Here is a 56,921-nt window from a genome sequence, read left to right on the forward strand (position 1 = left end):
GCAGCGCACCCTGCGGGATCACTTCACCGAGATCGCCACCGATGTGTTACACCGGGCCGACGAGGCGCTGCGGGTCGCCGAGGAGGCGGGCGCCAAGTACGGCGACAGCGGCCGGGAACGGCTGGAACGGCTCGATACCGAACTGGGCAAGCTGCGCAGGCTCCGAGAACGCGCGGACGGTATCGCTGATATCGCTGCTTAAGCGTTCCTCCGCCTTCGCTCCGGGCGTACCTCTGCCTTCGCTCCGGGCATGCGCTTCGAGGGGGACCTAGCTTCCGGGTGGGCGTCGCATTCCTTGCCAACCGGTGGCGGCCACGTGCGCGGGCCGGAACTGGCCCGCCGGCCGCGATTCCTCGGCGCGGATGACGTGGGTGACGGCGTTGATCAGCGCCAGATGAGTGAACGCTTGCGGGAAATTGCCGAGCTGCCGTCCGGTGTGCGCGTCGATCTCCTCGGCGTAGAGCCGCAGCGGTCCCGCGTAGCCGAGTAGGCGTTCGCACAGGTGCCGGGCCCGGCGCACCTCGCCGATCTCCACCAGCGCCGACACCAGCCAAAACGAGCAGATGGTGAACGTGCCTTCCGCACCGGACAGCCCGTCGTCGGTGGTTTCGGTGCGGTAGCGCAGCACCAGCCCGTCTTCGGTGAGTTCGTCGGCGATACCCAGCACGGTGGCGCGGACCCGGGGGTCTTCCGGTGGCAGGAATCGGGTCAGGACCACCAGCAGCAGTGACGCATCCAGGGTGTCGCCGCCGTAGACCTGGGTGAACCGGCCCGCGGCGTCGACACCATTGACGAGTACATCGTTTCGGATCTCCTCGGCGATGGCCGACCATTCCGCGGCGATCGCGAACTGCCCGTGCAGTTCGGCCAGGCGCGCCCCGCGGTCGAGCGCCACCCAGCACATCACTTTCGACGAGGTGAAATGCTGGGGGTCCCCCCGTACTTCCCAAATACCGCGGTCGGGTTCGCGCCAGTGGCGGATAGCGGCGTCGACCTGGCGTTTCAGCATGGGCCATAGGGTTTCCGGGACATGCTGGCGTGATTTCACGTGCAGGTACACCGAATCGAGCATGGTGCCCCAGATATCGTGCTGGTCCTGGTTGTATGCCCCGTTGCCGACGCGGACGGGGCGGGCGTTGTCGTAGCCGGCCAGATGGTCCAGTCGGGATTCCGGGATTTCGCGTTCCCCACCGACGCCGTAGAGCACCTGCAGCGGCACCGGTTCCCCATCGGCGCCAGTGGTGGCGTCGTTGAGGAAAGCGAAGAAATCATCGGCCTCGCGGTCGAGGCCGAGGGTGTACAGACCCCACAGTGCGAAGGTCGAATCACGCACCCAGGAATAGCGGTAGTCCCAGTTGCGTTCGCCGCAGGGGGTTTCCGGTAGTGAGGTGGTCGCGGCCGCCATCAGCGCTCCGGTCGGGGCGTAGGTCAGCCCTTTCAAGGTCAAGGCACTGCGCTGCAGGTATCCGCGCCACGGGTGATCCGGGAAGTCGCCGAGGGTGATCCACTGCCGCCAGCATTCGATGGTGGTCCACATCTTCTGGGCGGCTTCGGCGAAGGTGCGCGGGGCGGGCAGGTCCGTCCAGGTCAGCGCGATGAAAATCTCGTCGCCTTCGCTCATCCTGGTGCGCGCCCGAGCCTGGCGGCCCTGTAGGCCGAGGCGCAGATCGGTGGTGAGCACCAGTGACGGACCGGCGCTCGGGTCGTCGGCGCGTACCGCTGTGGCTTCCTCGTAAACCTTGCCGGTGTATTCCCAGGTCGCGGCGGCGCGGTGGTAGTCGAACGACGGTTCGCAGCTCATCTCCAGTTCTACGGTGCCGTTCACGCATTTCACGGTGCGCAACAGCATGTGTTCGGCATCCCAATCGGTGGGGGTGCGCCGGTGGTTGCGGCTGCGCTGGGTGGTGCTGTGCCAGGGGCCGAGTACCAGCGCGTCGCGCACGATGAGCCAGCCCGTCGCGGTCTGCCAGGTGGTTTCCAGCACCATGCCGCCGGGCAGGTAGCGCCGGGCGGCCGGCACATTGCGCCCATACGGCCCCACCCGGAAATGCCCGGCGCTGCGGTCGAGGATCGAGCCGAACACGCTCGGCGAGTCGGGCCGGGGCACGCACATCCATTCGACCGACCCGTTGCCCGCGATCAGGCAGTTGGTTTCGCAGTCGGACAGGAAGGCGTAGTCGTCGATCGGCGGATAGTTGGTCGAGTGCACGGGTTCGACCGGGGTGTCGAGTGCCTGCAGTCCAGTGGGAAGTTGATCTTCGGAACTCGCCATAACACATCATGCGGGCCGGGCCGATGTCCCGTCCACCCCCGGCTCATCCGGACGGCCGCCGGGTACGGCCTCGTCGCGAGGACGTACCGCGGCAGGCTTCCGGCGAGATCAGCGGCGGCGAATGCGGGCCAGCCAGGCGGCGGTGTCGACGACCCCTTCCTTCGGCAGTCCCATCGCGACGGCTTGTTCCACCACCGTCTCGGTGATCCGCCCGCGATAGCTGGACGGGCGCAGGTCCTCGATCTCCCAGCCGTCGCCGAAAGAATCCCGGATGAGTGAATCGCTGATGCGCGGACCGAATCCGGGTTCGGTGTCCGACAGCGCCAGGATGTGTACGTAGCCGCCGGGCTCGCAGATCGCGTGCAGACCGCGCACATAGGCGGCCCTGGCCTCGGGTTCTTCGCCGAATACGTGGAACAGTGCGCTGTCGACGATGGTGTCGAACACCCCAGGGCGGTCGCCGCCGGGCTCGGTCAGGGTAAGGACGTCGGCCACCTCGAACCGGGCAGGCACTGCGCGCGCTTCCGCGTTACGGCGGGCCCGGTCGACCGCGCTCGGCGACAGATCGATACCGAGCACGTCGTAGCCGAGCCGGGTCAGTGCGATGGTGTGTTCGCCCGCGCCGGTACCCGGGTCCAGCACTCGTCCTCGAATCCAGCCGTCACGTTCGAGCGCGAGGATCGCCGGCTGCGGTTCGCCGATCACCCACGGGGCGGTGTCGTTGTCGTAGAAGCTGTTCCATACCTCGGCAGGTTGCGTTGTCATGACCCCAGCCTGCCTCCTCGAGTTCGGTTGAGGTCAAGAATCGAGGCGTCGTGACGGAGGCCGGTGGGGAGACCGGTTGCGGCCGACTACCCTGGGCTGCGTGGATCGCATCGCGGGATGGTGGGACGGTTTCGAACTATGGGTGGCGGGACTTCCGTTCATCCCGCAGTTCCTGGTAGTGCTGGTGGGTATGGTGCCGATCAGTTTCGCCATCGCCTACCTGCTCGATCGCGGGCTGCGGCTCGTGTTGCGGATGTTCGGCCGCCGTCGTGGCCCGGGTAAGCGTGGCAACCGGGTGGTGACCCGCATCGACGATATGCCGGTGCACGAACGCATCCTCCCCGCCGCGCAGGCGGTCCGTGAGCACGCAGGCAGCGGGGTCGGCTGATGCCACGTTCTCGCGTCCAGCTCGCTCTCGTCGCCCTGCTCGTACTCGTCGTCATCGCCTGGTTGTTCACCCGCTGAGCGACTCGGATCAACCGGTCGGGAGCGTGCGGTGCGCCCCGGTGAGCCAGGGACCAACCGGTCGAATCGGTATATCTGCTCTGCTAGAGTCTGGCGGGTGTCGTCGAGAGTTGTGCCGCAGGTCCGCCATGAATTGGCGTTGATCGCGGTCGGTTGCCTCGTCGTCGCCGATATTCACTGTCGGTGATTCCAGCGGGTGTTTTCTGCGTGTCCCCCTCGTTCGGCGCGCATCCTTTTCGCAGAATTGCCCGAACCCAGGCGGCCCTACCGGTCGCGTGGCGCGCCGCTGCCGTAACAACGACAAGCAATCGAGCCGATAACGCTCGCTCCGCCGACCGGTCACGCACCCGGGCGGCGGCACCGGAAAGGGTCTACCCATGTCACGCACCAGCCGGCTCATCGGACGCCGCAGCCGAGCGTTCGTCGCTCTGGCCACCCTCGCGATGGTCGCGCTGACCGCGTGCAGCGGCGGAGCCAGTGACACCGTCGGCGGCAGCACCGCCGATGGCAGCGGCGGCACCGTCAACCTCTTCGCCTACGCCGTACCCAAGCCCGGCTTCGACAAGGTGATCCCCGAGTTCAACAAGACCGCAGCGGGCAAGGGCGTGCAGATCCAGCAGTCCTACGGCGCCTCGGGCGATCAGTCCCGCAAGGTCACCGACGGTGCCCGCGCCGACGTCGTGAACTTTTCGGTGGAACCCGATATCACCAGGCTGGTTGATGCCGGACTGGTCGACCCGGATTGGAACGCGGGCGCCACCAAGGGCGTCCCGTTCGGTTCCGTGGTTGCCCTCGTGGTCCGTGATGGCAACCCGAAAGGCATCAAGACCTGGGACGATCTGCTGAAACCCGGCGTCGAGGTGGTGACCCCGAACCCGTTCAGTTCCGGATCGGCCAAATGGAATCTGCTCGCACCGTATGCGGCCAAAAGCGATGGCGGGAAGAATCCGCAGGCCGGGCTCGATTATCTGGCGCAGCTGATCTCCCCGGAGCATGTGCGGGTGCAGCCCAAATCCGGCAGGGAAGCAACCGAGACCTTTCTGCAGGGCACCGGCGATGTGCTGCTGAGCTATGAGAACGAGGCCATTTTCGCCGAACGCAGCGGCGACCCGATCGACCATATTGTCCCTGAGCAGACATTCGAGATCGAGAACCCGGTCGCGGTGCTGAAGCACAGCCGGAATCCGGAAAAGGCCGTCGCTTTCCGCGACTTCCTGTTCACCCCGCAAGCGCAGCGGGCGTGGGCCGAGGCCGGTTTCCGTCCGGTCGATCCCGCGGTCGCGGCCGAGTTCGCCGACGAATTCCCCGAGCCGCAGCGGCTGTACACCATCGACGACCTCGGCGGCTGGGAGCAGGTCGACGCCGAATTGTTCGACCAGGACAGCGGGGCCATCGCCGCTGTCTACGACCAGGCGACCAGATAGTCCGGTGAACCGGCGCACAAGCGAGATCAGATACCCGTGACCGACAGCATCAGCAACGCCGAGGCCGTGCCCGCCTCCGGCGCATCAGCACCACCGGGCACAGCCGTTCCGGGCTCGCGCGGACCCTTCTGGTCGTGGCTGCGGGTCACCGGGTCGGTCGGCCCGCTCGGCATCGCCATCGCCGTCCTGTGGCTCAGCATCATCGTGCTGCTGCCGCTGGCGGCACTGACGATCAGCTCCTTCGACGAAGGCTGGACGGGGTTCTGGGATGCGATCACCTCCCCGGTGGCGCTGGCGTCCCTGCGGGTCACCGTGATCGTCTCGGTGATCGTCGCGCTCCTCAACGTCGTGATGGGCACGCTCATCGCGTGGGTGCTGGTACGTGACGAATTCCCCGGTAAGGGCATCGTCAACGCGCTCATCGATCTGCCGTTCGCGCTGCCGACGATCGTCGCCAGTATCGTGCTGCTGTCGCTGTACGGCCCGCGGAGTCCGATCGATATCCAGCTCAACGCCACCAAGCCCGGGCTGGTGGTGGCGCTGGCGTTCGTCACGCTGCCGTTCGTGGTGCGCTCGGTGCAGCCGGTGCTGCTCGAGGTCGACCGCGAGGTGGAGCAGGCGGCGCTGTCGCTCGGTGCGGACAACTGGACCACCTTCCGCCGTATCGTGCTGCCCACGCTCACCCCCGCCATCATCAGCGGCGGCGGCCTCGCCTTTGCCCGCGCGATCGGCGAATTCGGTTCGGTGGTGCTCATCGGCGGCAACATTCCCCGAGAAACCCAGGTGGCCTCGCAGTACATCCAGCAGCAGATCGAAATCGACCGCCCGGTCAGCGCCGCCGCAGTGTCGGTGGCGCTGCTGGTGATCGCGTTCCTGACGCTGCTGGTGCTGCGGGTGTTCGCCGACCGTGCCGCGCGGAAGGAGCGGGAGGAACGATGAAGCTGTCTGCTCCCACCCGTATCTCGCTGCGCGTGATCGCGCTCGGCTACCTGTTCGTGCTGTTGGTGCTGCCGCTCGGTGTCATCCTCGGGCGCGCGTTCGGCCACGGTATCGGCGCGTTCATCGATCAGATCAGCACACCGGCTGCGATCTCGGCATTCAACCTGTCGATGATCATCGTGGCGATCGTGGTGCCGATCAATGTGGTGTTCGGGGTGGTCACCGCCATCGCGCTGGTGCGCGGCGACTTCCCCGGCCGCAGGCTCGTCCAAGGCCTCGTCGACCTGCCGTTCGCGGTATCGCCGGTGGTGGTCGGTGTGTCGCTGATCATGCTGTGGGGCGCCAGCGGCTGGTTCGGCGGTATCGAGTCGCTGGGGTTCCGGGTGATCTTCGGGCTGCCCGGGATGGTGCTGGCGACCATCTTCGTGACCCTGCCGTTCGTGGTCCGCGAGGTGGAGCCGGTGCTGCACGAGATCGGTGACGATCAGGAGCAGGCCGCCGCTACTCTCGGCGCCTCGAGGTGGCAGACGTTCTGGCGGATCACGCTGCCCGCCATCCGCTGGGGCCTCACCTATGGTGTGGTGCTGACCGTGGCCCGCGCGCTGGGCGAATTCGGCGCGGTGATCATGGTGTCGTCCGGTTTCGCCGGTGTCTCGCAGACCCTGACGCTGCTCGTGCACGCCCGCTATATCAACGACCACAACGATTTCGGCGCCTACTGCGCCGCGACCCTGCTGATGGGCATCGCCCTGCTCACCCTGCTGCTGATGACCGTGCTGGAACGTAAGCGGGACAGCAAATGATCGCCCATGCCGGAGGCAACAACTCATGATCACCGTGACCAACGCCAAGAAGCGTTACGGTTCCTTCGCCGCCCTCGACGATGTCAGCCTGGACATCCCGTCCGGCGAGCTGACAGCGCTGCTCGGCCCGTCGGGTTCGGGCAAATCGACGCTGCTGCGGGCGATCGCGGGACTGGAATCGCTGGATTCGGGGGTCGTCGTCATCTCCGACCGTAACGTCACCACGACTCCGCCGCAGGACCGCGGTATCGGTTTCGTATTCCAGCATTACGCGGCGTTCAAACATATGACGGTGCGCGACAACGTCGCGTTCGGCCTGCGGATCCGGAAACGTCCCAAGGCCGAGATCACCGCGAAGGTCGACGAACTGCTCGGCATCGTCGGGCTCGACGGTTTCCAGCACCGGTATCCGGCGCAGCTGTCCGGTGGGCAACGCCAGCGCATGGCCCTGGCCAGGGCGCTGGCGGTCGACCCGCAGGTGCTGCTGCTGGACGAACCGTTCGGCGCGCTCGACGCCAAGGTGCGCGCCGATCTGCGCACCTGGCTGCGCAGGCTGCACGAGGATGTGCACGTGACCACCGTGCTGGTCACCCACGACCAGGAGGAGGCGCTCGATGTCGCCGACCGGATCGCGGTGATGAACGCAGGCCGCATCGAACAGGTCGGCAGCCCGGAGGACGTCTACGACCGCCCTGCCAACGAGTTCGTCATGTCCTTCCTCGGCGCGGTCGCCCGGCTCAACGGTCACCTGGTGCGACCGCACGATATCCGCGTCGGGCGCGATCCGAGCATGGCGCTGGCCGAACACGAGGGCACGGCAGAGTCGGCGGGCGTCACCCGGGCGACGGTGGAACGGGTGGTGCGGCTCGGTTTCGAGGTCAGGCTGGAACTGCGTAACGCCGCCACCCATGATCTGTTCACCGCCCAGGTGACCCGTGGCGACGCCGAGGCGTTGCGGCTGTCGGAGGGGGAGACGGTGTACGTGCGCGCGACCCGTATCCCCGATCTGCCGCCGAAGTGAACATTTGCTCCGCAGCTGCGAGCAGGATGCTGCCTGTGTTTCGGTAACCGGTCGGTCGGCTCCGGCGGAGCTCAGCGGTGCGGGCGGTGAACGCGAGCACGCTGCCACTGTCCGGTTCCGTTTCCGATCGATCTCCGGTCTCTTCTGGTCGCGTCGCCTGGTTCGCTTACGGTGGAGCAGTTCCTTTGCTCGGCCTGACGTGAACTCCTCGGCGCACCTACGGCAAACTTTCCGAGTGAGTAACCGTGTCCGGTAGTTGCTGTGCGCAAACTTCTTCGCGGCGCGTGGTTTTGGAAGTTTGCCCAGCTTGTTGCGTTGGCAGCGAGGGGAACTCGTAATCAGCGATGGCGGCGGGGGAGGACAATCGGTTGTCCGGTGGTTGGCAGGCTGGTCGCGGAGTGGTTGCCTGATGGCGTTCGAAGCAGGTCCGTTCGGCGATCAGGTGGGGTTCGATGGCAGTGGGTCTCGGATTGAGCATCGGCACGGTGAACACGGTTTCGGCAGTCGCGGAGGAAGGCTCGGTCAAGGTGCCGACGGGCCGGGGGCGGCGGGGTGGGCAATGGCCCGCAGCCACCCACCGCACCACTCTCATGTTCGACAGTACGGGCCTGGCCCGGCTCGGCGCGATCCCCGCACACGGGCGGGTCGTCACCGAATTCGCCGATATCACGCAGCGCGCTGCCCGCGGCGCGCGGATCGGCAACCGGGAGCTGTCCCCGGCCGACCTGGTGGCGGTTGTCGCGGACTGCCTGATCGCCGAGGCGAGCCACGATCCGCGCACCGCGGGTGCGGGTATCACGCTCACCCACCCGGTCGGCTACGACGACGAACACCTCGCGGCGCTGCGTCGCGCGCTCGACGATTCCGGTCTCGGCCGGGTCGAACTGGTTGCCGAGCCGATCGCGGCGGCGGCCTGGATGGAAGACGAGCACGGGCCGCTGCCGCCGGGGCTCACCCTCGTCTATGATCTGGGCGGCTCGAGTCTGGACGTCACGCTGGTCCGGGTCGGCGCGGGCCGTCCGGAGAACCCGGTGATCGGTACCCCGCTGCGTTCGCTGGAGTACGGCGGGCGGGCGTTCGGCGCGATGGTGGTCGAGCACGCTCGCCGCGGCTGCGGTGCTGATGGGATCGATGTGGTGTCGCGGGCATCGGACGACGCGCTGCGGATCGACCATGTGCGCGCCTCGCTCGAGGTCGTCTACCGTTGTCTGAAGCTGGCCGATGTGACCATGGCCGACGTCGACCGCATCCTCGTGGTCGGTGGGGCGGCGCGCCCGGCTGATGTTGCCCGGGTGTTGGCCGAGGAGCTGGCTCGGCCGGTGGTGACCGCCGTGAATCCCGAACGCACCATCGCGGCGGGCGCTGCGATCCTGGCGCGGCGCAAGCTCGTCCGCGACGAACCCGAAGTTCGCCGTCGCGGTGGTGTCCGGATCCTGTCCCGGTCGACCAAACGCAGGCTGAGCCGCGCGGCGGTACTCACCGGTTCCACGGCCGCGGTCGCGCTCGCCTATGCGGTGCCCACCGATACCGTGCTCGCCGGATTGTCGCAGCTCGGGCTGGGCTGAGGGGATGGACCGAGCTGCCGGCCGGGAATTGTGGTGGTCCGGTGCGGTGGCTCGTCCGGTCCCGGCGGCCGGTGGTCAGCGCACCGATCACCGGCCGCCGGCGTACCGGCGGTGTTGACGTGTGACGTGGTTGATGTAACTATGGGGAACAGTTAATAGGATTCCTCATGAGAGGCAGTGACGACGATGTCTACAGCCACCACGGCACCCGATGTCGACCCCGTGGTCGCGCAGGCCCAGGAGTACGCGCAGAAGTTGCTGCTGTTGTCGGAAGGCTCGGTGAACCGGCACTTCGACCCGTTCGAGGACATCGATTGGGACAATCCCGATTTCCACGCCGACACCAAACCCGAACGTTGGATCCTGCCCACATCGGCCGACCCGCTGGGTAGGCACCCGTGGTACCTGGCGCTGTCGGAAGAGCAGAAGATCGCGATCGGTAAATACCGCCAAGCCAATGTGGCCAAGGTCGGTCTGCAGTTCGAAGCCATCCTGATCAGCGGGATGATGCAGCACGTCTTCAGCCTGCCCAACGGCTCGCCGGAATTCCGGTACTGCTCCCACGAGATGATCGAGGAGCACAACCACACCCTGATGTTCCAGGAGATGGTCAACCGGATCGGTGTCGACGTGCCCGGTATGGGCCCGCTGGTGCGCAAGCTGCGCTACCTGGCTGTTCCGGTCGCTGTGCTGTTCCCGAACCTGTTCTTCATGGCGGTACTGGCCGGTGAGGAGCCGATCGACCACATCCAGAAAGACATCCTGCGCTCCGGTGAGGAAGTGCACCCGATCATGCGCGGGGTGATGGCCATCCACGTGGCCGAGGAAGCCCGCCATATCTCGTTCGCGCACGAATTCCTCAAGCAGCATGTGCCCGAGTCCAATGCGGGCGGCCGTTTCGTGCTGTCGCTGGCCATGCCGGTCGTCATGTGGATCCTCGGCCGGTCCATCGCGACACCGCCGCGCACCTTCTTCGACGAGTTCGATATCCCCGACAGCGTCCGCAAGGAGCTGTTCTACGGGTCGAAGGAAGCCAAGAAGGTGTTCAGCGACTACTTCGCCGATGTGCGGTCGCTGGCCAAGGAGATCGGGTTGATGAACCCGGTCGCCAAGGGCTTGTGGAAACTGCTCGGCATCGACGGCCACAGCACCCGTTACCGTTCCGAGCCGCTGCGCGTCGTCGCGGGCGAAGTGGCCTGAGCGGCGGTAGCTAGATGCCCTACGTAGTCACCCAGTCCTGCTGTAGCGACGCGTCCTGCGTGTATGCCTGCCCGGTCAACTGCATCCATCCCACCCCGGACGAACCGGATTTCCGGACCGCGGAGATGCTCTATGTCGACCCGCAGGCCTGCGTGGACTGTGGCGCCTGTGCGACCGCCTGCCCAGTGGACGCCATCACATCCACCAAGCGGCTGACCGAGGAACAGAAGCCGTTCATCGAGATCAACGCCGATTTCTACCGGCAGTCCCGGCCCCGGCCGGTGCTGGCGAAGCCGGTCCCGCCGCCGGCTATCGACACCACCCGCGGTCCGCTGCGGGTGGCGATCGTCGGGTCCGGACCGTCGGCGATGTACGCGGCCGACGAGCTGCTCACCCGGCCGGGGGTGTCGGTGACCGTGTTCGATCGGTTGCCGGTGCCCTACGGTCTGGCGCGGTACGGTGTGGCCCCCGACCACGCCAAAACCCGTCAGGTCGCGAAGCTGTTCGACGTGATGTCGGTGCAGCCGGGATTCGGCTCCTACCTCGATGTGGAAGTGGGCAAGCATATTTCGCACGAGGAACTGCTCGCCTACCACCACGCCGTGATCTACGCGGTCGGCGCGTCGTCGGACCGCAAACTGGGCATCCCCGGCGAAGGGCTGGCAGGCAATGTGTCGGCCACCGATTTCGTCGCCTGGTACAACGGCCACCCCGACCACGCCGAGCGCACCTTCGACCTGTCCCAGCGGCGCGCGGTGATCGTCGGTAACGGCAATGTCGCGCTCGACGTGGCGCGCATCCTCACCGCCGATCCCGAGACGCTGGCCGGAACCGATATCTCCCCGATCGCGCTGGAAGCCCTGCGCCGCAGCGCTGTTGAGGAAGTCGTCGTGCTCGCCCGGCGCGGCCCGGCCGAGTCTGCGTTCACCGTGCCGGAGTTCGTCGGTCTGCTCGGCGCGGACGTCGATATCGCGGTCGAAGGTGATATCCCCGAGAGCACCGAAGACCTGCCGTATCAGGTGGCACAGAAGCTGCGGCTGCTGCGCAGCGTCGCCGAGCGGCCATTCGGGCAGCGCAGGCGGATCGTCTTCCGCTACCTGTCCTCGCCCACCCGGATCATCGGCCCCGACCAGGTGAGCGGTCTCGAGGTGACCCGCAACGAACTGGTGACCGACGCCGACGGGCGGGTGCGAGCGGTGGCCACCGAGGACACCGAAATCCTGGACACGGCGCTGGTGCTCACCTCGGTGGGTTACCGCGGTGTGCCGCTGTCCGGTCTGCCGTTCGACGAACATGCAGGCGTGATCCCCAACTCCGACGGCCGGGTGCTGGAAGAGCCGGGCGGTGCCGAGCTGCCCGGTACGTACGTCACGGGTTGGATCAAACGCGGGCCCACCGGCTTCATCGGAACCAACAAGTCGTGTGCCCAGCAGACGGTGCAGCTGTTGGCCGACGATTTCACCAACGGCCGCTTGCCGGAGCCGTCGGGCAGCGCCGAAGGGTTCGACCGCCTGCTGCGCAGCCGCAGGCCGAATGTGCGGGCCGCCGGCGCGGTATTGCGACCGAAACGGGTACGCAGGCTGTTCAGCCGGGTCTGAGGGGCCGGCGCCGACCGATACTGCCGATCGCCTATAGGCGATCGGCAGTATCGTCATGGGTCGGAACGCTCGTGATCAGCGCGCGGTGTAACCGCCGTCGATCGAGAGCGCCGCGCCGGTGACGAACGCTGATTCGTCACTGAGCAGGAACGCGCAGAACGTGGCGATCTCCTCGGCGGTGCTGATCCGGCCGAGCGGATGTAGCGCGGTGACAGCCGCTTCGCCCTCCGCGGTGGCCCCCATCGAGGAGCGGAACGCCGGAGTGTCGACGGCGCCCGACAGGACGGCGTTCACCCGGACACCGTGCTCGGCTCCCTCCAGGGCGACGGCCTTGGTCAGCCCGACCACACCATGTTTCGCGGCGACATACGGCGCGACCGTTGCCATACCCACCGCACCGAGGTTGGAGGCGTTGTTGAGGATCGCGCCGCCGCCCGCCGCCGCGATCGCCGGAACCTGGTGCCGCAGCCCGTAGAAGACGCTGGTCAGGTTGAGCCCGATTTCGCTGTGCCAGTCGCCGGTGTCGATATCCTGCACCGCGCCTGCCGCGGTGACCGCACCGACATTGTTGAACGCCGCGTCCAGCCGCCCGAATTCGTCGAGCGCGGTGCGGGTCAGCCGCGCCACATCGGCTTCGTTCGTCACATCGGCAGGCACGAACACGGCACGCCCACCCGCCGCGCGGATCTCGGCGGCGGTCTTCTCCCCGGCTTCGGCGCCGCGGGCGCCGAGGACCACCGCGGCGCCTTCCGCGGCGACACGCACGGCGACTGCTTTCCCTACGCCGGAGGTCGCGCCCGTGACCAGGACGACCTTGTCCGCGAACCGTGTTGTCATGAAACTGATTTCCCTTCTCGTTCTCGGTATTTCCTGTCGGGCGACGTCGCAGGTTCCAGTGAAGCGGGATCGCGGGTGTTCGTCTGGCGGAAAGCGGCCATTTAGTTGATGTGTCATTACCAGCTGCGGTCGGGTCGGGATGTTCATGTCCAGAGGGGTAGCAATTGCTTGGTTACCAAGCGGTAGTTGGGGGTGGGTGTGTGTAAGTTGTTCGGGCGTAGCGCCGAAAAGGATCGCTGAGTAGTAGCGGATCTAGTGCAATTCGGTTGATGGAGCGCCGAGGCGGTTCCGCGGCGGTGCACTACAGGTCGCTCTGACCTGCTATTTCACCGGAACATGGCGCCCATTGAAACTTTCCGTATCAATTGGGCATCCGAATGGCCGCAATACAGCTAACCTGTGGGTGCTGTTTGGAAACGACCGCGGCCCATGGTTCTTCACGTGAGGGACGTGGTCTCGGTGCGTTGACGGGATAGCGAATGACTACAGGGCTGGGCTTCAGCATCGGTACAGTAAACATCGTCTCGGCGCTGGTGACCGCCGAGCAACCGCGACCGGTGGTGCGAACCCGCCGCACCACCATCGGGTTCGACGAAGCGGGCGGCGCCCGGCTCGGCGGACTGACCGAACTACCCGATGCGCACACCGAATTCGCCGACCTCGGCCGCGATCCCGAATCCGTTGTCGTCGGCGGACGGATCTGGTCACCGGCGAATATGTTCGCCGCGGTGGTGCGGGACCTGCTGGCCGCCGCCGAACCCGCCGCGGCCGTGGTCACCACCTATCCGGCGCACTACTGCGGCAAACAGGTTGCGCTGCTGCGGCAGGCCCTCGACCTGTCCGGCGCAGGCCATGTCGAACTGGTCCCCGAGCCCGTCGCGGCAGCACACTGGCTGGAGAACGAACACGGCCCGCTCGCACCGGGTTTCGTGCTCGTCTACGACCTCGGCGGTAACAGCCTCGACGTGACCGTCGTACGAGTCGGACCCGACTGGGACAACCCCTCGATAGTGGGTGGACCGGTGCGGTGCTACGACTTCGGTGGCCGTCCGCTCGGCGCGATGATCGCACGCTACGCGGGGGACCGGGCGATCCGGCCGGCCGAACCGGGCAGCGATACGGTGTCGCCGGCGTCGTTCATCGACATCGAGGGCATGCGCGTCGAACAGGTGCGCGATTCGCTCGAGGTGGTGCGTGTGGCCGTCCACGCCGCCGGGATCGGGCTGTCCGATATCGGCCGGGTACTGGTCATCGGCGGTGCCGCCCGGCCACCGCAGGTCGCGCGCACCCTCGCCGAGCTCGGCCTCCCCGTGGTCATGTCCGCCGACCCGGGGCAGTGCGTCGCCTCCGGCGCGGCAGCCATAGCCGTACGCAACGCGGCCCCCGCCGCGCGGGATCGGTCGCAGCGCGCCCCCATTTTCTCCGGCGCCGCGATCTTCTCCGCCGTCGCCATGTCGGCTGCCACCATGCTCGGCGGCGGCGCCGTCGAACCCGACGCCGACCCGGCGACAGAACGATTCCCCGGGCTCGACAGCGGCGAGGCACCGCGTTTCGCTGTGCCCGACCGCGCCACCCTCAACCGCACCCCCAACGGCGGATGGAGCGTCTCCTACGATCCGCCCCGGCGCAGCGCCTACACCGATATGGTGTCGCCCGCCGCCTACGGCAAACCCTACGGCCCATCGCTGGCGGAAAGCAGGCCCCGCCATTCCGGCCCGCGCGACTGCTGCGCCCCGGACGATCGTGGCGCCGGCTACTCCGACCCCGCGCGCTTCACCAACCCCATCCCGTTCCGCCATCCGGCCCCCAGGCCCGTACACCCGCCGCTCGGTCACCACCCAACCCGTCCTGGTCACCCGGCTTTACCCCACGATCCGGATGGGCCGGTGGTCTCCCCACCGTCAGATCCGAGCGGCCCGATCATCACGCCGCCGGTGGGTCCGGATGTCTCGGTTGTCGGGCCGCCGAGGGGTCCGGACGGTCCCGTCATAGACCTGCCGGTAGATCCGGATGGTCCCGTTGTCGACCTGCCGGACGGCTGGGGTGGCGGCACCCCGAACGGCCCGGTCGTGGCACCTCCGTTCGACCGAGACGAGCCGGTGATCGGTGCGCCGTACGGCCCTGGTCGTCCCGGAGGACCAACCGTTCCCGGCAGAGGTACTCCCTTCCTGCCGGATAACCCTGCCGGTATCGAGCCCTCGATCCCGGGAACGCTCGGCACCCGTCCATCATCGACCGATCCGCGCACGGATGGGTCCGTCCCAAGCAGCGGTAACCAGCGAACCCCGCAGCGGGACAGTGGTTTACCCGAGCCGGACGGAAGAGCCGGTATCCCCTCGGGGGCCTCGGGAATCGGCGCGGTTCCCGGGCCCGTCCCGGCGCTTCCCGACACTTCCCAGGGCGAGGCAGCGAGGCCACCGGGTGCACTGCCCGCCCCCTCGATTCAGCGAACGAGCCCCAGGACGTCGGGAAACACAGCCCCAGCTGGCCCGGGCTGGAATTCGCCGAACGGCTCGGCTCCGGGAAGCGCGCAACCGAGCTTCTCGACCGGAGGGCCCGCGGGGGCAGGTACCGCGCCGGGCAGGCCGTCGTCCGGTCCCAGCCATGGGAACACGACCACCGGCAACAGCGGCGCCGGGCCACAGTCTCGTGGCGCAGCAACCGCCGGCACGGCCCTTGGAGGAGGTATGCCCGGCACCTCGGCATCGAGCCCGCGCGACAGCAGCTCCGATGGCTTCGGGTCGGGCGGTCGGTCGAACGGCGTGTCCTCGAAGTCCGGCTCGACCGGCGATGCGGAGCAAGGGGGTCCCGCGGGAACCTCGTCACGCGGCGGCCCGAGTTCCGGCCGCCGATAGCCCCGCCACACGGTTCCCGGCTGCCGATGGTCCACGGCCGATTCGCCTCGGCTCGGTCGACGCCCGAGCGTGATCAGCCCCGAGACCGCGCACACCCTCGCACTCTTCAGGGCATCGTCGCTGCCATCTCGCCGATGACGGGGACCTTCGGATCTGACGGCGGGTCTATGACGGGACCACCCGGACCCACCGGCGGCCGAACAACCGAACCATGTGGAGTCACCCTCCGACTCTTGCCGTGCCGGATGCACTGCCCGCGCTGGTCGCCAGGAAGCGGCGGTGAGCAGGCCCGACAACCAGACGGCACGGAACGCCGGTGGCCCGCCTCCTCACCGGACGTGCCGGGCTGCCCGTCGGCCTGTGGCAGAGCGTGCTCGGCCGCGGCCACGTGATCGGCGGTGAGGTGACCGCAGGCGCCGGCCACGCCGGATGGTCCGGCCGATATGGGCGAACCGTCGATACGAGGGGCGCAGGCTCCTACAGTGGAGGCGTATCGGGTCCTGTGAGGAGTGCCAGATGGCGGCGGGTAATCAGCCGACGATTCTCATCATCGGTGCCGGCTTCGGCGGTATCGGTATGGCGATCGAGCTGCGGCGCAACGGTTTCGACGACATCACCATCCTGGAGCGTGCCGACGACCTCGGCGGGGTGTGGCGGGACAACACCTACCCCGGCGCCGCCTGCGATGTGCCGTCGCCGTTGTATTCGTACTCGTTCGAACCCAAGCCGGACTGGCCGCAGCGGTACTCCGGGCGCGGCGCCATCCACGACTACCTCCACGGTGTCGCGCAACGCAGCGGGGTACTCGACGCCATCCGGTTCGGGGTCAGCGTCACCGACGCGGAATTCGACGAGCCCACCGGCCGCTGGACGGTACATACCGCGGACGGGGACAGCCGGGTGGTGGATGTGCTGATCTCGGCGGTGGGCCAGCTGTCCCGCCCCGTCATGCCGGACATCCCCGGTATCGACACCTTCGCAGGCCCGTCGTTCCATTCCGCACAGTGGGAACACGATGTCGAGCTCACCGGCACGCGCGTCGCCTGCATCGGCACCGGCGCCAGCGCTGTTCAGTTCATCCCGGAAATCCAGCCCCGCGTCGCGCACCTCACGCTGTTTCAGCGCACGCCCGCCTGGGTGCTCCCGAAATTCGACACCGACTACACGCCGATCCAGCACAACCTGTTCGCCCGGCTGCCCGGCGCGCTGCAGGCCGAGCGGTTCGGCTGGTGGGCGCTCATGGAGTTTCTGTCGCTGGGCCTGGTCGAAGCCCCTGTGATCGCGCGACTGGTGCAGCGCGTCGCGTCCCGACATCTGGCGAAGCAGGTCGAGGACCCGCAGTTGCGGGCCGCGCTCACGCCCAGCTATCCGGTCGGCTGCAAGCGCGCACTGTTCTCCAACGACTACTATCCGGCCCTGACCCAGTCGAATGTGCGCGTGGAGACGGCCGCGATCACCGAGATCACCCCTGTGGGCGTGCGCAGCGCGGACGGGACGCTGCACGAGGTGGACGCGATCATCTACGGCACCGGGTTCAAAGGCACCGAATTTCTCTGGCCGATGCATATCCACGGACGGTCGGGCCGCGCACTGTCGCAGGTGTGGGCCGACGGCGCGCACGCCTATTACGGCGTTTCGGTGCCCGGCTTCCCGAATTTGTTCCTGCTCTACGGGCCGAACACCAACCTGGGCGTCGGCTCGATCATCTACATGCTGGAGGCTCAGGCTCGGTATATCCGTCAGGCCGTGCAACTGCTCGCCGATCGCCCTGGACACTGCCTCGACGTGCGAGCGGACCGGGAAGCAGAATTCAACAGCGCCCTCCAGGAACGCCTGGACCGCACCCCGTGGAACTTCTGCTCCAGCTGGTACCGCAACGCTGCGGGGCGGATCACCAACAACTGGCCCGGTCCGCCGTCCAGCTACCGCCGCCGGATCCGCACCCTGGACCCCTCTGCCTACACTCTCACCCCGGTCAGCTCATAGACGAGAGACAGCCGGCACCGTTGTCAGCTGCCGGCGGCTCGGACTGCCCCTGCCGCACTGGTTCCCGTCTCTCACTTCGGACGCGCCCCAGCGAACGTAGCGCGCAAATCTCCGTGTTCAGGCGGAGCTCAGCGCATCTGGTCCAGGCCCGGACTGTCGCCGTCGGGCCGTGAACGTCTGAGGAGCGGACGTAAGCCTGTGCACGGCTGGCCCTTCCAGCTGTTCTGAAGCACCGAAACCCAACTCGCGAGGGCTCATCCCCTCCCTGCAGAGAGGGCAGGAGGTCGAGAGCGGGGTTCCGCGGGAAAAGGTAATTCCGCTGCCGTGACCTCGGCATAATCAATGATGTGAAACGTAACGGGGGAGCGCCGCAACTCATCGCGCTGGATGTCGACGGAACATTGTTGCGCACCGGCGAACCGGTGAGTGCGCGAGTGCGGACTGCGGTGCGTGCCGCGGTTGCCGCTGGCGCGCACGTTGTGGTGAGTACCGGGCGCCCCCTGGTCGGCACGCGACCCGTCCTGGCGGAGCTGGGGCTGGTCGAAGGCCACGCCATCTGCTCGAACGGTGCGGTACAGCTCGACGTGGCCGTCGCGGAACCGGTCGCAGTCCACGTCTTCGACCCCGCCCCCGCGGTGATGGCGCTGCGAAAACTGTTTCCTGAAATGATTTTCGCCGCCGAACAGGTCGGTATCGGAACCTGGGCCACCGGGATGAGCCCTGGCGAATACGCTCTGGCCGGTGACTATCTCGTGGTCGATCACGAGACGCTCAGCAGTCGTCCGACCCCGCGGCTCAACGCCTGGTGGCCCGACGGCACAGCCGAGGTGATGCGCGAGCTGCTGGCCACCCTGCAGGTTCCCGGAACCAGCTGGGTCTACGGCGAATACGGGCCGTGGCTGACCGCGACCCGGCATGGAGTGTCGAAAGGCTGGGCGCTGGAACGTCTCCGCTGTGCGCTCGATGTACCGCCCAGCGCCACTCTGGCCATCGGTGATGGATACAACGACCTGCACATGCTGGGCTGGGCAGCCCATTCGGTCGCCATGGCCAACGCGCCCGCCGAGGTCCGTCGCATTGCCGACGAAGTCACGGACGGTGTCGACGACGACGGTGTCGCCGCTGTTCTGGAGCGCTGGTTCCGCCCCTGACTGCGAGCGGCCAACGCTGCTGGGCGGTTTCCTCGCAGCGGGTTGGATTATGCCGAGAGGACGAGCGTGTCGTTGACCGCCGCGTCGTAGCGGTCCCACACGATATCGGCCAGGGCCGGGTGGGCGCCGAGGACTTCGGCATGGACGACGGCGGATGCCTGGGCTGCCAACCGGTCGGTGAGCAGGCCAGGGGCCAGGAACCACGGAGCGACGAGCATCCGTGCGGCGCCGCTGTCGCGGAGTCGGGAGAGGGCGTGACCGACGCTTGGCTCGGTGGTGGCGAAGCAGATCTCGGTGCGCCAACCGGTTTCGGCCGCGAGCAGCCGCGCAACACGGGCCGTGCGGGCGTTCGCCTCCGGTGACGACGAACCGACCGCGGCCACTGCGACCCCTAGCGAACCCAAGGCGTGGGAACCGCATGCCGCCCGCACCCGGTCCCGCAGGGCCGAGACGAGTCGCGGGTCGGCTCCCAGCACATCGGCTTGGGTCAACCGCAGCCGGGGATGCCGGGCGGCCGCCGCGGCCAGGATGCCGGGCAGGTCGACTCGGGCGTGGAAGGCGCTGCCCAGCAGCAGCGGAACGACCACCGCATGGGTTGCGCCTTGTGCGGCGACCACGTCGACGACCTGCTCGACCGACGGAGCGCTCAGGTCGAGGAACGCGAGCCGCACATCCAGGTCCGGCCGCACCGCCCGGATCAGCTCCACACACGCGGACACGGTGGCAGCCGAGCGCGGGTCCCGGCTGCCGTGTGCGACGGCGATCAGCGTCGGCTCGGCCGCCATCTCAGGCCTCGGTTCCGACCTCGACCGCGGTGAGCGCATCGCCGACCAGGCCCGCGGCCAGAGTGTTACCGCCCGCGGGGTCGATGAGCAGGAAGCTGCCGGTGTGCCGGTTGACGCGGTAGACGTCGGCAGCAATCGGCTCGGCCACGCGGATGCCGACCCGGCCGATATCGTTGAGCTCCAACGTCTCCGGGTCCGGGTCGGCGGCCAAGCGCTGCTCGTCGAAACGTTCCAGCAGCGAGCCGACAATGGCCTGTGTGGTGCGGGTGCCGTGTTTGAGCAGCAGCCGCGCGCCGGGGCGCAGCGGTTTGTCACCCAGCCAGCACACCGTCGCGTCGAAGGTATCGACGGGTTCGGGTGCGTCGGCGGGGGAAGCGACGATGTCGCCGCGGGAGATGTCGATATCGTCGGCGAGGATCAGTGTGACGCTGCGCCCGGTTTGCGCCACGGCCAGCTCCCCATCGGGGGTGTCGATCCGCTCGACGGTGCTGCGGATACCTGACGGCAGCACCACGACCTCGTCGCCCGGCGCGACCGAACCGGCCGCGATCTGCCCGGCGTAGCCGCGGTAGTCCGGGTATTCGGCGGTCCGCGGGCGGATCACGTACTGCACCGGCATCCGCAGCCCGATCGCGTGCGCCCCGGCGCTGTCGGCGTCGACCGGAACCGATTCCAGGTGTTCGATCAGCGACGGCCCGTCGTAGTACGGGGTGTTGGCGGAGCGGGTGGCGATATTGTCGCCGTGCAGCGCCGACACCGGGATCTCCAGCACATCCTCGCTCGACCAGCCGAGCACCCCGGTCAGCTTCGCGAATTCGGCGGAGATCTCGGCGAATACCGCGGCCGCGGCGGCCGTCTTCGCCTCCTCGGTCGGCTCGTCCCGGCCCACCAGGTCGATCTTGTTCACCGCCAGCACCAGCTTCGGCACGCCGAGCAACGCCAGCACCGCGGCATGGCGGCGGGTCTGCTCGACCACGCCCTTGCGTGCGTCGACCAGCAGGATCACCAGTTGCGCGGTGGACGCGCCCGATACGGTGTTGCGCGTGTACTGCACGTGCCCTGGGGTGTCGGCCAGCACGAACGAACGCTTCGGTGTCGCGAAATACCGGTAGGCGACGTCGATGGTGATGCCCTGTTCGCGTTCGGCGCGCAACCCGTCCACCAGCAGCGACAGGTCCGGTGTCGCCAGACCCTTGTCCACCGAGGCACGGGTCACCGCGTCGATCTGGTCGGCGAGCACAGACTTGGTGTCATAGAGCAGCCGACCGACCAGAGTGGACTTGCCGTCGTCGACCGAACCGGCCGTGGCCAGCCTCAATAGGTCGGACATCAGAAATAACCCTCTCGCTTACGGTCTTCCATAGCGGCCTCGGACACACGGTCGTCACCGCGGGTGGCGCCACGTTCGGTCAGCCGGGACGCGGCGACCTCGGCGAGGATCGCCGCGTTATCGGCCGCATCGGACAGGATGGCGCCGGTGGTGGAACCGTCGCCGACGGTGCGGTAACGCACCGAGCGGGTTTCGAGCACCTCGCCCTCACGCGGACCGCCCCATACGCCCGGGGTCATCCACATCCCGTCCCGCTGGTACACCGGCCGCTCGTGCGCGTAGTAGATATCGGCCAGATCGACGTTCTGACGGGCGATATAACGCCAGATATCGAGCTCGGTCCAGTTGCTCAGCGGGAACACCCGCACATGCTCGCCGGGGGCGTGGCGGCCGTTGTAGAGGTTCCACAACTCCGGGCGCTGCCGTTTCGGATCCCACTGCCCGAACGCATTGCGCAGCGAAAAGATCCGCTCCTTGGCGCGGGAGCGTTCCTCGTCGCGGCGACCGCCGCCGAACACTGCGTCGAATCGGTTCTCGCTGATGGCGTCCAGCAGCGGAACCGTCTGCAACGGGTTGCGGATACCGTCGGGGCGTTCGGTCAGTCTGCCGTCGGCGAGGTAGTCCTCCACACTGGCCACGTGCAGCCGCAGACCGTAGCGTTGCACCACCTTGTCGCGGAACTCCAGCACTTCCGGCAGGTTGTGCCCGGTGTCCACGTGCAGCAGCGCGAACGGCAGCGGCGCTGGCCAGAACGCCCGCAGCGCCAGATGCAGCAGCACGGTCGAGTCCTTGCCACCGGAGAACAGGATCACCGGGCGCTCGAACTCACCAGCCACCTCACGGAAAATATGAATCGCTTCCGATTCCAACGCGGCGAGGGTGTCGAAATCGGTCAAGCCCAAGAAACGTTCGCTGACTTCGGTCATGCTGTGTCCTTTTTCGCATGCCCGCGGGGACCTACGTGGTGACGCAGGCTGCCTCCTCCGGGCCCTGAGGCGGTCATGAAGTGTGCAACCCGCATTCGGTCTTGGCGAGGCCGGCCCAGCGGCCGCTTCGCGGATCGGATCCCGGCTCCGGTTTCCGTGTGCACGGAGCGCAGCCGATGGACGGATACCCCTCCTCCACCAGGGGATTGACAAGGATCGAGTGCCGTTCGATATAGGCCTGCATCTCCTCGTCGGACCATGCGGCGATCGGGTTGATCTTCACCAGCCCGAAACCCTCGTCGAACGAGATCAACGGTGCGTTGGCCCTGGTCGGCGCCTCGACCCGGCGGATACCGGTGACCCAGGCGTTGTAGCCGGTGAGCGAGTTCCGCAACGGCACGACCTTGCGCAGCCGGCAGCATTCGTTCGGTTCCCGGGCGAACAGGTCCTTGCCGAGCAGTTCGTCCTGTTCGGCGACGGTGTGCTCGGGCTTGATATCGATCACGTTCACCCCGTATACCGCTTCGACCGCGTCGCGGGTACCGATGGTTTCGGCGAAGTGATAGCCGGTGTCGAGGAACAGGACATCCACCCCCGACCGCACCTGCGCGGCCAGATGCACCAGCACCCCGTCCTGCATATTCGACGCGACGATATATCCGGCGCCGAAGGTGTCCTCGGTCCATTGCAGCAGTTCGGTCGCCGACGCGCCGTCGAGTTCGGTCGCGCCGCGTTCGGCGATCGCGCGCAGTTCGTCGGTGCTCAGCTTCGCGGGCAGTTGCCCCACCTGATCTGTTGTCACAGTTGTTCTCCCGTCACCGCAGGTCGGCTTCATCGGCACGAACGGCCCATTGGGCGAACCGCTCGCCGTCTTCGCGGTGCTTGATGAAATTGCGGACCACCCGCTCGACGTAGTCGCCGAGTTCGTCGGTGGTCACCTTGTGCTGGCGCAGTTTGCGGCCGAACGCACTGTCGAATCCGAGGCTGCCGCCCAGATGCACCTGGAAACCCTCCACCTGGTTGCCGTCGCCGTCGTCGACGAGCTGGCCCTTGAAACCGATATCGGCGATCTGTGAGCGGGCGCAGGAGTTCGGGCAGCCGTTGATGTTGATGGTGATCGGCACGTCGAGCTGGGCGTTCAGATCGGCCAGCCGTTCGTCGAGTTCCGGCACCAGCGCTTGGGAACGGTTGCGGGTTTCGGCGAAGGACAGCTTGCAGTATTCGAGTCCGGTGCACGCCATCAGGTTGCGCCGCCACCGCGACGGGCGGGCGTGCAGGCCGAGCGGTTCCAATTCCGCGATCAGTGCCTCGACCTGGTCGTCGGGAACATCGAGCACCAGCAATTTTTGGTAGGGGGTGAACCTGATCCGATCGGAGCCGATCCGCTCGGCCGCGTCGGCGACTTTAGTCAAGACGGTGCCGGACACCCGCCCCGAGATCGCGGAGAAGCCGACGGCGTTGAGGCCGTTGCGCAGTTTCTGGACACCTACGTGGTCGATCGGGGAGGTGGGCTGTTGCGGCGCCGGGCCGTCGATCAGCTTACGTTTCAGGTATTCGTCTTCGAGTACCTGCCGGAACTTCGCCACACCCCAGTCCTTGACCAGGAACTTCAGCCGCGCCTTGCTGCGCAGCCTGCGGTAGCCGTAGTCACGGAAAATCGCGACCACCGCTTCCCACACATCCGGCACCTCGTCGAGCGGTACCCACACCCCGACGCGCTGGGCCAACATGGGATTGGTGGACAGCCCACCACCGACCCAGAGGTCAAGGCCGGGGCCGTGCTCGGGGTGATTTACGCCGATGAACGAAACATCGTTGATTTCGTGCACCACATCCTGCTGACCGGAGATCGCGGTCTTGAATTTACGTGGCAGGTTGGCGTATTCCTTCTTGCCGATATAGCGCCGGGTGATCTCCCGGAGCGCGGGAGTGGCGTCGATGATCTCGTGCAGCGAATCTCCGGCCAGCGGTGAGCCGAGCATCCCGCGAGGGCAGTCGCCGCAGGCCTCGGTGGTCTGCAACCCGACCGCTTCGAGGCGGCGCCAGATCTCGGGAATGTTCTCCACCTCGACCCAGTGATATTGCAGGTTCTGCCGGTCGGATATGTCGGCGGTATCGCGCGCGAACTCGGTGGAGATCCGTCCCAGCGTGCGCACCTGAGCGACGTTGAGCGCCCCGCCGTCGGTGCGGACGCGCATCATGAAGTACTTGGCTTCGAGCAGATCCATGTTCTCGTCGCCGGTCCAGGTGCCGTCATAGCCCTGCTCCCGCTGGGTGTAGAGGCCCCACCAGCGGAACCGGCCGCGCAGATCGCTCTTGTCGATACCGTCGAAACCGGTGTGCGCGTAAATGTTCTCGATCCGCTGGCGAACGTTGAGCGGGTTGTCGTCCTTCTTCACCTGCTCGTTCGCATTGAGCGGTTCGCGGTAACCCAGTGCCCACTGCCCTTCCGAGCGGCGGCGGCGCACCGGTTTATCGGCGCGGGCGCGCGGGGCTGCGGCGGTGTCTCGGCGGGGCCGTTCGGCGCGGGCGCGGCGTTCGGTAGCGGGGGCCGCGGTGGATTCGGCCGTAGCGGTGGGATCGGCGTCGGTGCTCGACGTCATGGGGTCGCTCCTGCTGGGTGTGGGTACGTCCGTGCTGAAGGCGTGAGGGGCTGACTCACGCCCGCGGTGTCAGCGGGCCGACGTCCTCGAGATCGGAAGGTTGCCGGAATTCCGGGAACGGGCGCAGCTGAGCTACCGGGATGAACCGGGCAGACAACAGGCGCTGCAGACGCGCTTGAAGTCGACGTGGCGACGTGCCACAAGTCGTACTCCCGATGCGCGCATGCGGCTCATTGTGCCACGTCAGCACGGGCGTGCCAGACCCTATCCCCATATTTCCCGCGAACAAGCGGGAAATCCCCTGTACGGATCCTGATAAATGTGATGGGCGTCATATTTTGATCTTGGCTGGTGATAGTGGTAGTGGTCCGTCCCTGAGACCGGGGGCAGGCTACCGGCGCTTGCTCGAATTGACCTCAACAGAACTCGAGGGATGAGAGTGGACCTATGACCTACACGCCCACCGAGCCCGACACCGATATCGCGGCGATCCACGCGGTCGTCGCCGCAGTGGAACATTCCCAGCGCAACGAACTCGTCGACGATTTCGTCGCACTGTTCCGCGCCGATGCGATCTGGACCACCGGCCACGGAAAACGCCTCTACGGCCGCGCTGCCATCGCCGAGTTCACCGCCCAGGTGCTGCCGGGGGCGATGGCAGGCGGTGAACTGCCGCGCTACGAAGTCGAACACGTGCTGTTCATCCGTCCCGATGTCGCCGCAGTCAAGGTGCGCCAGCGCTATCTGAACGCGGCGGGAGAGACGGTCGGCGGCGAGGGCACGCCGATGTATGTGATGTCCAAGGAAGACGGCAGGTGGATGCTCACCGCGAACCAGAACACCCAGGTGTACGAGGGCTGAGCAGGCCCGGCACACTGGACAGGTGACTTCCGCTACCCCTATCGCCGCCGAGGTCCCGGTGCTGCGGGATTTCGGGGGCGGCCCGTTCGGCATCTACGTGCACGTGCCGTTCTGCGCCACCCGCTGCGGGTACTGCGACTTCAACACCTACACCGCCGGTGAACTGGGTACCTCCGCCTCCCCGCAATCCTGGCTGGCGGGGCTGCGCGGCGAACTGGTCGAGGCTGCCCGTGTCTTCGACACACTGCCGTCACCGACCCCGGAAGTGTCCACCGTCTTCGTCGGTGGGGGCACCCCGTCGCTGCTCGGCGGTGACGGTCTCGCCGCCGTACTGGACGCGGTGCGCGCGCAGTTCCGGTTGGCGGCCGACGCCGAGGTCACCACCGAATCCAATCCCGAATCCACTTCGCTGGAGTTCTTCGCACGGATCCGCGCCGCCGGATACACCCGCGTCTCCCTCGGTATGCAATCCGCCGCTGCGCATGTGCTGGCCGTCCTCGATCGCACCCACACCCCCGGCCGTGCCGTCGCGGCAGCAAGGGAAGCCCGCGCCGCCGGCTTCGACCACGTGAACCTGGACCTCATCTACGGCACCCCCGGCGAACGCGACAGCGACCTGGACGCCAGCCTCGACGCGGTACTGGACGCAGGTGTCGACCACGTCTCTGCCTATTCGCTCATCGTCGAAGACGGCACCGCTCTGGCGCGCCGGGTGCGCCGCGGCGAACTCCCCGCCCCCGACGACGACGTCCTCGCCGCCCGCTACGAACGCATCGACGCCCGCCTGACCGCCGCCGGACTCACCTGGTACGAGGTATCCAACTGGGCGGCCGGTGATACCGCCCGGTGCCGACACAACCTCGGCTACTGGGACGGCGGCGACTGGCTCGGTGCGGGACCGGGCGCGCACAGTCACCTTGGCGGGGTGCGCTGGTGGAACGTCAAACACCCCGCCCGCTACGCCGAGCGGGTCGCCGCGGGCGGGCTGCCCGTAGCCGACTGGGAGGCGTTGACCGACACCGACCGGTACCTGGAGCGGATCATGCTGGCCGTGCGGTTGCGGACCGGTCTGCCGCTGGGTGACCTCGACCAAGCGGGCCGGGCAGCGGCCGAACAGGTGGTCGCGGACGGGCGCGCGGTAATAGCGGGTGAGCGGCTGGTGCTCACCGACCATGGTCGGCTGCTGGCCGACGGTGTGGTGCGCGACCTGCTCGGATGACTTCGCTCAGGGACGTCCGGAGACCCGAGCTGCCGGTTTCTCTCCCGGGATGCACGGCGGAGCTTTTCTGGTGGGAGAGTCAGCGCAGTAACTGGACGATGAGCAATACGAGCGTGGCGAACAGCCAGGAATAGAGAACGATATTGCAGATCATGGCCCAGGTCTGTCCCGGCGCCTTCTCGTGCGGCTGGGGTCCGAGCATGGCTCGCAGAATGACCATAACCGGTTGCCGGTAATAGGAGGTGTGGACCAGTATCCCGGTCGGGCCGTGCTCCGGATATAGCGCGGCATGGGCGATTCCGGGGTCGCTCCGTACGGCAATATGAAATCCGCGGGCAGCATGGTGCCGAGATACGGCGGCATGGGTGCGTCGCCACCCTGCAGCGCAACGTTTCCAGGCATCCCGGGCGAATGCGGCGCAGCTGGAAAAGCAATGGGGTTGTTCGGCGCGGGCTGCTGTTTCGCCTCGGGGTTGTTCATATCGCGGTTCTTTGTCCTGTTCGTCGGCCGTGCAGCATCCTCAGCCGGTCTAAGCGGGCGCTTGTTGCGGTTCCGAGGGGGTTACCAATGCCTGGACAATGGTATTGAGAGCCTTGGTGTACGGAAGAAGGTCCAGGAGTGCGCTTTTCAGGTTCTTGACGAGTAGCGATATCCTCGCGCCGTCGGCGGCGATTCGGGCCAGAGCCCCGGAAACGACGAGCGGGGTGGCGGCGCCTGAAGACAAAGCCCACGCGATGGAGAAACCGACGAGTGCACCCGCCAAGCTGGTCAGCACATCTTGTACGAGAGTACGGTAAGCCTCGACCACCTTCGCGATCTTCTCCATCATGGTGCTCAACGCCTGCGCGACACCGCCGGCCGCCGTGATGTGGTCGGTAATGGCTGCGGCTCGGTTGCGGTAGGCCTGCGCGGCTTGGCCACCCCACTCCGCGAGTTCTCGGTCGATGGCCGACTGCCAGTCCGAACTCACCGCGACCAACTCCTCGGCAATCTTCTGCCAGGTCGCGGCGTAGGCCTCGACCATATCCGGGCTGCCGTACAGCGCATCGAGTGTCCGGCGGTACGGCTCGACGTGTTCCAGTAGCCACCCCACGATCTGCGTGCCGAGGAAGCCGAAGGGGTCTATGCGCACCGATTTGACCGTGTCCACCACGCCGCGAGCCCCGAGTGCCGCATCGGAAAACGAACCTTGGGTGAGATCGGTGACAATTTGCCAGGTATCTCCGGCGATGGTTCCTTTCAGCACACCCCAGGGGCCGTCGTCCTTCCGCTCCAATCCGACATTCGAAAACGAGAAAACGGTTTCCTGGAAGTACTCCTCGCGATAATCGGTGCCTTCTACGATGTGGTCGTTTTCCGGCGGCGGAGCATCGTCGAATCCGGGTAGATTTCGATTGAGCCAATCGCCGATCTGGGTGTCGGCCATCACTGTCCTCCCGACGATTCTGCGATCGCGTCGCGCAGGTCTTGCAGAGATTGCGCGAGGTCGTTGTCCTTGCCTTCGAAGGAGTCCGCGTTGGCGATGAGCTTGCCGGGCACGGTGGCGACCTCTTCGGCGAGTTTGCGGATCGCCGCGACGGCGCCGTTGTGGTTGTCTTCCAGCAGCAGCAGGATCCACGGACGCGGGATCGCGCCGTAGCCGTCGTCAGCGGCGGCGATATAGGTTGCGGCCTCGAGCACTTCGGTGGTTCGGTCCATGAGTCGCTGCACGCTGACCGCATGGGTGCGCAGTGCTTCCGGGTCTACGTTCAGTTGTTCGTCCGGCATCGCTACACCAGCCAGGACTTACGCCGGAAGTAGTCGCCCTCGTCATCGTCGGGATCACTGGGGCCGACGGTATCCGGCATGCTGCGGCCGCGTCCTGCACCGGACCCCGAGTCCGGGGTGGCCGGAGGGGGTGGGAAGGGAGGCGGTGCGGAGTTTTGGAAGGAACCGGGTGTCGGGAAGGTGCCGGGAGTGTCGGCCGGACCGGGACTCGATGCGTTCGGTCCGGGCCCGTCCGGGGGAGCGTCGGAATCGTCCGGGAACCGGTCGGTGTACTGGGTGACGATCTGGGCCCCGACCTCGTCGTCGCCCACCATGTCGTCGACCACCGTCCTCACTTCGCGCCGCAGCTTCGACTGGGCGCGGTGCAGCACCGACATCAGCTCCGACGACAGCGCCGACGGGCTCATCGAGCGAATACCGTCGTTCAACCGGATATCGGTGGGCACCCCGTTGCTGTCGACGGTGATACTGACGCGGTTGTCGTCCGAGGACTCGGTGACGGTCAACGCCGCCATCTTGCTGTGTAGAGCCTGGTACCGCTGCGCTTTGCGCTCGAGGTCCTCGGCCCAGCGGGCGAGGCCCGCCGCTGCGTGATCCGGGTTGTCGAACACCCGCGAAACCCCCCTCTGTTGTGATCACCGTCATCAGAACAGCCGGGAGATTATCACGCTGCCTGGATATGTGGCCGAGTTGCTGTCGTCACGGCAGGCAGGCCGGGGGTGGGAATTAGACTGGATGGGTAAGGGTCCGCAGGTCCGTTGCGGACTCCCGCGAATGGTGGTGTGCCGCACAGCCGGCGGCGTACCCGCACTGCGAGGAGGTGGGGCCGATGTCGAGCACCGAGGACCGGCGCTTCGAGGTCCTGCGGGCGATCGTCGCCGACTATGTGGCGACCAAGGAGCCCATCGGATCGAAAACACTGGTCGAACGGCACAACCTGGGTGTTTCCAGCGCCACCGTGCGCAACGATATGGCCGTGCTGGAGGCCGAAGGGTATATCACCCAGCCGCACACCAGCTCCGGCCGTGTTCCCACCGACAAGGGCTACCGGCAGTTCGTCGACCGCATCTCCGAGGTCAAGCCACTCTCGCCTGCCGAACGCCGCGCGATCATGCAGTTCCTCGAATCCGGCGTCGATCTGGACGACGTGTTGCGACGCGGGGTGCGATTGCTGGCGCAGTTGACCCGCCAGGTCGCCGTCGTCCAGTATCCGACCGTCTCGGCGTCCACTGTCCGCCACATAGAGGTCGTGGCGCTCAACCCGGCCCGGCTGCTGCTGGTGGTGATCACCGACACCGGCCGCGTCGATCAGCGCATCGTGGAACTGGGCGCGCTCGTCGACGACGAGGACCTGGCGGCGCTGCGCGGCATGCTCGGCGGCGCGATGGACGGTAAACGGCTGGCCGCGGCCTCGGCGGCGGTGGCCGAGCTGCCCGAACAGGCGCCGCCCCGGTTGCGTGATGTGCTGGTGCGGGTGTCGACGGTGCTGGTCGAAACGCTGGTCGAGCACCCAGAGGAACGGCTGGTGCTCGGCGGCACCGCGAACCTCACCCGCAACGCCGCCGACTTCGGCTTCCCCGGCTCTCTGCGTGCGGTGCTGGAGGCATTGGAGGAGCAGGTGGTGGTGCTCAAACTGCTGGCCGCCGCGCAGCAGCCGGGCACGGTCACCGTGCGGATCGGTGAGGAAACCCAGGTCGAACAGATGCGTAACGCCTCCGTGGTCTCCACCGGTTACGGTGCGGCAGGAGCGGTGCTGGGCGGAATGGGTGTGCTCGGCCCCACCCGGATGGACTATCCGGGCACGATTGCGTCGGTGGCTGCCGTCGCCCGCTATATCGGGGAGGTCCTCGCCGAACGGTGACTGTGATAGCACCGCCGCGCCGCCGCGCCGGCCGCGGAGTCGCTGATAGGCTCGAAACTCTGGCCGGATAAAGTTGAGTGCACCCGACTAATAGCGCGGTTGGAGCAGTACACCCCAGGATGAGCACATATCCGGCCGTGCGTAGTCGGAACTGTGACAGCGACCAAGGACTAGAGAACTCAAGTGGCACGGGATTACTACGGACTGCTCGGCGTCGGGAAAAATGCTACCGACACCGAGCTCAAACGCGCCTACCGGAAGCTGGCTCGCGAACTGCATCCCGACGTCAACCCCGATGAGGCGGCGCAGGCCAGGTTCAAAGAGGTTTCCGCGGCCTACGAAGTGCTGACGGACCCGGAGAAGCGGCGCATCGTCGATATGGGCGGCGATCCGCTCGAGTCCGGCGGCGGCGCGGGTGGCGGTTTCGGTGGCGCCGGTTTCGGCGGGCTCGGCGATGTGTTCGAGGCGTTCTTCGGCGGGATGAGCGGCGCTCAGGGGGGCGGCCGCGCACCGCGCGGGCGCGTGCAACCGGGCGCGGATTCCCTGGTTCGCACCCGGCTGAGCCTCGCCGAATGCGCCGTCGGCGTCACCAAGCATCTGACCGTGGACACCGCGATCCTCTGCGATCTGTGCCATGGTTCGGGCACCAACGGCAAGTCCAAGGCGGTGCGCTGCGAAACCTGCGGCGGAGCCGGTGAAGTCCAGTCCGTGCAGCGTTCCTTCCTCGGTCAGGTGCTGACCTCGCGGCCGTGCCCTACCTGCCGCGGCGCCGGTGAGACGATCCCCGACCCCTGCCGCAAATGCGGCGGCGACGGCCGGGTGCGCGCCCGCCGTGAGATCGCGGCGCCCATCCCGGCCGGTGTCGCCAACGGTATGCGGGTGCGGCTGGCCGCCCAGGGCGAGGTCGGGCCGGGCGGCGGCCACGCCGGTGACCTGTATGTGGAGGTCGTGGAACAACCGCACGACGTGTTCGTCCGCGACGGCGACGACCTGCACTGCACCGTTCGTGTGCCCATGGTCGACGCGGCGCTGGGCACCACGGTCGTGATCGACACCATCCTCGACGGACCGACCGAACTGACCATCCCGGCGGGCACTCAGCCGGGCGAGATCTCGGTCCTGCGCGGGCATGGGATGCCGCGGCTGCGTTCCGGTGCGCGCGGTGATCTGATGGCTCACCTCGATATCGTCATCCCGACCAAACTGGACAGTAAGCAGACCGATCTGCTGCGCAAATACAAGGGGATGCGTGAGCGCGACCGAGCCGAGGTGATGTCGGCGCAGTCCGAGCACAGCAGCGGTCTGTTCGCCCGGTTGCGGGCCTCGTTCAGCGGACGCTGATTGGCGGCCACGGTTTTCTACCTCGACGACATCCCGGAACCGGGCGCCGTCGCGGTACTCGACGGTCCCGAGGGCAGGCACGCGGCCACCGTGCGGCGGATCCGGGTCGGCGAGCCCATCACGCTGTCGGATGGTCGCGGTCTGCTCGCCGACACCGAAGTCGTTGCCGCGCAGCGTGACCGGCTGGAGTTGGCGGTGCGCAACCGCGGCCGGGTCGAGCCGGTGTCACCGCAGGTGACCGTGGTGCAGGCGCTGCCGAAATCCGACCGTTCGGAGCTGGCTGTCGAGCTGATGACCGAAGCGGGGGCGGATGTGATCGTGCCGTGGCAGGCGGCTCGCTGTGTCGCCAGATGGGAAGCCAAGGCGGACAAGGGTGTCGGGAAATGGCGTGCTGCGGCCCGTGCTGCAGCGCGGCAGTCCCGCCGCGCCTATATCCCGGAAGTGACCGGCCTGCACCGCACTCCGGATCTGCTGACCGCGGTGCGCGCGGCGAAGGACGCGGGTGCGGTGGTGGCCGCGCTGCACGAATCCGGCACCGCGAAATTCACCGAGCTGCCCTGGGACACGGCGGCCTCGGCCATGTTGATCGTCGGCCCGGAAGGCGGGGTGGACGAGGCGGAACTGACGGCGTTGGCTCAGGCGGGCGCCGATGTGGTGCTGCTCGGCCCGACGGTGTTGCGCACCTCCACCGCCGCCGCGGTCGCACTCGGCGCGCTCGGCGCGCTCACCGCCCGCTGGTAGACCGGGTCAGATGTGGACAACTGATAATTCACTGTGACCTGTCGGTGCCGCGCGTTAAACTTTCAGCACGGATGCGGACCGCAGCAATCCGTATAGCAGCAGCTCCGAGACCGGAAAGTAGGCCATAGCCACTACGTGAGAGCACAAGGCGAGACAGGCGACCAGAACATCTCCGCAGTCGGCGACGGCGCTGGCGGCGCTGGCGCCCCGGCGGCACGTGAGGTGCGCTCCAGCATCGAGCTGGCCCCCGAATCCGTATTCCCGTTCCTCGGCTCCGCCGACGAGAACCTGCGAGAGCTCGAGCAGTTGCTCGCCGCCGATATCCACGTCCGCGGCAATATGGTGACGCTCACCGGCAAAGCCACCGATGTGGCACACGCCGAGCGGGTCGTCGAGCAACTCGTCGCGCTGACCGGCCGCAACCGAGTCGTCACGCCCGAGGCGGTGCGCCACACCGTCTCCATGCTCACCGAGGGTCTCTCCGAATCGCCCGCCGAGGTGCTCAGCCTCGACATCCTGTCCCGGCGCGGCAAGACCATCCGCCCCAAAACTCTCAACCAGAAACGCTACGTCGACGCCATCGACGCCAACACCATCGTGTTCGGTATCGGCCCCGCCGGCACCGGCAAGACTTACTTGGCGATGGCCAAAGCCGTCCAGGCCCTGCAGACCAAGCAGGTCAACCGCATCATCCTCACCCGCCCCGCGGTGGAGGCGGGGGAGCGGCTCGGCTTCCTGCCCGGCACGCTCAACGAGAAGATCGACCCGTACCTGCGCCCGCTCTATGACGCCCTGCACGACATGATGGACCCCGAAGCCATCCCCAAGCTGATGGCGGCCGGGGTCATCGAGGTCGCGCCCCTGGCGTATATGCGCGGCCGTACGATCAACGACTCGTTCATCATCCTGGACGAGGCGCAGAACACCACCGCCGAGCAGATGAAGATGTTCCTGACCAGGCTCGGGTTCGGTTCGAAGATCGTGGTGACCGGTGACGTCACCCAGGTCGATCTGCCGACGGGCGCCCGGTCGGGGTTGCGGGCGGCGACGGAGATCCTCGGCGAGATCGACGATATTCATTTCGCCGAGCTGACCAGCAGCGATGTGGTTCGGCACCGGCTGGTGTCCGATATCGTCGACGCCTACGACCGGTTCGAGGCCGAAACCGGATCGCAGGTGACGGCGCATATGACCGGGAATCGGGCGCAGCGGCGCGCGGCGGGCCGTGCGGGCAGGCGGTGAGGCGTACCTCCGCCTTCGCTCCGGCCATGCGCATTTCCGGGTACCTCCCGCATTCGTTCGGGGTGTGGGCGGTCTGGGGGGCGGGCTACGCCCGGACGCGCCGTAGACTGACCGGGTGAGTATCGAGATCGCCAACGAGTCGGGTATGGACGTACCCGAGGAAGACCTGGTAGGTGTCGCCCGGTTCGTGATCGCTCGGATGGATGTGCACCCGGCCGCCGAGTTGTCGATGGTGCTCGTCGATCTCGACACCATGGCCGATCTGCACATGCGTTGGATGGACCTGCCTGGCCCCACCGACGTCATGTCCTTCCCGATGGACGAACTCGAGCCCGGCGGCCGCCCCGACAGTCCGGAACCCGGCCCGTCCATGCTGGGCGATATCGTGCTGTGCCCCGAGTTCGCGCTCGGCCAGGCACGCACGGCCGGGCATTCGCTCGACCACGAACTGGCGCTGCTCACCGTGCACGGTGTGCTCCACCTGCTCGGCTACGACCATGCCGAGCCGGAGGAGGAAAAGGAGATGTTCACGCTGCAGGCGCGGCTGCTCCAGGAGTGGTACGAGAGCTTGCGCGAGGCGGCCCGTCGCGCCGAACTCGCCGAACGCGATGCGCGGCTGCTGGGGAAGGCCGGTTTCACGACCCCGGGTGAACCGACAGCGTGAGCGAACTGACCCTGCTCGTCCTCGCTGTCCTGCTCGTTCCTGTCGGCGGCGTATTCGCGGCCGTCGACTCGGCGCTCAACACCGTTTCACCGGCCCGTCTCGACGATATGGTGCGCGCGGAACGTCCGGGTGCGGCGCGGCTGCGCCGGGTCGTTGCGGATCGGCCGCGCTATGTGAATCTGATGGTGCTGCTGCGCATCCTGTGCGAGATCACCGCGACCGTGCTACTGGCTGCCGCCCTGATCACCGTACTGGCCAGCGGCTGGGCGCTGCTGGTCACCGCCGTGGTCATGGTGGTGGTCGACTATGTCGTCATCGGTGTCGCGCCGCGCACCCTCGGCAGACAGCACGCGTATTCGATCGCCCTGGTTGCGGCGCTGCCGTTGCAGTTCATCGGTGCTGTGCTCAGCCCGGTCAGCAGGCTGCTCATCCTCGTCGGTAATGCGCTCACCCCGGGTAAGGGTTTCCGCAACGGGCCGTTTGCGTCCGAGATCGAGCTGCGCGAAGTGGTCGATATGGCCCGCGAACGCGGTGTGGTGGCCGACGACGAACGCCGCATGATCCAGTCGGTGTTCGAACTCGGCGACACCACCGCGCGGGCGGTGATGGTACCGCGCACCGAAATGGTGTGGATCGAAGCGGATAAATCGGTGGCCCAGGCGACATCGCTGGCTGTGCGCAGCGGTCATTCGCGTGTCCCGGTGATCGGGGAGAACATCGATGACATCCTCGGCGTGGTGTATCTGAAAGACCTTGTCCCCTATGCCGATCGGGGGCGCCGGGTACCGGTGCGGGAGGTGATGCGTCCGGCGGTGTTCATGCCCGATTCGAAACCGCTGGACGAACTGCTGGACGAAATGCAGCGCCGCCGCAACCATATGGCGCTGCTGGTCGACGAGTACGGCGGCATCGCAGGCCTGGTCACCATCGAGGACGTGCTGGAGGAGATCGTCGGCGAGATCGCCGATGAATACGATACCGGCGAAACACCGCCGATCGAGGAACTCGGTGACGGCCGCTACCGGGTTTCGGCGCGGCTGCCGATCGACGACCTCGGCGAGGTGTACGGGCTCGATATCGAGGACGAGGACGTCGACACGGTCGGCGGGCTGCTCGCGCACGAACTCGGCCGGGTACCGCTGCCCGGCTCCGAAGTCGTCGCGCACGGGCTGCTGCTGCGCGGCGAGGGCGGCGCGGACGCGCGGGGACGGGTGCGGGTGCACACCGTGGTGGTGGAGCGGGCGCCGAGCGAGCCCGCGGAATCGGACGACTCCGGCTCGGACCGGGATCGCCCGGCCGGCCGGGACGATGAGGGAGACGCCCATGATTGAATTGGATGCCGAGGACAACAAGCTGGTGGTGCTGGCCCGTGGTGCGCTCGGCCGCACCGGCGGCGGCAGCGGAGCCGCGATCCGCGATACCGATGGCCGTACCTACGCCGCGGGCGAGGTGGAGTTGCAGGCGCTGCGGTTGACGGCGTTGCAGGCCGTGGTCGCGGCCGCTGTCTCCAGTGGCGCCGAAGGATTCGAGGCAGCGGTGGTGGTCGGCGGCCGGTTCGCCGATGCGGGTGTCGCAGCGGTGCGTGAGATGTCGCCGCAGGCGCGGATCGTGTTCACCGACCGCGCGGGCGCGGTATTCGATATCGCGGAGGGTTTCGAGGTCCACGATGGCTGAGCGCACCGACGGTGAATTCCGTTCCGGTTTCGTCTGTTTCGTCGGTCGACCGAACACCGGTAAATCGACGTTGACGAATGCGCTGGTCGGCGCGAAGATCGCGATCACCTCGTCGCGCCCGCAGACGACGCGGCACACCATCCGCGGCATTGTGCACCGCGAGCATGCGCAGCTGATCCTGGTCGACACCCCCGGCCTGCACCGCCCACGCACCCTGCTCGGGCAGCGTCTCAACGATCTGGTGCGCGATACCTATTCCGAGGTCGATGTGATCGCGCTGTGCATTCCGGCCGACGAGAAGATCGGGCCCGGCGACCGGTGGATCGTGCAGCAGGTCAAGCAGATGGCGCCCCGCACGACACTGCTCGGCGTGGTCACCAAGATCGACAAGGTGAGCCGCGACCAGATCGCCGCCCAGCTGCTCGCGGTCTCGCAACTGCTCGGCCCGGACACCGACGTGGTGCCGGTATCGGCGGTGCGGGGCGAGCAGGTGGAGGTGCTCGTCGATGTCATCGCCTCGAAGATGCCGGAAGGCCCTGCCTTTTATCCCGACGGCGAGCTGACCGACGAGCCCGAAGAAACTCTGATGGCGGAGCTGATCCGGGAAGCAGCGCTGGAAGGTGTGCGCGACGAGCTGCCGCATTCACTGGCCGTGGTCATCGAAGAGGTGCTGCCGTACGAGGGCCGCGAGGACATGCTCGATGTGCATGCCCTGCTGTATGTGGAGCGGCCGAGCCAGAAAGCCATCGTCATCGGCAAGGGGGGTTCCCGGCTCAAAGAGGTCGGTACCAACGCCCGCAAGCAGATCGAACACATCCTCGGTACCCGGATCTATCTGAACCTGCATGTGAAGATCGCCAAGGATTGGCAGCGCGACCCCAAACAACTCGGCAAACTCGGCTTCTGACCAGGTGCGGAGGGTTAGCCGCGTGTCGTGCCGACTCTCGTGCGGTGCACGCGTCCGCTGTCACCACCAGGGTTCGGGGCGCTGCCGATCCCAGTGCAGCTCCTGCTCCAGTTGCGCCGCAACCGAAACCAGCCGCGGTTCGCTGGACGCGGTACCCATCAGTTGGGCGCCCACCGGCAGGCCTGCGTCGGTGAACCCCGCGGGGACGTTGATGCTGGGCCAGCCGAGGACGTTCCACGGCCAGGTGTAGGGGCAGGCGGCGGTGATCAGGCTGTTGGTTGCGCCGACCCCGATCCCGTCGATCTCCTCGACCCGAGGCGCGGGGGTGGCGGTGGTCGGGGCGAGAACCAGGTCGTAGTTGTCGAAGAAGGAGCCGAAGCGCCGGTGCAGCAGCGGTTCGATCCGGCGCGCAGCGAACAGGGTGGGACCGCCGAGGATACCGCCGAGACGGATATTGGCCATGGTGCGCGGATCGACCCGCGCCCCGGGCATAGACCGGTGCACGGCGCGGATACCGGCCATCGAGCGCGGCAGGAACGAGGCGCCGACCAGCAGTCCGTAATGGATATCGGCCACCGTCACGGTGTGGCCGAGGGTGCGCAGCGCGGTGGCGATACGGCGCACGCCCGCTTCGACTTCCGGGTCGAGCGCGGTTGGGGTGGCGGTGAACGGGATGCGCAACGATAGGGCGATCCGTAACCGGCCGGGATCGCGGCCGACCATATCGCGCAGGGTGAGCGGCGCAGGCGTGTGCCGATCGCCGGGGTGCGGGCCTGCAGCGGCGTCGAGTAGCAGCGCGGCGTCGGCGACGGTGCGGGCGAGCGGACCGTGCACGGTGAGCCCGTGGAACGCTTCGGGTAGCGGCCAGGTGGAGATGCGCCCGCGTTGCGGTTTGATCCCGACCAGGTTCGTCCACGCCGCCGGGATACGCACCGATCCCGCACCGTCGGAACCGAGCGCGGCGGGCACCAGCCCGGCCGCGACTGCCGCCGCCGAACCACCGGAGGAGCCGCCGGGGGTGTGGTCGCGCTGCCACGGGTTGCGGGTGCAGCCGAACGCCGCGCTACTGGTGAACGGTAGCTGCCCGTATTCGCAGGTATTGGTTTTGCCGACGATCACCGCGCCCGCGGCCCGCAGCCGCCGCACCGGCTCGGCGTCCTCGGTTTTCGGTAGGAAATCCCCGCCTACGCCGAACGCTGTCGTTTCCCCCGCTATATCGGTGTCGTCTTTGATCGCGATCGGCACCCCGAGCAGCGGCAGCCGCTCCCCGGCCGCGATACGCCGGTCTGCCTCCTGTGCTTCGGCGAGCGCCCGTTCCCGGCGCACCACCCGGAATGCATTGAGCCCGGTTTGGCTGGCCTCGATGCGATCCAGCACGTCGGTGGTGGCTTCGGTGGATCCGACCGTGCCCGCGGCGATCGCCTCCGCCAACGCCGCAGCCCCCAGTTCGCTCACCCGGCGCTCGGTCCGATCCATGCTGTCATCGGGCACGGCCATGTGATCTCCGTCTCGTCGGGGTCATCTCATGCACCGTAACTCCAATCTGGTCAAGCGTCCATCTTTGGTTCGGTCCGGTTCGTCACGGGAACGGGCGATCGCCACGAAGCGGAGACGTTTCACCGCGCCGAGCCTGGTCATGGCCGTCGGTGGTCCATGCAAGACTGTGGTCGTGCGTTTGTATCGGGATCACGCTGTGGTGCTGCGCCAGCACAAGCTGGGGGAGGCGGATCGGATCGTCACGCTGTTGACGCGCCAGTACGGGCTGGTGCGCGCCGTGGCCAAAGGGGTGCGACGGACCAGATCGCGATTCGGGGCGCGGCTGGAGCCGTTCGCCTATATCGACGTGCAACTGCATCCCGGCCGGAACCTGGACACGATCACCCAGGTACACACCATGGAGGCGTTCGCGCCCGGCATCATCGACGACTACGGCCGCTACACCACCGCCTGTGCCGTCCTGGAAACCGCGGAACGGCTCGCCGGTGAGGAACACGCCCCTGCCCCGCGCCTGCACACCCTCACTGCGGGCGCATTACGAGCCATCGCCGCAGGGCAACGCCCACACGAACTGATTCTGGACGCCTACCTGCTGCGCGCCATGGCCTACGCGGGCTGGGCTCCGGCCCTGGACGAATGCGCCCGCTGCGCCACACCCGGACCGCATCGCGCCTTCCACGTCGCCGCCGGCGGCGCGGTCTGCGTGCACTGCCGTCCACCCGGTGCGACCACCCCTGCCCCCGCTGTGCTCGACCTGCTGCTCGCCCTGCGCCGCGGTGACTGGGACGGTATCGACACCGTTCCCGAAGCGGTGCGCCGCCAGGCCAGCGGTCTTGTTGCCGCGCACCTGCAATGGCATCTGGAGCGTCAGCTGCGCACTTTGCCACTGATCGAACGCTCCCGCGTCACGTCCGGGGGTGCGCACTTCGACACCGCCCTGGCGGTACCAGGAACCTGAGCCGCGCAGCGGTACCCCCCGCGCCTGCGGCTCCCGGTGCGGGCATTCCGGTTCACTTCACGACCTGATCCCTCGGCGCGGCCAGGACGGGCGAGGACGACCGGTGCACGCTTCGGGAACTGAACTCACGCAGGGCCGACGAGTAAGGCGGGCGACTGTCTCGCGCTGGAAGGCGGTCTGCGTACTTTCTGGCCTCGAGGGCGTTGAACCTGCCACGGAACGTGGCGGTATACGGGGTGCTCGCGTGGCCGGGTGAGCCCGGATAGACCATGCTCGGCGGCGCCGGCTGCCGGTGGAAGTGACCGGCGTTCACATTCGATCTGGCCGGTATTGTCGCTACCCAGCCCTGATTGTGCGTGAGCACCGCGTCGTTCCTGGCGGCGGCGACTGCACAGTTCGACTCTCACGGTGCTGGCCCGCTGACGCACCGTCGACGACGACCTCCGCTCGATCCGGCTCCCGCGGGCGCTGTCGGATTCGGGGCGGAATGGATTTCCTCGCGCAGGGCCGGGCGAGTACCCAGGCTTTTCTCCTGATCGGGCGGCACTGTATCGGCCCCGCACCTGCATCGTGCAGGATGGACGGGTGATCCTGCGTCGTGACTCAGCCGGCCCGTCCGAAAGCGTCCGCACCGTCCGCCCGCCGTCACCGCATCCTTCGGGGGCGCGTCCGCCGCAGCTGCCGCCGGAGCTGGTGCCCAAACATGTGGCGCTGGTGATGGACGGCAACGGGCGTTGGGCGCAGGAGCGTGGGCTGCCGCGCACTGCCGGTCACGAGCGCGGCGAGGCGGTGTTGTTGGATACCGTGGAGGGCTGTATCGAGATCGGCGTCAAATGGCTGTCGGCGTACGCTTTCTCCACCGAGAACTGGCGGCGCAGCCCGGAGGAGGTGCGCTTTCTGATGGGCTTCAACCGTGATGTGATCCGCCGCCGCCGCGACGAAATGCACGAGATGGGCGTGCGGGTGCGCTGGGCCGGGCGGCGGCCGCGGTTGTGGCGCAGCGTGATCAAGGAGCTGGAAGCCGCGCAGGAGCTCACCAAGGACAACACGGTGATGACGCTCACCATGTGCGTCAACTACGGTGGCCGGGCCGAAATCGCCGATGCGGCACGGGAAATCGCGCGTCGGGTAGCGGCCGGGGAGTTGGACCCGGAGAAGGTGAACGAGGCGACGCTCGCGCGTTATCTGGACGAGCCGGATATGCCCGATGTCGATCTGTTTCTGCGCCCATCGGGCGAATATCGCAGTTCGAACTTCCTGATCTGGCAGTCCGCGTACGCCGAATTCGTCTATCAGAACACGCTGTTCCCGGATTTCGACCGCCGTAACCTCTGGGATGCCTGCCTCGCCTACGCCCAGCGCGATCGCCGGTTCGGTGGCGCGAAATGAGCGGTGAGCAGGAGACGGGCTCGGCGCTGGAACCGTCGCTGGAATTGCAGGCGCGCGCCGGAGCGTGTCTGGGGCTCTACGACGTGGATGTGCGGGTCGACAACGACGGTTCGCTGCGTTTCGACTATCAGGGCGCCCTGTGCTCGCTCGGTGCGATGACGCTCACGCCCGGTCTGGACGTGCTGACCCTGACCTGTGTGCTGGCCTGGGACCGGCCCCTCAAACCGCAGCTGCACAAACGTGTCGCCGAACGCAACAATTCGCTGCAGTTCGGCTCGATCACCGTGATCGGGCACGGCAAACTCGCCGATGTGATCCTGCGCTACACCTTCCCGGCGGCCGGGCTCGACGATCAGGCGCTGGCTACGATGCTGCTGCTGGTGCTGTCCGGGGCGGGGCAGGCGCGCCGGGGTCTGCTGCCCTGAGTCTGCTCAGGGCGCGGGAGCCTGTCCCGATGCTGCCGGGGCGAACGGGAAAAGCGTCGCCACCCCGCGGATCATCGCCTCGGTGTCGACATCGCCGATGATCAGGTGCTGCAGCGCGAAACCCGGCAGCAGCCCGAACAGGGCACTCGCCACGGCGTCGAGGTCGGCATCGGTGGACAACCATCCGGCCTCGACCATGCGCTCGGCGTATTCGCGCCACATCTGGCGGATACCTGCCATGGCCTGTTTCACGTATACCGCGGCTTCCTGGTCGATCAGTGCCAGCGACCACGCTTGTGGCGCCAGGCGCAGCCTGCCTTCCGGCCCGCCCTGGCTGACGACCCATGCGGCGACGTGTGCAACGACTTCCGCAGGCAGCGGCACCGGATCGCGCCGGATGATCTCGGCCAGCATGTCGCGGATATTGCCGGAGGCGTTTGCGGCCAGTTCGGCGACCAGTTCGTCTTTGCTTTTGAAGTAGCGGTACACCGCTCCGGCCGATAGCCCGGCTTCGGCGAAGACATCCTGCATGGAGGACTGGTGGAACCCCTTGCGGGCGAAGCAGCGCTGTGCGGCGTCGATGATCTGCTGTCTGCGGCGTTCCAAGTGTTCTTCGCTGACTCGGGGCATGTTGCCAAAATAAAACGAATATTCGTTCTTGACAAGCTGCCTCGGTCGATGGGACCGTGAGATGAGTATAAAAAGAACGGACCTCCGATTTACAGGAGAACGTCATGAACGTCACCCAGCGCGCCGTGGCCGTCGGAATCGGCGCGGCCCTGCTCCAAGCGCTGATGCTGATCGCCTTTGCCTGGCCTGCCAGCAATATCGCTCCCCGTGATCTGCCGGTTGCGGTGGCCGGACCGCAGGCGACCGTGGTCGCCGACCGGTTGAACGGGCACAGCCCCGGCGCGTTCGAGATCGACACCGTCACCGACGAGACCGCCGCCAGGCAGGCCATCACCGACCGCGAGGTCTACGGCGCCATCGTCACCGGCGGCGGGGCGCCACGCGTGCTGGTCGCCTCCGGAGCGAGCCCGGCAGTAGCTCAGCAGCTCACCCAGCTGGCGCAGCAGCTGTCCGGACTGCCCACTGCGCAGGCCGAAGATGTCGTCGCGGCCGACCCGGACGATCCGCGCGGTATCGGGTTCGGCGCCATGGCGCTACCGCTGGTGATGTCCGGTATCGCTGCCGGTGTGCTGCTGGCGCTGGCGGTGCCGACCGCCGCGGGACGCCTGACAGGCACGCTGGTCTTCGCGATCGCAGGCGGCCTGCTCAGCATGGCGGTCGTACAGGGCTGGCTGTCGCTCCTGCCCGGTGGCTATCTGCTGCTCAGCGCGGTGGCGGCTCTGGTGTCGTTCGCCATGGCCGCCACGGTCGCCGGCCTGGCCACGGTGCTCGGCCGCGCGGGTCTCGGGCTCGCGGCGCTGACGATGCTGCTGATCGGTAACCCGCTTTCCGGCGCGACGTCGGCGCCGGAACTGCTGCCGCAGCCGTGGGGGATGATCGGGCAACTGTTGCCGCCCGGTGCCGCCGCATCGCTGCTACGTTCGGCCGCCTTCTTCGATGGGGCAGGCGCAGGCGGGCCGCTGCTGGTGCTGCTGGTCTGGGCCGGGGTCGCCACAGTGTTGTTCGGTGTGGGCGCGGTGCGTGACCGGCGTGGCGTGCCTGCCGCCGACCGGGATCCGGTTCCCGTCGCCGCCTGAGCGAAGTCGCCGCTTGCACGAATAGGAGCAAGGCCGCTGCCGTCATTCGACGACAGCGGCCTCGGCTCGTTGTGGAATCGTTATCGGCGGCCGTGTCCAGCATCGGCGCAGGGGCCGCAGGTGCCGAAGATTTCCAGGGTGTGGCTGACCTCGGTGAAACCGTGGGCCCCTGCTGTGTTCTCGGCCCACGCCTCCACGGTCGGTCCTGCGACCTCGACGGTGCGGCCGCAGTGGCGGCACACCAGATGGTGATGATGACCGGTGGAACACTGGCGGTACACCGATTCACCGGTGTCGGTGCGCAGTACATCGACCATGCCTGCGTCGGCGAGCGACTGCAGGGTGCGGTAGACGGTGGTCAGGCCGATGCCCTCGCCGCGGCGGCGCAGTTCGTCGTGTAGTTCCTGGGCAGAGCGGAACTTGTCGATGTCTTCGAGCAGCGCGGCGATCGCGCTGCGCTGGCGAGTGCTGCGAATTCCCACGGGCTTCTGTGCGGTGGCCACTTTGCCGGTCATATTGTCCGACACCAATTACCCTTCTTCCTCGGCGTGCGCGACTGCGTCGACCACGATGTGCGCCAAATGATCATCGACGAGTTCGTAGAGCACTTCCCGGCCCGAACGCTCGCCGTGCACCACCCCGGCCGATTTGAGGATCCGCAGGTGCTGGCTGACCAGTGGCTGTGTCACGCCCAGGGCGTCGACCAGTTCGTGCACACAGCGTGGCGACTCCCGCAGTTGTAGCACGATGGCGATCCGGACGGGAGCCGCAAGCGCCCGTAGCAGCTCACCGGCGTTCTCCAGAACGGCGCGCGAGGGCAGTGGGGCGGGGGCGGGCGAACGGTAGGGGTTGTGTGTGGGCGCAGCCGTCTCGGCAGTCATCGGACCAACTCCTTATTGGAAAGCGATTCCATTTTGATATGCATAGTTGCGCATGTCAAATGGACACCCCGTGGTGGTGGAAACCCTGTTGAGTAGGGCCGATAGGCTGTAGGTCAACTGGTCGATCCGACACCTCATTGCCCGTTCTCATCGTGCAATGTAGTGCGGGTGGCCGAGAGGGGTCCCGTTCCGGGGCAGCTGATTCCGACTCGTAGTGGATGGAGAATTCTCGCGTGGCACCCAAGTCGAAGGTGGACACCGTTGCCAACCTCGCCAAGCGCCGGGGTCTGGTGTACCCGTGCGGTGAGATCTACGGCGGCACCAAGTCGGCCTGGGACTACGGGCCGCTCGGCGTCGAACTCAAAGAGAACATCAAGCGGCAATGGTGGCGATCCATGGTCACCAGCCGCGACGATGTGGTCGGTCTCGACTCGTCGGTGATCCTGCCCCGCCAGGTGTGGGAGGCCTCCGGCCATGTGGAAACCTTCAGCGATCCGCTGGTCGAATCGCTGATCACGCATAAGCGCTACCGGGCCGACCACCTGCTCGAGGCATATGAGGCCAAGCATGGTCACCCGCCCGCCAATGGCCTCGCCGATATTCGCGACCCGGAAACCGGCGACCCCGGCCAGTGGACCGAGCCACGTAACTTCTCCGGCCTGCTCAAGACGTACCTCGGCCCGGTCGACGACGAAGAGGGCCTGCACTATCTGCGGCCGGAAACCGCGCAGGGCATCTTCGTCAACTACAAGAACGTGGAGACCACCGCGCGCAAGAAACCGCCGTTCGGCATCGCCCAGATCGGCAAGAGCTTCCGCAACGAGATCACCCCCGGCAACTTCATCTTCCGCACCCGCGAGTTCGAGCAGATGGAAATGGAGTTCTTCGTCAAACCCGGCGAGGACGCCGAATGGCACAAGTACTGGATCGATACCCGGTTCGCCTGGTACACCGATCTGGGTATCGACCCGGACAACCTGCGGCTCTACGACCATCCCAAGGACAAACTGTCGCACTACTCGGCGGGCACCACCGATATCGAATATCGGTTCGGCTTCCAAGGCGGTGAATGGGGTGAGCTGGAAGGTATCGCCAACCGCACCGATTTCGACCTGTCCACCCACGCCAAGCACTCCGGCGTCGACCTGAGCTACTACGACCAGACCGCCGAAGAGCGCTACATCCCCTACGTCATCGAACCGGCGGCCGGTCTGACCCGCTCGCTGATGGCGTTCCTGGTCGACGCCTACGCCGAGGACGAGGCGCCCAATGCCAAGGGCGGCGTCGACAAACGCACGGTGCTGCGACTGGACCGCAGGCTCGCGCCGGTCAAAGCGGCGGTGCTGCCGCTGTCGCGTAACGCGGACCTCACGCCGAAAGCCAAGGAGCTCGCGGCGCAGCTGCGCAAGAACTGGAACATCGAGTTCGACGACGCGGGCGCCATCGGCCGTCGCTACCGTCGTCAAGACGAGATCGGCACCCCGTTCTGCATCACCGTCGACTTCGACACCCTCGACGACCAGGCCGTCACGGTGCGCGAACGCGACTCCATGAACCAGGAGCGCATCGCGCTCGACCAGGTCGAGGGATATTTGGCACAGCGCCTGCTGGGCTGCTGACCAGGCCGCTCGCGACGCGCAGTGACGCCGGCGCTGGGCGCGGACCGTACTACGGCCACGCCGTCGCCGGCGTCATCGCCAGGTCCGGGTGCTTCCGGTCGTGTTACCTCGGCGGCCGCGGAGTAGCGGAGCTGTCGTAACGAGTCACGTCCTTGTTCCGCTTGGCCAGGCCGCCGAGGCCGAGTAGGCCGAGCAGGCCGAGCAATCCCCACAGGCCGGTCTTGTCGCTTTCCTGTTCGTGGTTGTTGTCCACGTTGGTCTGGGCGACCGGCTGCGGCTGTTCCAGCGGATCGGCCGCTGCAACACCTGCTCCACCGAAGGTGATTACGAGGGTCGACAGAGCAACTGCAACAGTCTTGCGCATGAATCTCTCCTTCCTCGTTGGGCGTTGCCGCATTACCCCGGCAAGATCAGATCAAACGGCGCCGCGAAACACCCGGCGTGACACCCCCGGAATACGACACGCGGAAAACATTTTTGTCGGTGCGGCCCCGTTGCTCCACGCTTGCGGGCGTGGTGTGGGATGAAGGTGATGTCGTTCGGATTCTGGAGCCTTCGGAGCAGCGTTTCGTCCGGCACGGGACCTACACCGGGCGCTCGGTATCGGTAGCGGGCCGCATCGACGCGGCAGCGCTGCGAGCGGCGTTCGTGCTGCTGCGGTACGAGTACCCGATCCTGGCCTGCCGGATCGGCGTCGACCGGCACGGATACGGGCACCTGTTGCGGCCAGGGGCTTTCGGTGTGTCCGGAGTGTGGATCGGATACGGCGACCCAGCTACCGTGCAGCCGCCACAGGCCCGGCTTGACCCGGCCGAACAGCTGGCATACCTGGACGTGGTGCTGTCGCGACGACCTCGTTGCCGGGTGACGCTGTATGTCCATCACGGGATCGCCGACGGTGGACATTGTGTCGCACTGCTGACGCGGCTGTGGGATTGCTACACCGCATGCGCCGAGTCCGCGGCGACACCGATGCCACCCCACGACTACCCCGAACCACTGGAATGGTTCGCCGCCCGGCACGGTATTGTCCGTGGGCTGCGGTCCGGTTTCGACAGCGTCGCCCGACCGCTGCCATCGTCGGCGCATCCATCATCTGACATGCCTGTCGAATCCCTCGGCACTACCGGACAGGCTGATTCCGATCCGGCCCCTGCCTCGGCTCCGGACCCCGGCATCGGGTCCGACCTACCCGGCGCGGAGCGCCCGCCCGCCAACTCGCTCGCTCGTCCGCAGCGTATCCGGCTCGACCGGGCGAGCACCGCACAGATCATCGAGGTGAGCCGCACGCATCGGCTCACCGTGAACGCGCTGCTCACCGCGGCTCTTTTGCGCGCCTACGCGATCGCGGTGGCGGGAGCCGGGAGCGCGCCGGTATCGCTCGGTTGCCTGTATCCGGTGGACCTGCGCACTCGCTTGGACCCGCCTGTCGCCGCCGCCGCGGGCACCAATATGGGCGGGATGGCATCGTTCGCCACCGATATCGACGGCTCGGTCTGCGTGCTGGATTTGGCGCGGCATATTTCCGACCGGCTGCGCCACGACCTCGACGAGGGCACGGTGCAGCAGTCCGTCCTGCATTTCCCGGACTTCTACGGCGCCGCACGCACCCGGTCGCTGGCCGGCCATATCGCGATCACCAACACCGGGGTCGTTCCGGCGCTGCGCACGCCCGCCGGACTGCGGATCACCGATTACGAGATCGTCTACCTTTCCGCCCATCCGCGCCCCTCACTCGGCCCGTCCGCCGCCGTCACCTTTCTCGCCTACACCTTTGCCGCGCGGCTGACCGTCGCGCTGCTCGGCTGCCCTGGGCAGCAGGAACGCCTGCTCGACACCGTGCACGCGGAACTGACAGCACCGGTTCGCCAGCGCGGAGTGCTGGTGTCAGGCTTCAACCACGGCTGATGGGAGCCGCCCTGATCTGTCATCGGATCGGCCCCGCCGGGCGCCGTCCCGCGTTCGTGCCAGGCAAAGACAGCGTTACCGTCGTCCACGACAACGGTCGGCGGCGCTACCTCGGGAACGCGCTCGGACTCGGAGTAGCAGCCGGTATCCGACGCGGGCGGCATCGTTCGGCAGCCGCCCGCGTCGCATATCTCAGCGCCGCATAATCGGTTCCTGCAGTTCGGTGACCCACTCGCCGGGGTTGTCGGAGTACACCAGCGTTACCTCCCGGCTCGGCCCGCTGATCCGGAACCCGTTGGTGTCGATCCAGGTGGCGAGCGCCTGCCACGGTTCGAGCACGTCGTCCATGGTGCCTCGGTGCACGGCCGTCGCCGCCTCGGGTACCGCGGGCAGGTCAACGATCGCGAAATCGTAGGCGTCATCAGGTTCGGTATTCACCTGCATGGCCGCGTGCACCAGCACCGAGCCGTCGCTCGTCTCCTCGTAATACGCGATACCGTGTCCGACAGTCGCCACCTTCGCCCGTTCCAGCCGCGCGCACAACTCGTCGAACAGCGGACCCACCACCGGCCCGATGGTCAGCGGCTCGAAATTCGCGGCGACCCCGGTCAATTCGGCCACTCGGACCGCAGGAAGCGATTTGATCACCACATCTTCAGCGGGCATGGCGCCCTCCTTCTCGATAATCCGGAGCCTCGTCTCGACCCGGACGAGCCGTGCACGGTCCTCGGCGATGCGCTGCTCGAGGTCGGCGCGCCGCAGCATCAGCATGCCGCGCAGTTCCGCACCGTCGACCGTGTTGTCGATGATCCGGCCAACCTGTTCCAGCGTGAAACCGAGATCTTTCAACGCGACGATCCGGTTCAACCGGGCCAGCTGCGCCGCCTCGTAATAGCGGTAGCCGGTCAGCGGGTCGACACGGTCCGGGCGCAACAGCCCGAGCCGGTCGTAATGGCGCACCATGCGGACCGATACCTGTCCGTGCCTGGCGAAGTCTCCGATACTCAACATGACGGCTTCCGGTGTAGGACCTGACACGGTGTCAGGGTCAAGCAGGCCGCCAGCGGTCCGCAGTTCAGAAACGCCCGCCGCGGCTCACCCGGCGTGAACCAGCGGACCCGCCGAAGGAGGCCGGACCGAACCCGCCGCTCATGCCGCCGCCGAATCCACCACCGAACCCGCCCCTGCCCGCGCCGCGCAGCATTTCCCCGATGAGGATCCCACCCAGCACCGCGCCCGTCGACCCGAACCCGGACGGTCCTTGCATCGTTTCCCACTGACGGACACTGCTCTGCGCTTCCTGCAGTGCGCGCCCGGCCAGGTCGGCGGCGGCACGGGCATACGGTAGGGCTTGCTCGGGTGCGCTGTCGCGGCGGCGTTGCGCTTCGTCCAGATGGCGTTGCGCCTCCGATAGGCGGGTGCGGGCGGCGGCGTCGATACCGCCGCGACGGGTGCTGATGAAGTCGGTGGCCGCCCGCACCCGCGCTCCCGCATCGAGCAGCGCCTGATCGAGGCGGCGGCGTAGGTCTTCGGCGGCGAGTTTGCGGTTGGCGGCCTTCTCCAGCGCCCGATCCAGTTCAGCGTCCGCGGCCACGGCGTCGTGGAAGACGGCGAGCGGGTCGGGGGTGGATTCGGTGGCGCTGTCCAGCACGGCGCGTGCCGTGGCGGCGGCGGAAGCCAGTTCCGGGCCACCGTGGGCGCTCAGTTCGTCGGCGGCCGCGAGATCGGTGCGTAATTCCGCCAGCGCGGCGGGCAGCCCGGTGCGCGCCTGTTCGATATTCGCTGCCGCGTTCAGAACCGCATCGAGCAGCGCATTGGCCTGCCCGACCGCCGCTTCGGCGGACCGGATCGCGGGCACCGCAGCACCCTGTTCCCCGACCGGCCGCCGCAGCGCCTCCCGCCCGGTGTCGATGTTCTGCTCGGCGAAGGCGACCCGTTCGCGGGCCATGGTGATGTTGTCGCTGATCGAGGCGAGGGTGTGTGCGGGATGTGTCGCGTTCAGCCGCGCCAGTTCGGCCTCGGCGGCGGGCACCCGGCCGGTCACTTCCACCAGGCCACGGGTCAAGGCGTCGAGCCGATCTCCGGCGTTGATGAGCAGATCCCGCATCGCGTCGAACGCGGCGACCTGATCGTCGAGTTCGTGCTCCGCCCGCCCGACGGTGCTGATCAGATCGAGCAGCATCGCCCGCTGCTCCGGCGGTGTCTCCGGCACATCGTCGTCGAGCTGCTGCCGGATGGCGAACGCCCGAGCCGTGGCGGCCTTGGCTCGAGCGAGTGCCCGCCGGAACGGTGTGACGGCAATATCCCCGAATTCACCGGTGGCCAACTCCAGCTCTTCACCGCTGGTGTGCACGGCGTTGTCGATATCGACCAGCATCTCCCGTGACAGCGTGTCCAGCGTGTCGAGGGAGAACCCGGCCAGCGTGCGACTATCGGTGGGGTCGATACTGCGGGCGCGTTTCAGCTCCGCCGCGCCACGTTTCCGCTGCCGCTTCCGCGAGAACACCAGCAACCCGGCCACCACCAGCACGATCACACCCCCGATAATCAGCACCGCCACCACACTGATCCCGCCGCCCGTCACGGCCGCACCGATCCCGTCGGCTGCCGCGACCCCCGCCTCGGCCCAGCGGTTCGCCCGCAGCTGCGGTTCCACATAGCCGGTGAGCACCGAATCGAGCTCCGCTTCGGAAACCCCCTGCGGCAACTCTCCGTCCATCGCATACGCCCGGTCTCGTGTCGCGACCGCCAGCAGCAGGTCACGGTTCCCGAACCCGGACCGCGCCGCCGTGCTCGCCGCCCACTGCTGCGGTGTCATCCCGTCGAAATCGCGCACGTAGTACACCCACAACCGCACCTGATGTTCGGCGTACAGCTCGTCCACCGCGGACCGCACCCGTTGCAGCTCCGGCCGACCCACTTCCCCCGACGAATCCACCACATAGGTGTCCATCCGCGCGGGTGGCTCCGCGCCAGCGCCCCCCACACTCATCAGCACGGTCCCGGCGAACAGCACGCCGAGACCGAACCGAGCTGACCAGCGGAAAAACCGAAGTGGCAGCGCCATGCGCATGAATCTATCGCCTACCGCGCACCAGCGGTGCCTGTCGCTAGCATCGGGTCGTGATCACGATCGACACCAGCTACACCGGCCATGTCACGCCCACCTCCGACCCGCAGCGCCGCGACGTCCCCGGCGCCCGCCTGACCAAAATGTCGGTCGGCCCCATGAACAACAACGTCTACCTCGTCGAATGCACCGCCACCTGCGACGCCCTCCTCATCGACGCCGCCAACGAACCCGCCCGCATCCTCGACCTCATCGCCCAGGAAACCCCTGGTCGCATCCGCCTGATCGTCACTACTCACCGCCACCCCGACCACTGGCAGGCCCTCATCGACGTCGCCGCCGCCACCAACGCCCCCACCGCCGCTCACCCTCTCGACGCCGACCCCCTCCCCGTCACCCCCACCCGCATCCTCACCGACGGTGACACCATCACCCTCGGCAACCTCACCCTCGACATCATCCACCTGACCGGCCACACCCCCGGCTCCGTCGCCCTCGCCCTCACCGACGGCTCCGACCGCACCCACCTGTTCACCGGCGACTCCCTTTTCCCGGGCGGAGTAGGGAAGACGACGAACCCGGCAGACTTCGACAGTCTCTACACCGACGTCACCACCAAACTGTTCGACCGATACCCCGACGAGACCGTCGTCTATCCCGGCCACGGCGACGACACCACCCTCGGAGCCGAACGCCCACACCTCGGCGAGTGGCGCGAGCGCGGGTGGTGACCTGCCACTACGTCAGATCCACCCTGACCTTGACGGCATTCGGTCGGTATTTGGCCGATTCGTCCAAGACCCCTTCGACGCTGCTGTTGAGGTTGTAGGTGAGCGTGATTTCGTTGCCCCTTCTCAAGTCGGGTTGTTCGTGCGCGTTGTAGACGACGGTTTCGGCGTCGCCGTAGAAACCGAAAGGACCCGACTCCGTCGTGCGATACAACAGCGTCGGTGAGGTGAATGGTCCGGTGGGCGAATCCGAGAGATAACCCATGATGTCCGGGCTGTACGGCTGGCTGGTGTCCTGGGTGACCAGCAGAAAATGCTCATCGTTCAACCTGGCCACGCTGTATTCGTTGGCCACCCCGGACATGATCGGCGCCGAATCGGTTTCTCGTGGCGACCAGCCGCCCGCGCCGTCGGCGAACTCCCACGGTTGCCGTAGATCATCGCCGCTCACTCGGGCGATATGCATCTGTTTGTCCAGGCCATGGTCCATGACCCCATAGACATAGGTCTGATTGTCCCGCTGATCGAACTCCACCCAGGATGCCCAGTGCACACCCGATTCGGAAGGCATCGGAGTGGCATCCAGGCGGGTCAGGTCCCGGGCGTCGAAGCGTACGAGCACGTTCTCCTGTAGCTCCAATTCGCCATTCCCACCGGGAGTCAGCGCGGCCTGCAGGCGAGCGGCGTCGAAATCACCGCCATCATCGACTACGCGCGAATCGCCGGTGAATCTCAGGAACATGACGTCGAGAGTGTTGCGGCTGGTGACGTGTGAACCACCGAGCCAGTAGAACTGGCCGTCGTGGGGTGGCATCACTGCCCTTCTCTGATCGTCGGGCGTCCTGCTGAGAACAGTTTCCATTCGGCCGTCCGTTCCGACGACGACGAAGCTGTTACTGATGAAAGGAGTGTTCCGTGCACGGGAGCCATCCGCCCGCACGCTTCCCAGGAAGGTATCGGAGAACATGATCACATGGCGTCCGTCCGGCAAACGCCGCATGTAGGTACTGTCCCCGCCGGTCCAGCCGTCGTCGTCGGTGTAGGCGTATTTGGACAGCAGTGTATTGAGGTCGTGATGCGGGGTCGCCGAAACAACCTGGAGTCGTGAGCCGGTATTCCGCCGAGGCGAAATACCGGGGCCGATTCCGCTCTGCCCGGCGATCAACAATCCGCCCTGGTTATCCACATCCCGGGCGCGACCGCCGACGCCCCGGAGGGTGTATGCGGTGGTGTCGTACTCGGATTTGAAAACCGCCGCGGCATCCCTGACAGGCGGCAGAGTTTTCTGTATTACTCTGTGCCACAGTATATCCCACCTGTCCACCGGCAGATATTCTCATATATCTGTACGGATGCGGGCGAAAGCGACGGATTGCCGCCCTTCGAACAGCCGGCTCTACCCGGGCGCAACGGTTACCGGGTCTCGATAGTCCGCACCACGGGCGCGTTCGGCGCCGATATGCCTTTGCTGGCCGCTACAGAGAAAGTGGGTCCCGATGTCTCCAGATTCGTGGGGCGTAGATCACCTCGCCGATAACGATTCGATCGAGAACTGCCCATGCCCGGGTAGACCGCTGGCGACTCGCGTACCGGCCCATGCGGCCCGCCGAGTGCATTCGCTGGCGTCTACCCGGGCGCGACCTGCACTGATGCGGTAGCCGAAGGGTTCAGGGGGGCCGGGCAATGTCCCCCCTTCTACCCGGCGAGCGCTATCGGAATCCCCAGCTCGCACCTGGCAGACTTAGAGCGTGAATTCGGCATCCCTGCGCACACGCTCTGGCTCGGTCGCAGATTCCGGGGCATCGCCCAGCGCGGGCGCCGGGTTTCTGCGCTGGGGCAGGCGGCTGGTGGTGGGGGCCGTGTTGATGGGGCTCGTGCTGGTCGGGGGGACGGCGGTGCGGGTGTGGCAGGTGGCGCGGATCGAGGATTACACGCCTGCGGACGCGATTGTGGTGTTGGGGGCAGCACAGTATTCGGGGGAACCGTCGTCGGTGTTCGCGGCTCGGTTGTATCAGGCGCGCAAACTGTACGAGGCGGGGGTTGCGCCGCGAGTGATCACAGTGGGCGGGAAGCAGGAGGGGGACCTGTATACCGAGGCTGCGTCGGGGAAGAACTATCTGATCGAGCACGGTGTGCCCGCGGAACGGATTCTGGCGGTGGAAACCGGATCGGACACATTGCGCAGTGTGGAGGCGGTCGCGACCGCGATGCAGGCCCGGAATATGTCGTCGGCGGTGCTGGTGAGCGACCCGTGGCATTCCCTGCGCACCCGAACCATGGCCCGGGACGCGGGTTTGGAAGCCTGGACCGCGCCCACCCGGACCGGTCCAGCGGTCTACACCCGAGAGTCGCAGGCGCATGGCATCGCCCGGGAAACGGCGGCGCTGCTGTGGTATCAACTCACCCATTTCTCAGCGGATTTCCCTTATGAAGCGGGGCAGTGATATGCCCCCCGGCGATATGCCCCCCGTTTACACCGACCACGACCGGGAACGCCTCGTGGCCGAAGCCCCGAAAACCGCGGCGCTGGCCCCGCCGGGTGACGGCAACGGGCATCGCAGCGATTTCTCCCGCGACCGCGCCCGCGTCCTGCATTCGGCGGCGCTGCGCAGGCTCGCCGACAAAACCCAGGTCATGGGCCCGCGCGACGGTGACACCCCGCGCACCAGGCTCACCCATTCGATCGAGGTCGCCCAGATCGGCCGCGGTATCGCCGACGGCCTCGGCTGTGACCCCGACCTGACCGACCTGGCGGGATTGGCGCACGATATCGGCCACCCGCCCTACGGCCACAACGGTGAGAAGGCGCTCGACATATTCGCCGACCGGTTCGGCGGTTTCGAAGGCAACGCCCAGAACCTGCGCATCCTGACCCGCCTGGAACCGAAGGTGATCGACGCCGACGGCAGCAGCGCCGGCCTCAACCTGAGTCGCGCCGCACTCGACGCCGCGATCAAATACCCGTGGCAGCGCACCGGCCCCGGCACCAAGTTCGGGGCCTACGATATCGACGCCGACCGCCTGGCCTGGGTGCGTAAGGGTGCGCCGCCGCGCAGGCAGAGCCTCGAATGCCAGGTGATGGACTGGTCCGATGACGTCGCCTACTCGGTGCACGACGTCGAAGACGGCGTGATCGCCGGACGGATCGACCTGCGGGCGCTCGCCGATCCGGTGGAGCAGGTTGCGCTGGCCGAAATGGGGCACGTCCAGCATCGATCCCTGTCGATAGACGAGCTGGCTGCGGCTGCGCAACGGTTGTCGGAACTGCCGGTGGTGGCCGATGTGTTCCACTACGACGGCACCCTGGCCAGTTCGGTCGCGTTGAAACGGCTCACCAGCGAACTGGTCGGCCGCTTCGCCAACGCCGCCGTCGCCGCCACCCGGGAAGCAGCGGCAGGGGCCGCGCTCACCCGTTACGCCGCCGACCTGGTGGTCCCGCCGGTCGCGGCCGCCGAGGTCGCCATCCTGAAAACGGTCGCGCTGCGCTACGTGATGTCCGACCCGGACCACAAACTCCGCCAAGCCGCGCAACGCGAACGCCTCACTGCCGTCGCCGAACACCTCCTGGCCACCGCACCCACCGGACTCGACCCGCTGCTACTGCCCTGGTGGGACGCCGCCGCCGACGACACCGCCCACGTCCGCGTGATCGTCGACCAGATCGCCTCCTACACCGAAAGCCGCCTGGAACGCATCGCGGCGACCCTGCCCGGCCGGTAGGCGTGATCCTGCTCGGCCGGTCGGCGCCCTTCCGGTGAGTCGCCGTGATCCTGCCCGGCTTGTCGGAGCGGCGCTGGCCTAGACTCGCTACCGTGCCCGGACGAATCCCTGATCGCGATATCGCAGCGATCCGTGAGCGCGTCCGGATCGAGGATGTGGTGGGTGAGTACGTCGCGCTGAAACGCGCGGGCGCCGACTCGATGAAGGGCCTGTGCCCGTTCCACGACGAGAAATCCCCGTCGTTCCATGTGCGCCCCAACCACGGTCTCTTCCACTGTTTCGGCTGCGGTGAGGGCGGCGACGTCTACGCGTTTCTGCAGAAAATCGAGCACATCGGTTTCGTGGAATCGGTGGAACAGCTCGCCGACCGTGTCGGCTACCGCATCAACTATGAAGGCGGCGGTACGTCGGTGCAGCGCGACCGCGGCACCCGCGCCCGCCTGGTCGCCGCGAACGCCGCCGCGCACGAGTTCTATATGGCCCGGCTCCGCGAACCCGATGCCGCCGCGGCCCGTCAGTACCTCACCGACCGTAATTTCGACGCCGCGGCCGCCGCCCAGTTCGGCTGCGGCTACGCCCCCGACGGCTGGGACACGCTCACAAAACACCTGTTGCGTAAGGGTTTCGAGTTCAAGGAGCTCGAAGCGGCGGGGCTGTCCAGGCAGGGTAGGCGCGGACCGATCGACCGGTTCCATCGGCGGCTGCTGTGGCCGATCCGCAACCTCGGCGGCGACGTGATCGGGTTCGGTGCGCGCAAACTGTTCGACGACGACACCATGCCGGGTAAATACATCAACACCCCGGAAACCGTGCTGTACAAGAAATCTCAGGTGCTGTTCGGTCTCGACCACGCCAAACGCGAGATCGCCAAAGGGCATCAGGCCGTGGTCGTCGAGGGCTACACCGATGTGATGGCAATGCATTTGGCCGGGGTGAAAACCGCGGTCGCGTCCTGCGGCACCGCATTCGGTGACGAACATTTGGCGATCCTGCGCCGCCTGCTGATGGACGACAATTTCTGGCGCGGGGAAATCATCTTCACCTTCGACGGCGACGCCGCAGGCCAGGCCGCTGCGCTGAAAGCGTTCCTCGGCGACCAAAAGGTGGCAGGCCAAACCTACGTGGTGGTGACCCCCGATGGTCAGGACCCGTGCGAACTGCGTCAGAACGCCGGTGACGCCGCCCTGCGCGACCTGGTTGCCCGCCGCCAGCCGCTGTTCGATTTCGCGCTCCGCAGCGAGATCGAGAAACGCAAAGACAGCCGCACCAACGACCTGACCCGCGACGGCCAGGTGGAGGTGCTGCGCTGGGGTGTGCCGGTCGTCGCGCAGATCAAGGACCACGGCCTGCGCAAGCGTTACGCCACCCAGCTCGCCGAATGGACCGGTTGGCTCGACCACCAGACCGTGTACCGGCGCGTCGACGAGGAAGCCAGACGTTTGCGCGGCGCACCGCCCGCGAACAACGGACGCGGCGCGACCCGAGCGAAGAGCGGCACTCCCGTCACCCAGCACCCCACCGCCCGCCCGGCCCCCAACGACCCGGCCCTGCTGTCCCAACGGCAGGCGCTGGCAGCCGGTCTGCAATACCCGTCCATCGCGGGCCCGTCCTTCGACGCGCTCGAAGCAGACGCCTTCACCCATCCCGCCTACGTCACCGTCCGCACTCTGATCGGCGAAGTCGGCGGTGTCGCTTCCGGCCGCACCGGCGCCGACTGGGTGGGCGCCGTCAGCGACCGCACCGACGACCTCACCGTCCGCGCCCTCATCTCCGAACTCGCCAGCGAACCGCTGCCCGTTAAAACCGCTGATGACATCCCCCGGTTCATCACCGGTGTGCTGGCCCGCGTGCAGGAAACCCTTGTGGGACGGCAGATCGCGGAACTCAAATCGAAACTGCACCGGGTGTCGTCTACCGAACAGTCCGAGGCATACCTGGCGCTGTTCGGTGACCTGGTGGCATTGGAGCAGTACCGTAAGAGCCTGCTCGAGCAGGCCATGGGCAACCACGGGGATTTCGCGGCCAGCGGTTGACCGGTGACCGCCGCCCCTGCTCATCTGGTGAACAGAGCAGGGCGCGACGGCGCGGTACCGCGGTCAGCGACGCAACTGATCGTGCGGAACCATGATCGTGGTCCGCTCGTCGATCGGCTCCATCGGCTCGAGCTGCGGTCGGGTACTGAGCTTGTCCGACAGCCTCTGCCGCCCGAACAGGACGA

Annotated in this window: 55 protein-coding genes (2 of these 55 cut by a window edge); 33 read left to right on the plus strand and 22 right to left on the minus strand. The window is 67.2% G+C overall.

The window, feature by feature from the left end; translation table 11 throughout:
• Positions 1-202 carry the 3' portion of a dynamin family protein gene (locus B0T44_RS02805; protein WP_081511496.1) on the plus strand. The gene continues 1,610 nt to the left of window position 1, outside the view, so only the last 202 of its 1,812 coding nucleotides appear in the window; its start codon lies beyond the left edge, outside the window; the stop codon is at positions 200-202.
• Between the two features lie 66 nt (positions 203-268).
• On the opposite strand, the gene B0T44_RS02810 is transcribed toward B0T44_RS02805, so the two are convergent.
• Complete coding sequence (locus B0T44_RS02810; protein WP_077116465.1) at positions 269-2,272, minus strand: glycoside hydrolase family 15 protein; 2,004 nt, start codon at positions 2,270-2,272, stop codon at positions 269-271.
• Positions 2,273-2,380: 108 nt separating this feature from the next.
• Positions 2,381-3,037 (minus strand): class I SAM-dependent methyltransferase, encoded by a 657-nt coding sequence (locus B0T44_RS02815; protein ID WP_077116466.1) that lies wholly within the window; start codon positions 3,035-3,037, stop codon positions 2,381-2,383.
• A gap of 100 nt (positions 3,038-3,137) precedes the next feature.
• On the opposite strand from B0T44_RS02815, the gene B0T44_RS02820 reads away from it, so the two are divergent.
• From B0T44_RS02820 to B0T44_RS02855, 9 genes are all read left to right on the plus strand, one after another.
• Positions 3,138-3,425, plus strand: coding sequence for a hypothetical protein (locus B0T44_RS02820; protein WP_077116467.1), 288 nt, complete (start codon positions 3,138-3,140; stop codon positions 3,423-3,425).
• 189 nt (positions 3,426-3,614) lie between these two features.
• Positions 3,615-3,689, plus strand: a complete 75-nt coding sequence (locus B0T44_RS28450) for an Ms4533A family Cys-rich leader peptide (protein ID WP_367946987.1) — start codon at positions 3,615-3,617, stop codon at positions 3,687-3,689.
• Positions 3,690-3,879: 190 nt separating this feature from the next.
• Positions 3,880-4,926, plus strand: coding sequence for a sulfate ABC transporter substrate-binding protein (locus B0T44_RS02825; RefSeq protein ID WP_425436785.1), 1,047 nt, complete (start codon positions 3,880-3,882; stop codon positions 4,924-4,926).
• Positions 4,927-5,064: 138 nt separating this feature from the next.
• Positions 5,065-5,865 carry a sulfate ABC transporter permease subunit CysT gene (gene cysT / locus B0T44_RS02830; RefSeq protein WP_245839100.1) on the plus strand — a complete coding sequence of 267 codons (801 nt, stop codon included), beginning with the start codon at positions 5,065-5,067 and terminating at the stop codon, positions 5,863-5,865.
• Complete coding sequence (gene cysW / locus B0T44_RS02835; protein WP_077116468.1) at positions 5,862-6,668, plus strand: sulfate ABC transporter permease subunit CysW; 807 nt, start codon at positions 5,862-5,864, stop codon at positions 6,666-6,668. Before cysT ends, cysW begins: the two co-directional genes overlap by 4 nt.
• Positions 6,669-6,693: 25 nt before the next feature.
• A complete protein-coding gene (locus B0T44_RS02840) occupies positions 6,694-7,689 on the plus strand; it encodes a sulfate/molybdate ABC transporter ATP-binding protein (protein WP_077116469.1) in 996 nt (331 codons plus the stop codon).
• A 452-nt stretch (positions 7,690-8,141) separates the two neighbouring features.
• Positions 8,142-9,254, plus strand: a complete 1,113-nt coding sequence (locus B0T44_RS02845; protein ID WP_077116470.1) for an Hsp70 family protein — start codon at positions 8,142-8,144, stop codon at positions 9,252-9,254.
• Between the two features lie 186 nt (positions 9,255-9,440).
• A complete protein-coding gene (locus B0T44_RS02850; RefSeq protein ID WP_077116471.1) occupies positions 9,441-10,454 on the plus strand; it encodes an AurF N-oxygenase family protein in 1,014 nt (337 codons plus the stop codon).
• Positions 10,455-10,468: 14 nt separating this feature from the next.
• The gene (locus B0T44_RS02855; protein WP_077116472.1) at positions 10,469-12,052 is read left to right on the plus strand and encodes an FAD-dependent oxidoreductase; all 1,584 of its coding nucleotides are present in this window, start codon (positions 10,469-10,471) and stop codon (positions 12,050-12,052) included.
• A 75-nt stretch (positions 12,053-12,127) separates the two neighbouring features.
• On the opposite strand, the gene B0T44_RS02860 is transcribed toward B0T44_RS02855, so the two are convergent.
• Positions 12,128-12,889 carry an SDR family NAD(P)-dependent oxidoreductase gene (locus tag B0T44_RS02860; protein WP_077116473.1) on the minus strand — a complete coding sequence of 254 codons (762 nt, stop codon included), beginning with the start codon at positions 12,887-12,889 and terminating at the stop codon, positions 12,128-12,130.
• A 479-nt stretch (positions 12,890-13,368) separates the two neighbouring features.
• On the opposite strand from B0T44_RS02860, the gene B0T44_RS28400 reads away from it, so the two are divergent.
• From B0T44_RS28400 to B0T44_RS02875, 3 genes are all read left to right on the plus strand, one after another.
• Complete coding sequence (locus B0T44_RS28400) at positions 13,369-15,744, plus strand: Hsp70 family protein (protein WP_077116474.1); 2,376 nt, start codon at positions 13,369-13,371, stop codon at positions 15,742-15,744.
• 516 nt (positions 15,745-16,260) lie between these two features.
• Complete coding sequence (locus B0T44_RS02870) at positions 16,261-17,730, plus strand: flavin-containing monooxygenase (RefSeq protein WP_077116475.1); 1,470 nt, start codon at positions 16,261-16,263, stop codon at positions 17,728-17,730.
• Between the two features lie 347 nt (positions 17,731-18,077).
• Entirely contained in the window at positions 18,078-18,881 is an 804-nt protein-coding gene (locus B0T44_RS02875) for an HAD family hydrolase (protein ID WP_077116476.1), read from the plus strand.
• A gap of 47 nt (positions 18,882-18,928) precedes the next feature.
• Here B0T44_RS02875 and B0T44_RS02880 read toward each other — a convergent pair whose 3' ends face one another.
• The 6 genes from B0T44_RS02880 to B0T44_RS28455 all read right to left on the minus strand — a co-directional run bounded on the left by B0T44_RS02880 (position 18,929) and on the right by B0T44_RS28455 (position 24,759).
• The gene (locus B0T44_RS02880; RefSeq protein WP_077116477.1) at positions 18,929-19,666 is read right to left on the minus strand and encodes a sirohydrochlorin chelatase; all 738 of its coding nucleotides are present in this window, start codon (positions 19,664-19,666) and stop codon (positions 18,929-18,931) included.
• Position 19,667: 1 nt separating this feature from the next.
• On the minus strand, positions 19,668-20,996 hold the full coding sequence (locus tag B0T44_RS02885) for a sulfate adenylyltransferase subunit 1 (protein WP_077116478.1): 1,329 nt from the start codon (positions 20,994-20,996) through the stop codon (positions 19,668-19,670).
• On the minus strand, positions 20,996-21,922 hold the full coding sequence (gene cysD / locus B0T44_RS02890; RefSeq protein WP_077116479.1) for a sulfate adenylyltransferase subunit CysD: 927 nt from the start codon (positions 21,920-21,922) through the stop codon (positions 20,996-20,998). The genes B0T44_RS02885 and cysD overlap by 1 nt, the downstream gene beginning before the upstream one ends.
• Positions 21,923-21,995: 73 nt before the next feature.
• A complete protein-coding gene (locus tag B0T44_RS02895) occupies positions 21,996-22,724 on the minus strand; it encodes a phosphoadenylyl-sulfate reductase (RefSeq protein WP_245839068.1) in 729 nt (242 codons plus the stop codon).
• A 13-nt stretch (positions 22,725-22,737) separates the two neighbouring features.
• Positions 22,738-24,525, minus strand: coding sequence for a nitrite/sulfite reductase (locus tag B0T44_RS02900; protein ID WP_077116480.1), 1,788 nt, complete (start codon positions 24,523-24,525; stop codon positions 22,738-22,740).
• A gap of 132 nt (positions 24,526-24,657) precedes the next feature.
• Entirely contained in the window at positions 24,658-24,759 is a 102-nt protein-coding gene (locus tag B0T44_RS28455; RefSeq protein ID WP_367946985.1) for an Ms4527A family Cys-rich leader peptide, read from the minus strand.
• Positions 24,760-24,972: 213 nt separating this feature from the next.
• Between B0T44_RS28455 and B0T44_RS02905 the strand changes: the two genes are divergently transcribed.
• Together B0T44_RS02905 and hemW are read left to right on the plus strand one after the other, a co-directional pair.
• Positions 24,973-25,386 (plus strand): SgcJ/EcaC family oxidoreductase, encoded by a 414-nt coding sequence (locus B0T44_RS02905; RefSeq protein WP_077116481.1) that lies wholly within the window; start codon positions 24,973-24,975, stop codon positions 25,384-25,386.
• 22 nt (positions 25,387-25,408) lie between these two features.
• Positions 25,409-26,605 carry a radical SAM family heme chaperone HemW gene (gene hemW / locus B0T44_RS02910; RefSeq protein WP_077116482.1) on the plus strand — a complete coding sequence of 399 codons (1,197 nt, stop codon included), beginning with the start codon at positions 25,409-25,411 and terminating at the stop codon, positions 26,603-26,605.
• Positions 26,606-26,684: 79 nt separating this feature from the next.
• Here the strand turns inward: hemW and B0T44_RS27795 are convergent, their stop codons facing one another.
• The 4 genes from B0T44_RS27795 to B0T44_RS02925 form a co-directional block, all read right to left on the minus strand.
• Positions 26,685-26,807, minus strand: coding sequence for a hypothetical protein (locus tag B0T44_RS27795; protein ID WP_254893651.1), 123 nt, complete (start codon positions 26,805-26,807; stop codon positions 26,685-26,687).
• Positions 26,808-27,134: 327 nt separating this feature from the next.
• Entirely contained in the window at positions 27,135-28,031 is an 897-nt protein-coding gene (locus B0T44_RS02915; RefSeq protein WP_077116483.1) for a WXG100 family type VII secretion target, read from the minus strand.
• Entirely contained in the window at positions 28,031-28,372 is a 342-nt protein-coding gene (locus B0T44_RS02920; protein ID WP_077116484.1) for a hypothetical protein, read from the minus strand. Before B0T44_RS02920 ends, B0T44_RS02915 begins: the two co-directional genes overlap by 1 nt.
• Positions 28,373-28,374: 2 nt before the next feature.
• Entirely contained in the window at positions 28,375-28,983 is a 609-nt protein-coding gene (locus B0T44_RS02925; protein ID WP_077116485.1) for a YbaB/EbfC family nucleoid-associated protein, read from the minus strand.
• Positions 28,984-29,201: 218 nt separating this feature from the next.
• On the opposite strand from B0T44_RS02925, the gene hrcA reads away from it, so the two are divergent.
• The 8 genes from hrcA (at position 29,202) to era (ending at position 36,802) form a co-directional block, all read left to right on the plus strand.
• Positions 29,202-30,233 carry a heat-inducible transcriptional repressor HrcA gene (gene hrcA / locus B0T44_RS02930; protein WP_077116486.1) on the plus strand — a complete coding sequence of 344 codons (1,032 nt, stop codon included), beginning with the start codon at positions 29,202-29,204 and terminating at the stop codon, positions 30,231-30,233.
• Between the two features lie 183 nt (positions 30,234-30,416).
• Positions 30,417-31,574 (plus strand): molecular chaperone DnaJ, encoded by a 1,158-nt coding sequence (gene dnaJ / locus B0T44_RS02935; RefSeq protein ID WP_077116487.1) that lies wholly within the window; start codon positions 30,417-30,419, stop codon positions 31,572-31,574.
• Positions 31,575-32,315 (plus strand): 16S rRNA (uracil(1498)-N(3))-methyltransferase, encoded by a 741-nt coding sequence (locus tag B0T44_RS02940; RefSeq protein ID WP_077116488.1) that lies wholly within the window; start codon positions 31,575-31,577, stop codon positions 32,313-32,315.
• A 168-nt stretch (positions 32,316-32,483) separates the two neighbouring features.
• The gene (locus B0T44_RS02945) at positions 32,484-33,557 is read left to right on the plus strand and encodes a PhoH family protein (RefSeq protein ID WP_077116639.1); all 1,074 of its coding nucleotides are present in this window, start codon (positions 32,484-32,486) and stop codon (positions 33,555-33,557) included.
• Positions 33,558-33,672: 115 nt separating this feature from the next.
• Positions 33,673-34,221 (plus strand): rRNA maturation RNase YbeY, encoded by a 549-nt coding sequence (gene ybeY / locus B0T44_RS02950; RefSeq protein WP_077116489.1) that lies wholly within the window; start codon positions 33,673-33,675, stop codon positions 34,219-34,221.
• A complete protein-coding gene (locus B0T44_RS02955; RefSeq protein ID WP_077116490.1) occupies positions 34,218-35,552 on the plus strand; it encodes a hemolysin family protein in 1,335 nt (444 codons plus the stop codon). Before ybeY ends, B0T44_RS02955 begins: the two co-directional genes overlap by 4 nt.
• Positions 35,545-35,895, plus strand: coding sequence for a cytidine deaminase-like protein (locus B0T44_RS02960; RefSeq protein ID WP_077116491.1), 351 nt, complete (start codon positions 35,545-35,547; stop codon positions 35,893-35,895). Before B0T44_RS02955 ends, B0T44_RS02960 begins: the two co-directional genes overlap by 8 nt.
• Positions 35,888-36,802, plus strand: a complete 915-nt coding sequence (gene era, locus B0T44_RS02965; protein WP_077116492.1) for a GTPase Era — start codon at positions 35,888-35,890, stop codon at positions 36,800-36,802. The genes B0T44_RS02960 and era overlap by 8 nt, the downstream gene beginning before the upstream one ends.
• 60 nt (positions 36,803-36,862) lie before the next feature.
• Here era and B0T44_RS02970 read toward each other — a convergent pair whose 3' ends face one another.
• Entirely contained in the window at positions 36,863-38,299 is a 1,437-nt protein-coding gene (locus tag B0T44_RS02970; protein ID WP_081511498.1) for an amidase, read from the minus strand.
• Positions 38,300-38,471: 172 nt separating this feature from the next.
• On the opposite strand from B0T44_RS02970, the gene recO reads away from it, so the two are divergent.
• The 3 genes from recO to B0T44_RS02985 all read left to right on the plus strand — a co-directional run bounded on the left by recO (position 38,472) and on the right by B0T44_RS02985 (position 41,071).
• Positions 38,472-39,257 (plus strand): DNA repair protein RecO, encoded by a 786-nt coding sequence (recO, locus tag B0T44_RS02975; RefSeq protein WP_077116641.1) that lies wholly within the window; start codon positions 38,472-38,474, stop codon positions 39,255-39,257.
• 585 nt (positions 39,258-39,842) lie between these two features.
• The gene (locus B0T44_RS02980; protein WP_077116493.1) at positions 39,843-40,646 is read left to right on the plus strand and encodes an isoprenyl transferase; all 804 of its coding nucleotides are present in this window, start codon (positions 39,843-39,845) and stop codon (positions 40,644-40,646) included.
• Positions 40,643-41,071 (plus strand): YbjN domain-containing protein, encoded by a 429-nt coding sequence (locus B0T44_RS02985; protein ID WP_139347777.1) that lies wholly within the window; start codon positions 40,643-40,645, stop codon positions 41,069-41,071. The genes B0T44_RS02980 and B0T44_RS02985 overlap by 4 nt, the downstream gene beginning before the upstream one ends.
• A 6-nt stretch (positions 41,072-41,077) precedes the next feature.
• Here the strand turns inward: B0T44_RS02985 and B0T44_RS02990 are convergent, their stop codons facing one another.
• Complete coding sequence (locus tag B0T44_RS02990) at positions 41,078-41,701, minus strand: TetR/AcrR family transcriptional regulator (protein ID WP_077116494.1); 624 nt, start codon at positions 41,699-41,701, stop codon at positions 41,078-41,080.
• 104 nt (positions 41,702-41,805) lie between these two features.
• On the opposite strand from B0T44_RS02990, the gene B0T44_RS02995 reads away from it, so the two are divergent.
• Positions 41,806-42,777 carry a hypothetical protein gene (locus B0T44_RS02995; protein ID WP_077116495.1) on the plus strand — a complete coding sequence of 324 codons (972 nt, stop codon included), beginning with the start codon at positions 41,806-41,808 and terminating at the stop codon, positions 42,775-42,777.
• 80 nt (positions 42,778-42,857) lie between these two features.
• On the opposite strand, the gene B0T44_RS03000 is transcribed toward B0T44_RS02995, so the two are convergent.
• A complete protein-coding gene (locus tag B0T44_RS03000; protein ID WP_077116643.1) occupies positions 42,858-43,292 on the minus strand; it encodes a Fur family transcriptional regulator in 435 nt (144 codons plus the stop codon).
• A 15-nt stretch (positions 43,293-43,307) separates the two neighbouring features.
• Entirely contained in the window at positions 43,308-43,658 is a 351-nt protein-coding gene (locus B0T44_RS03005) for an ArsR/SmtB family transcription factor (RefSeq protein ID WP_077116496.1), read from the minus strand.
• A gap of 233 nt (positions 43,659-43,891) precedes the next feature.
• Here B0T44_RS03005 and B0T44_RS03010 point away from each other — a divergent pair, with 233 nt between their 5' ends.
• Positions 43,892-45,277: a glycine--tRNA ligase gene (locus B0T44_RS03010; RefSeq protein ID WP_077116497.1), complete on the plus strand. Its 1,386-nt coding sequence runs from the start codon at positions 43,892-43,894 to the stop codon at positions 45,275-45,277.
• A 103-nt stretch (positions 45,278-45,380) separates the two neighbouring features.
• On the opposite strand, the gene B0T44_RS03015 is transcribed toward B0T44_RS03010, so the two are convergent.
• Positions 45,381-45,641 (minus strand): WGxxGxxG family protein, encoded by a 261-nt coding sequence (locus B0T44_RS03015; protein ID WP_077116498.1) that lies wholly within the window; start codon positions 45,639-45,641, stop codon positions 45,381-45,383.
• A gap of 149 nt (positions 45,642-45,790) precedes the next feature.
• Here B0T44_RS03015 and B0T44_RS03020 point away from each other — a divergent pair, with 149 nt between their 5' ends.
• A complete protein-coding gene (locus tag B0T44_RS03020) occupies positions 45,791-47,185 on the plus strand; it encodes a phthiocerol/phthiodiolone dimycocerosyl transferase family protein (RefSeq protein WP_077116499.1) in 1,395 nt (464 codons plus the stop codon).
• Positions 47,186-47,377: 192 nt separating this feature from the next.
• Here B0T44_RS03020 and B0T44_RS03030 read toward each other — a convergent pair whose 3' ends face one another.
• Positions 47,378-48,223, minus strand: coding sequence for a MerR family transcriptional regulator (locus B0T44_RS03030; protein ID WP_367946986.1), 846 nt, complete (start codon positions 48,221-48,223; stop codon positions 47,378-47,380).
• 37 nt (positions 48,224-48,260) lie between these two features.
• Positions 48,261-50,252, minus strand: coding sequence for a TPM domain-containing protein (locus B0T44_RS03035; RefSeq protein ID WP_077116644.1), 1,992 nt, complete (start codon positions 50,250-50,252; stop codon positions 48,261-48,263).
• A 56-nt stretch (positions 50,253-50,308) separates the two neighbouring features.
• On the opposite strand from B0T44_RS03035, the gene B0T44_RS03040 reads away from it, so the two are divergent.
• Positions 50,309-50,986 carry an MBL fold metallo-hydrolase gene (locus B0T44_RS03040; RefSeq protein WP_077116502.1) on the plus strand — a complete coding sequence of 226 codons (678 nt, stop codon included), beginning with the start codon at positions 50,309-50,311 and terminating at the stop codon, positions 50,984-50,986.
• 7 nt (positions 50,987-50,993) lie between these two features.
• Here B0T44_RS03040 and B0T44_RS03045 read toward each other — a convergent pair whose 3' ends face one another.
• Positions 50,994-52,169, minus strand: a complete 1,176-nt coding sequence (locus tag B0T44_RS03045) for a DUF5005 domain-containing protein (RefSeq protein ID WP_139347778.1) — start codon at positions 52,167-52,169, stop codon at positions 50,994-50,996.
• Between the two features lie 562 nt (positions 52,170-52,731).
• Between B0T44_RS03045 and B0T44_RS03050 the strand changes: the two genes are divergently transcribed.
• The 3 genes from B0T44_RS03050 to dnaG all read left to right on the plus strand — a co-directional run bounded on the left by B0T44_RS03050 (position 52,732) and on the right by dnaG (position 56,736).
• Positions 52,732-53,427, plus strand: a complete 696-nt coding sequence (locus B0T44_RS03050) for a YdcF family protein (protein ID WP_077116504.1) — start codon at positions 52,732-52,734, stop codon at positions 53,425-53,427.
• A complete protein-coding gene (locus tag B0T44_RS03055) occupies positions 53,411-54,703 on the plus strand; it encodes a deoxyguanosinetriphosphate triphosphohydrolase (protein WP_254854185.1) in 1,293 nt (430 codons plus the stop codon). The genes B0T44_RS03050 and B0T44_RS03055 overlap by 17 nt, the downstream gene beginning before the upstream one ends.
• A gap of 92 nt (positions 54,704-54,795) precedes the next feature.
• The gene (dnaG, locus tag B0T44_RS03060) at positions 54,796-56,736 is read left to right on the plus strand and encodes a DNA primase (RefSeq protein ID WP_077116506.1); all 1,941 of its coding nucleotides are present in this window, start codon (positions 54,796-54,798) and stop codon (positions 56,734-56,736) included.
• Between the two features lie 63 nt (positions 56,737-56,799).
• Here the strand turns inward: dnaG and B0T44_RS03065 are convergent, their stop codons facing one another.
• Positions 56,800-56,921 carry the 3' end of a hypothetical protein gene (locus tag B0T44_RS03065; protein ID WP_077116507.1) on the minus strand. 124 nt of this gene lie beyond the right edge of the window, so 122 of the gene's 246 nt are visible here — the last part of the coding sequence; the start codon falls outside the window, past its right edge; its stop codon occupies positions 56,800-56,802.

This window comes from Nocardia donostiensis, from assembly GCF_002081715.1.
GTDB lineage: Bacteria > Actinomycetota > Actinomycetes > Mycobacteriales > Mycobacteriaceae > Nocardia > Nocardia donostiensis.

What these genes read in the sequence shown, in the direction of transcription:
- B0T44_RS02810 (WP_077116465.1), bottom strand. Translation starts at nt 2,272, where the DNA reads ATGGCGAGTTCCGAAGATCAACTTCCCACTGGACTGCAGGCACTCGAC.
- B0T44_RS02815 (WP_077116466.1), bottom strand. Translation starts at nt 3,037, where the DNA reads ATGACAACGCAACCTGCCGAGGTATGGAACAGCTTCTACGACAACGAC.
- B0T44_RS02825 (WP_425436785.1), top strand. Translation starts at nt 3,880, where the DNA reads ATGTCACGCACCAGCCGGCTCATCGGACGCCGCAGCCGAGCGTTCGTC.
- cysW (WP_077116468.1), top strand. Translation starts at nt 5,862, where the DNA reads ATGAAGCTGTCTGCTCCCACCCGTATCTCGCTGCGCGTGATCGCGCTC.
- B0T44_RS02840 (WP_077116469.1), top strand. Translation starts at nt 6,694, where the DNA reads ATGATCACCGTGACCAACGCCAAGAAGCGTTACGGTTCCTTCGCCGCC.
- B0T44_RS02845 (WP_077116470.1), top strand. Translation starts at nt 8,142, where the DNA reads ATGGCAGTGGGTCTCGGATTGAGCATCGGCACGGTGAACACGGTTTCG.
- B0T44_RS02850 (WP_077116471.1), top strand. Translation starts at nt 9,441, where the DNA reads ATGTCTACAGCCACCACGGCACCCGATGTCGACCCCGTGGTCGCGCAG.
- B0T44_RS02855 (WP_077116472.1), top strand. Translation starts at nt 10,469, where the DNA reads ATGCCCTACGTAGTCACCCAGTCCTGCTGTAGCGACGCGTCCTGCGTG.
- B0T44_RS02860 (WP_077116473.1), bottom strand. Translation starts at nt 12,889, where the DNA reads ATGACAACACGGTTCGCGGACAAGGTCGTCCTGGTCACGGGCGCGACC.
- B0T44_RS28400 (WP_077116474.1), top strand. Translation starts at nt 13,369, where the DNA reads ATGACTACAGGGCTGGGCTTCAGCATCGGTACAGTAAACATCGTCTCG.
- B0T44_RS02870 (WP_077116475.1), top strand. Translation starts at nt 16,261, where the DNA reads ATGGCGGCGGGTAATCAGCCGACGATTCTCATCATCGGTGCCGGCTTC.
- B0T44_RS02880 (WP_077116477.1), bottom strand. Translation starts at nt 19,666, where the DNA reads ATGGCGGCCGAGCCGACGCTGATCGCCGTCGCACACGGCAGCCGGGAC.
- B0T44_RS02885 (WP_077116478.1), bottom strand. Translation starts at nt 20,996, where the DNA reads ATGTCCGACCTATTGAGGCTGGCCACGGCCGGTTCGGTCGACGACGGC.
- cysD (WP_077116479.1), bottom strand. Translation starts at nt 21,922, where the DNA reads ATGACCGAAGTCAGCGAACGTTTCTTGGGCTTGACCGATTTCGACACC.
- B0T44_RS02900 (WP_077116480.1), bottom strand. Translation starts at nt 24,525, where the DNA reads ATGACGTCGAGCACCGACGCCGATCCCACCGCTACGGCCGAATCCACC.
- B0T44_RS28455 (WP_367946985.1), bottom strand. Translation starts at nt 24,759, where the DNA reads ATGAGCCGCATGCGCGCATCGGGAGTACGACTTGTGGCACGTCGCCAC.
- B0T44_RS02905 (WP_077116481.1), top strand. Translation starts at nt 24,973, where the DNA reads ATGACCTACACGCCCACCGAGCCCGACACCGATATCGCGGCGATCCAC.
- B0T44_RS27795 (WP_254893651.1), bottom strand. Translation starts at nt 26,807, where the DNA reads ATGCTCGGACCCCAGCCGCACGAGAAGGCGCCGGGACAGACCTGGGCC.
- B0T44_RS02915 (WP_077116483.1), bottom strand. Translation starts at nt 28,031, where the DNA reads ATGGCCGACACCCAGATCGGCGATTGGCTCAATCGAAATCTACCCGGA.
- B0T44_RS02920 (WP_077116484.1), bottom strand. Translation starts at nt 28,372, where the DNA reads ATGCCGGACGAACAACTGAACGTAGACCCGGAAGCACTGCGCACCCAT.
- hrcA (WP_077116486.1), top strand. Translation starts at nt 29,202, where the DNA reads ATGTCGAGCACCGAGGACCGGCGCTTCGAGGTCCTGCGGGCGATCGTC.
- B0T44_RS02960 (WP_077116491.1), top strand. Translation starts at nt 35,545, where the DNA reads ATGATTGAATTGGATGCCGAGGACAACAAGCTGGTGGTGCTGGCCCGT.
- era (WP_077116492.1), top strand. Translation starts at nt 35,888, where the DNA reads ATGGCTGAGCGCACCGACGGTGAATTCCGTTCCGGTTTCGTCTGTTTC.
- B0T44_RS02970 (WP_081511498.1), bottom strand. Translation starts at nt 38,299, where the DNA reads ATGGCCGTGCCCGATGACAGCATGGATCGGACCGAGCGCCGGGTGAGC.
- B0T44_RS02985 (WP_139347777.1), top strand. Translation starts at nt 40,643, where the DNA reads ATGAGCGGTGAGCAGGAGACGGGCTCGGCGCTGGAACCGTCGCTGGAA.
- B0T44_RS02990 (WP_077116494.1), bottom strand. Translation starts at nt 41,701, where the DNA reads ATGCCCCGAGTCAGCGAAGAACACTTGGAACGCCGCAGACAGCAGATC.
- B0T44_RS02995 (WP_077116495.1), top strand. Translation starts at nt 41,806, where the DNA reads ATGAACGTCACCCAGCGCGCCGTGGCCGTCGGAATCGGCGCGGCCCTG.
- B0T44_RS03000 (WP_077116643.1), bottom strand. Translation starts at nt 43,292, where the DNA reads ATGACCGGCAAAGTGGCCACCGCACAGAAGCCCGTGGGAATTCGCAGC.
- B0T44_RS03005 (WP_077116496.1), bottom strand. Translation starts at nt 43,658, where the DNA reads ATGACTGCCGAGACGGCTGCGCCCACACACAACCCCTACCGTTCGCCC.
- B0T44_RS03015 (WP_077116498.1), bottom strand. Translation starts at nt 45,641, where the DNA reads ATGCGCAAGACTGTTGCAGTTGCTCTGTCGACCCTCGTAATCACCTTC.
- B0T44_RS03035 (WP_077116644.1), bottom strand. Translation starts at nt 50,252, where the DNA reads ATGGCGCTGCCACTTCGGTTTTTCCGCTGGTCAGCTCGGTTCGGTCTC.
- B0T44_RS03055 (WP_254854185.1), top strand. Translation starts at nt 53,411, where the DNA reads ATGAAGCGGGGCAGTGATATGCCCCCCGGCGATATGCCCCCCGTTTAC.